The sequence below is a fragment of the Pseudonocardia ailaonensis genome (assembly GCF_039531635.1).
Classification (GTDB): Bacteria; Actinomycetota; Actinomycetes; order Mycobacteriales; family Pseudonocardiaceae; genus Pseudonocardia; species Pseudonocardia ailaonensis.
Genome location: NZ_BAAAQK010000028.1, coordinates 441291 through 496425, shown reverse-complemented (window position 1 = coordinate 496425; position 55135 = coordinate 441291). Strand labels below are relative to the sequence as shown.

At 71.9% G+C, this 55135-nt stretch carries 63 protein-coding genes and 2 riboswitches (2 of these 65 only partly in view); of the genes, 57 read left to right on the top strand and 6 right to left on the bottom strand.

Annotated features, from left to right (window positions below; genetic code table 11):
- Both ABD324_RS34800 and ABD324_RS34795 read left to right on the top strand, forming a co-directional pair.
- Window positions 1–20 carry the 3' end of a DNA-directed RNA polymerase subunit beta' gene (locus ABD324_RS34800; RefSeq protein WP_344427308.1) on the top strand. It extends 3883 nt beyond the left edge of the window, so only the last 20 of its 3903 coding nucleotides appear in the window; the start codon falls outside the window, past its left edge; it ends in the stop codon at window positions 18–20.
- A gap of 186 nt (window positions 21–206) precedes the next feature.
- Window positions 207–905 carry a helix-turn-helix transcriptional regulator gene (locus ABD324_RS34795; protein WP_344427305.1) on the top strand — a complete coding sequence of 233 codons (699 nt, stop codon included), beginning with the start codon at window positions 207–209 and terminating at the stop codon, window positions 903–905.
- Between the two features lie 26 nt (window positions 906–931).
- Here ABD324_RS34795 and ABD324_RS34790 read toward each other — a convergent pair whose 3' ends face one another.
- The gene (locus ABD324_RS34790; protein ID WP_344427302.1) at window positions 932–3343 is read right to left on the bottom strand and encodes an alpha/beta hydrolase fold domain-containing protein; all 2412 of its coding nucleotides are present in this window, start codon (window positions 3341–3343) and stop codon (window positions 932–934) included.
- A 519-nt stretch (window positions 3344–3862) separates the two neighbouring features.
- Between ABD324_RS34790 and rpsL the strand changes: the two genes are divergently transcribed.
- The 33 genes from rpsL to ABD324_RS34625 all read left to right on the top strand — a co-directional run bounded on the left by rpsL (window position 3863) and on the right by ABD324_RS34625 (window position 28521).
- Window positions 3863–4237, top strand: coding sequence for a 30S ribosomal protein S12 (gene rpsL / locus ABD324_RS34785; RefSeq protein ID WP_344427299.1), 375 nt, complete (start codon window positions 3863–3865; stop codon window positions 4235–4237).
- Window positions 4237–4707, top strand: a complete 471-nt coding sequence (rpsG, locus tag ABD324_RS34780) for a 30S ribosomal protein S7 (RefSeq protein WP_093076965.1) — start codon at window positions 4237–4239, stop codon at window positions 4705–4707. Before rpsL ends, rpsG begins: the two co-directional genes overlap by 1 nt.
- Window positions 4708–4751: 44 nt before the next feature.
- Complete coding sequence (fusA, locus tag ABD324_RS34775) at window positions 4752–6854, top strand: elongation factor G (RefSeq protein WP_344427288.1); 2103 nt, start codon at window positions 4752–4754, stop codon at window positions 6852–6854.
- 127 nt (window positions 6855–6981) lie between these two features.
- Window positions 6982–8175, top strand: coding sequence for an elongation factor Tu (gene tuf / locus ABD324_RS34770; protein WP_344427285.1), 1194 nt, complete (start codon window positions 6982–6984; stop codon window positions 8173–8175).
- 454 nt (window positions 8176–8629) lie between these two features.
- Entirely contained in the window at window positions 8630–8935 is a 306-nt protein-coding gene (rpsJ, locus tag ABD324_RS34765; protein WP_003938093.1) for a 30S ribosomal protein S10, read from the top strand.
- 7 nt (window positions 8936–8942) lie between these two features.
- On the top strand, window positions 8943–9596 hold the full coding sequence (gene rplC / locus ABD324_RS34760) for a 50S ribosomal protein L3 (protein WP_344427282.1): 654 nt from the start codon (window positions 8943–8945) through the stop codon (window positions 9594–9596).
- A complete protein-coding gene (gene rplD / locus ABD324_RS34755; protein ID WP_344427280.1) occupies window positions 9596–10282 on the top strand; it encodes a 50S ribosomal protein L4 in 687 nt (228 codons plus the stop codon). Before rplC ends, rplD begins: the two co-directional genes overlap by 1 nt.
- Window positions 10279–10578 (top strand): 50S ribosomal protein L23, encoded by a 300-nt coding sequence (rplW, locus tag ABD324_RS34750; protein ID WP_344427278.1) that lies wholly within the window; start codon window positions 10279–10281, stop codon window positions 10576–10578. The genes rplD and rplW overlap by 4 nt, the downstream gene beginning before the upstream one ends.
- 15 nt (window positions 10579–10593) lie before the next feature.
- Window positions 10594–11430: a 50S ribosomal protein L2 gene (rplB, locus tag ABD324_RS34745; RefSeq protein ID WP_344427275.1), complete on the top strand. Its 837-nt coding sequence runs from the start codon at window positions 10594–10596 to the stop codon at window positions 11428–11430.
- A gap of 16 nt (window positions 11431–11446) precedes the next feature.
- Complete coding sequence (gene rpsS / locus ABD324_RS34740; protein ID WP_020622935.1) at window positions 11447–11728, top strand: 30S ribosomal protein S19; 282 nt, start codon at window positions 11447–11449, stop codon at window positions 11726–11728.
- Between the two features lie 37 nt (window positions 11729–11765).
- Complete coding sequence (gene rplV, locus ABD324_RS34735) at window positions 11766–12188, top strand: 50S ribosomal protein L22 (RefSeq protein WP_344427272.1); 423 nt, start codon at window positions 11766–11768, stop codon at window positions 12186–12188.
- Window positions 12188–13030 carry a 30S ribosomal protein S3 gene (rpsC, locus tag ABD324_RS34730; RefSeq protein WP_344427269.1) on the top strand — a complete coding sequence of 281 codons (843 nt, stop codon included), beginning with the start codon at window positions 12188–12190 and terminating at the stop codon, window positions 13028–13030. Before rplV ends, rpsC begins: the two co-directional genes overlap by 1 nt.
- A 3-nt stretch (window positions 13031–13033) precedes the next feature.
- Window positions 13034–13453, top strand: a complete 420-nt coding sequence (gene rplP, locus ABD324_RS34725) for a 50S ribosomal protein L16 (protein ID WP_344427266.1) — start codon at window positions 13034–13036, stop codon at window positions 13451–13453.
- Window positions 13453–13689, top strand: a complete 237-nt coding sequence (gene rpmC, locus ABD324_RS34720) for a 50S ribosomal protein L29 (RefSeq protein ID WP_344427263.1) — start codon at window positions 13453–13455, stop codon at window positions 13687–13689. Before rplP ends, rpmC begins: the two co-directional genes overlap by 1 nt.
- Window positions 13686–13958 (top strand): 30S ribosomal protein S17, encoded by a 273-nt coding sequence (gene rpsQ, locus ABD324_RS34715; protein WP_344427260.1) that lies wholly within the window; start codon window positions 13686–13688, stop codon window positions 13956–13958. The genes rpmC and rpsQ overlap by 4 nt, the downstream gene beginning before the upstream one ends.
- The gene (gene rplN / locus ABD324_RS34710) at window positions 13955–14323 is read left to right on the top strand and encodes a 50S ribosomal protein L14 (RefSeq protein ID WP_344427258.1); all 369 of its coding nucleotides are present in this window, start codon (window positions 13955–13957) and stop codon (window positions 14321–14323) included. Before rpsQ ends, rplN begins: the two co-directional genes overlap by 4 nt.
- 2 nt (window positions 14324–14325) lie before the next feature.
- Window positions 14326–14673, top strand: a complete 348-nt coding sequence (gene rplX, locus ABD324_RS34705) for a 50S ribosomal protein L24 (protein ID WP_344427255.1) — start codon at window positions 14326–14328, stop codon at window positions 14671–14673.
- Entirely contained in the window at window positions 14673–15236 is a 564-nt protein-coding gene (gene rplE, locus ABD324_RS34700; protein ID WP_344427252.1) for a 50S ribosomal protein L5, read from the top strand. The genes rplX and rplE overlap by 1 nt, the downstream gene beginning before the upstream one ends.
- Window positions 15237–15240: 4 nt before the next feature.
- Window positions 15241–15426 carry a type Z 30S ribosomal protein S14 gene (locus ABD324_RS34695; RefSeq protein WP_344427249.1) on the top strand — a complete coding sequence of 62 codons (186 nt, stop codon included), beginning with the start codon at window positions 15241–15243 and terminating at the stop codon, window positions 15424–15426.
- Window positions 15427–15510: 84 nt separating this feature from the next.
- On the top strand, window positions 15511–15909 hold the full coding sequence (rpsH, locus tag ABD324_RS34690) for a 30S ribosomal protein S8 (RefSeq protein ID WP_344427247.1): 399 nt from the start codon (window positions 15511–15513) through the stop codon (window positions 15907–15909).
- Window positions 15910–15923: 14 nt separating this feature from the next.
- Window positions 15924–16460 carry a 50S ribosomal protein L6 gene (gene rplF / locus ABD324_RS34685; protein WP_344427244.1) on the top strand — a complete coding sequence of 179 codons (537 nt, stop codon included), beginning with the start codon at window positions 15924–15926 and terminating at the stop codon, window positions 16458–16460.
- Window positions 16461–16463: 3 nt separating this feature from the next.
- Window positions 16464–16868, top strand: a complete 405-nt coding sequence (gene rplR / locus ABD324_RS34680; RefSeq protein WP_344427241.1) for a 50S ribosomal protein L18 — start codon at window positions 16464–16466, stop codon at window positions 16866–16868.
- A gap of 31 nt (window positions 16869–16899) precedes the next feature.
- Window positions 16900–17529: a 30S ribosomal protein S5 gene (rpsE, locus tag ABD324_RS34675; RefSeq protein ID WP_344427238.1), complete on the top strand. Its 630-nt coding sequence runs from the start codon at window positions 16900–16902 to the stop codon at window positions 17527–17529.
- Between the two features lie 5 nt (window positions 17530–17534).
- The gene (gene rpmD / locus ABD324_RS34670) at window positions 17535–17732 is read left to right on the top strand and encodes a 50S ribosomal protein L30 (protein ID WP_344427235.1); all 198 of its coding nucleotides are present in this window, start codon (window positions 17535–17537) and stop codon (window positions 17730–17732) included.
- Window positions 17732–18181, top strand: coding sequence for a 50S ribosomal protein L15 (gene rplO, locus ABD324_RS34665; protein ID WP_344427232.1), 450 nt, complete (start codon window positions 17732–17734; stop codon window positions 18179–18181). The genes rpmD and rplO overlap by 1 nt, the downstream gene beginning before the upstream one ends.
- A gap of 166 nt (window positions 18182–18347) precedes the next feature.
- Entirely contained in the window at window positions 18348–19658 is a 1311-nt protein-coding gene (gene secY / locus ABD324_RS34660; RefSeq protein ID WP_344427229.1) for a preprotein translocase subunit SecY, read from the top strand.
- Between the two features lie 137 nt (window positions 19659–19795).
- Window positions 19796–20347, top strand: coding sequence for an adenylate kinase (locus tag ABD324_RS34655; protein ID WP_344427226.1), 552 nt, complete (start codon window positions 19796–19798; stop codon window positions 20345–20347).
- A gap of 70 nt (window positions 20348–20417) precedes the next feature.
- Window positions 20418–21200, top strand: a complete 783-nt coding sequence (gene map / locus ABD324_RS34650; RefSeq protein WP_344427582.1) for a type I methionyl aminopeptidase — start codon at window positions 20418–20420, stop codon at window positions 21198–21200.
- Window positions 21201–21275: 75 nt separating this feature from the next.
- A riboswitch (glycine riboswitch) is annotated at window positions 21276–21373 on the top strand.
- Window position 21374: 1 nt separating this feature from the next.
- Window positions 21375–21473, top strand: a riboswitch (glycine riboswitch).
- Window positions 21474–21572: 99 nt separating this feature from the next.
- A complete protein-coding gene (gene gcvP / locus ABD324_RS34645; RefSeq protein ID WP_425565973.1) occupies window positions 21573–24374 on the top strand; it encodes an aminomethyl-transferring glycine dehydrogenase in 2802 nt (933 codons plus the stop codon).
- Window positions 24371–25474: a glycine cleavage system aminomethyltransferase GcvT gene (gene gcvT / locus ABD324_RS34640; protein WP_344427220.1), complete on the top strand. Its 1104-nt coding sequence runs from the start codon at window positions 24371–24373 to the stop codon at window positions 25472–25474. The genes gcvP and gcvT overlap by 4 nt, the downstream gene beginning before the upstream one ends.
- A gap of 11 nt (window positions 25475–25485) precedes the next feature.
- The gene (gcvH, locus tag ABD324_RS34635; RefSeq protein WP_344427217.1) at window positions 25486–25863 is read left to right on the top strand and encodes a glycine cleavage system protein GcvH; all 378 of its coding nucleotides are present in this window, start codon (window positions 25486–25488) and stop codon (window positions 25861–25863) included.
- Window positions 25864–25867: 4 nt separating this feature from the next.
- Window positions 25868–27145 carry a serine hydroxymethyltransferase gene (locus tag ABD324_RS34630; RefSeq protein ID WP_344427579.1) on the top strand — a complete coding sequence of 426 codons (1278 nt, stop codon included), beginning with the start codon at window positions 25868–25870 and terminating at the stop codon, window positions 27143–27145.
- A 5-nt stretch (window positions 27146–27150) separates the two neighbouring features.
- On the top strand, window positions 27151–28521 hold the full coding sequence (locus ABD324_RS34625; RefSeq protein ID WP_344427214.1) for an L-serine ammonia-lyase: 1371 nt from the start codon (window positions 27151–27153) through the stop codon (window positions 28519–28521).
- Between the two features lie 7 nt (window positions 28522–28528).
- On the opposite strand, the gene ABD324_RS34620 is transcribed toward ABD324_RS34625, so the two are convergent.
- On the bottom strand, window positions 28529–29197 hold the full coding sequence (locus tag ABD324_RS34620) for a GntR family transcriptional regulator (RefSeq protein ID WP_344427211.1): 669 nt from the start codon (window positions 29195–29197) through the stop codon (window positions 28529–28531).
- 255 nt (window positions 29198–29452) lie between these two features.
- On the opposite strand from ABD324_RS34620, the gene ABD324_RS34615 reads away from it, so the two are divergent.
- The 5 genes from ABD324_RS34615 to ABD324_RS34595 are packed head-to-tail and all read left to right on the top strand — an operon-like array spanning window position 29453 to window position 36271.
- Window positions 29453–31456 carry an SCP2 sterol-binding domain-containing protein gene (locus tag ABD324_RS34615; protein WP_344427208.1) on the top strand — a complete coding sequence of 668 codons (2004 nt, stop codon included), beginning with the start codon at window positions 29453–29455 and terminating at the stop codon, window positions 31454–31456.
- A 7-nt stretch (window positions 31457–31463) separates the two neighbouring features.
- Window positions 31464–32348, top strand: coding sequence for an FAD binding domain-containing protein (locus tag ABD324_RS34610; RefSeq protein ID WP_344427205.1), 885 nt, complete (start codon window positions 31464–31466; stop codon window positions 32346–32348).
- Window positions 32345–32881, top strand: coding sequence for a (2Fe-2S)-binding protein (locus ABD324_RS34605; RefSeq protein ID WP_344427202.1), 537 nt, complete (start codon window positions 32345–32347; stop codon window positions 32879–32881). The genes ABD324_RS34610 and ABD324_RS34605 overlap by 4 nt, the downstream gene beginning before the upstream one ends.
- A complete protein-coding gene (locus tag ABD324_RS34600) occupies window positions 32874–35231 on the top strand; it encodes a xanthine dehydrogenase family protein molybdopterin-binding subunit (RefSeq protein WP_344427199.1) in 2358 nt (785 codons plus the stop codon). The genes ABD324_RS34605 and ABD324_RS34600 overlap by 8 nt, the downstream gene beginning before the upstream one ends.
- Window positions 35231–36271, top strand: coding sequence for an LLM class flavin-dependent oxidoreductase (locus ABD324_RS34595; RefSeq protein WP_344427195.1), 1041 nt, complete (start codon window positions 35231–35233; stop codon window positions 36269–36271). The genes ABD324_RS34600 and ABD324_RS34595 overlap by 1 nt, the downstream gene beginning before the upstream one ends.
- 7 nt (window positions 36272–36278) lie before the next feature.
- On the opposite strand, the gene ABD324_RS34590 is transcribed toward ABD324_RS34595, so the two are convergent.
- Window positions 36279–36476 carry a hypothetical protein gene (locus tag ABD324_RS34590; protein ID WP_344427193.1) on the bottom strand — a complete coding sequence of 66 codons (198 nt, stop codon included), beginning with the start codon at window positions 36474–36476 and terminating at the stop codon, window positions 36279–36281.
- An 84-nt stretch (window positions 36477–36560) separates the two neighbouring features.
- On the opposite strand from ABD324_RS34590, the gene ABD324_RS34585 reads away from it, so the two are divergent.
- From ABD324_RS34585 to truA, 12 genes are all read left to right on the top strand, one after another.
- Entirely contained in the window at window positions 36561–37511 is a 951-nt protein-coding gene (locus tag ABD324_RS34585) for a GlxA family transcriptional regulator (RefSeq protein ID WP_344427190.1), read from the top strand.
- Between the two features lie 43 nt (window positions 37512–37554).
- Window positions 37555–38580, top strand: a complete 1026-nt coding sequence (locus tag ABD324_RS34580; protein WP_344427187.1) for a LacI family DNA-binding transcriptional regulator — start codon at window positions 37555–37557, stop codon at window positions 38578–38580.
- Between the two features lie 90 nt (window positions 38581–38670).
- On the top strand, window positions 38671–40053 hold the full coding sequence (hydA, locus tag ABD324_RS34575) for a dihydropyrimidinase (RefSeq protein ID WP_344427184.1): 1383 nt from the start codon (window positions 38671–38673) through the stop codon (window positions 40051–40053).
- Window positions 40054–40070: 17 nt separating this feature from the next.
- Window positions 40071–41330 carry a M20 family metallo-hydrolase gene (locus tag ABD324_RS34570; protein WP_344427181.1) on the top strand — a complete coding sequence of 420 codons (1260 nt, stop codon included), beginning with the start codon at window positions 40071–40073 and terminating at the stop codon, window positions 41328–41330.
- A gap of 223 nt (window positions 41331–41553) precedes the next feature.
- Complete coding sequence (gene infA / locus ABD324_RS34565; protein ID WP_010228514.1) at window positions 41554–41775, top strand: translation initiation factor IF-1; 222 nt, start codon at window positions 41554–41556, stop codon at window positions 41773–41775.
- A 25-nt stretch (window positions 41776–41800) separates the two neighbouring features.
- Entirely contained in the window at window positions 41801–41914 is a 114-nt protein-coding gene (gene rpmJ / locus ABD324_RS34560) for a 50S ribosomal protein L36 (protein ID WP_015883600.1), read from the top strand.
- A 161-nt stretch (window positions 41915–42075) separates the two neighbouring features.
- Complete coding sequence (rpsM, locus tag ABD324_RS34555; protein ID WP_344427167.1) at window positions 42076–42456, top strand: 30S ribosomal protein S13; 381 nt, start codon at window positions 42076–42078, stop codon at window positions 42454–42456.
- On the top strand, window positions 42456–42863 hold the full coding sequence (rpsK, locus tag ABD324_RS34550; protein ID WP_344427165.1) for a 30S ribosomal protein S11: 408 nt from the start codon (window positions 42456–42458) through the stop codon (window positions 42861–42863). The genes rpsM and rpsK overlap by 1 nt, the downstream gene beginning before the upstream one ends.
- Window positions 42864–42882: 19 nt before the next feature.
- A complete protein-coding gene (gene rpsD, locus ABD324_RS34545) occupies window positions 42883–43488 on the top strand; it encodes a 30S ribosomal protein S4 (RefSeq protein WP_344427163.1) in 606 nt (201 codons plus the stop codon).
- 106 nt (window positions 43489–43594) lie between these two features.
- Window positions 43595–44644, top strand: a complete 1050-nt coding sequence (locus tag ABD324_RS34540; protein ID WP_344427160.1) for a DNA-directed RNA polymerase subunit alpha — start codon at window positions 43595–43597, stop codon at window positions 44642–44644.
- Window positions 44645–44646: 2 nt separating this feature from the next.
- Window positions 44647–45390, top strand: coding sequence for a 50S ribosomal protein L17, sunset domain variant (gene rplQ / locus ABD324_RS34535; protein ID WP_486362878.1), 744 nt, complete (start codon window positions 44647–44649; stop codon window positions 45388–45390).
- Window positions 45391–45400: 10 nt separating this feature from the next.
- Entirely contained in the window at window positions 45401–46231 is an 831-nt protein-coding gene (truA, locus tag ABD324_RS34530) for a tRNA pseudouridine(38-40) synthase TruA (protein WP_344427157.1), read from the top strand.
- A gap of 122 nt (window positions 46232–46353) precedes the next feature.
- Here the strand turns inward: truA and ABD324_RS34525 are convergent, their stop codons facing one another.
- On the bottom strand, window positions 46354–48162 hold the full coding sequence (locus ABD324_RS34525) for a hypothetical protein (protein ID WP_344427154.1): 1809 nt from the start codon (window positions 48160–48162) through the stop codon (window positions 46354–46356).
- 79 nt (window positions 48163–48241) lie between these two features.
- Here ABD324_RS34525 and ABD324_RS34520 point away from each other — a divergent pair, with 79 nt between their 5' ends.
- The 5 genes from ABD324_RS34520 (at window position 48242) to eccB (ending at window position 52691) form a co-directional block, all read left to right on the top strand.
- Window positions 48242–48928, top strand: a complete 687-nt coding sequence (locus ABD324_RS34520) for a PadR family transcriptional regulator (RefSeq protein WP_344427151.1) — start codon at window positions 48242–48244, stop codon at window positions 48926–48928.
- 142 nt (window positions 48929–49070) lie between these two features.
- The gene (locus ABD324_RS34515) at window positions 49071–50027 is read left to right on the top strand and encodes an ATP-binding cassette domain-containing protein (RefSeq protein ID WP_344427148.1); all 957 of its coding nucleotides are present in this window, start codon (window positions 49071–49073) and stop codon (window positions 50025–50027) included.
- On the top strand, window positions 50024–50803 hold the full coding sequence (locus ABD324_RS34510; protein WP_344427145.1) for an ABC transporter permease: 780 nt from the start codon (window positions 50024–50026) through the stop codon (window positions 50801–50803). The genes ABD324_RS34515 and ABD324_RS34510 overlap by 4 nt, the downstream gene beginning before the upstream one ends.
- A gap of 30 nt (window positions 50804–50833) precedes the next feature.
- Window positions 50834–51280, top strand: coding sequence for a nucleoside deaminase (locus ABD324_RS34505; RefSeq protein ID WP_344427142.1), 447 nt, complete (start codon window positions 50834–50836; stop codon window positions 51278–51280).
- A gap of 49 nt (window positions 51281–51329) precedes the next feature.
- Complete coding sequence (gene eccB / locus ABD324_RS34500; protein WP_344427139.1) at window positions 51330–52691, top strand: type VII secretion protein EccB; 1362 nt, start codon at window positions 51330–51332, stop codon at window positions 52689–52691.
- 186 nt (window positions 52692–52877) lie between these two features.
- Here the strand turns inward: eccB and mycP are convergent, their stop codons facing one another.
- Window positions 52878–54182: a type VII secretion-associated serine protease mycosin gene (gene mycP / locus ABD324_RS34495; protein ID WP_344427136.1), complete on the bottom strand. Its 1305-nt coding sequence runs from the start codon at window positions 54180–54182 to the stop codon at window positions 52878–52880.
- Window positions 54179–55135, bottom strand: partial view of a type VII secretion integral membrane protein EccD gene (gene eccD, locus ABD324_RS34490; RefSeq protein WP_344427134.1) — the 3' portion only. 438 nt of this gene lie beyond the right edge of the window; the window shows 957 of its 1395 coding nt (coding positions 439–1395); its start codon lies off the right edge, out of view — the gene reads right to left on this strand; the stop codon is at window positions 54179–54181. Before eccD ends, mycP begins: the two co-directional genes overlap by 4 nt.

Sequence of the window (55135 nt, the reverse complement as noted above, 5' to 3'; positions counted from 1 at the left end):
TCGGTCGCGACTACCGCTAGCGCTAGCAGGTAGCCGAGAAGGGGCCGGTCGCGCTGAGCGCGACCGGCCCCTTCTGCGTTGTCGGTCCGGCACGGCCGCGGGTGGGCACGTCGTCGGGCCCGCCCGCGGCACCCCCCACGGCCGCGACCGGCCTGCCATACTCGATCGTTCAACTGTCGTCCTGCTAGTACCCGGGTGAGTACTTCGTGAGCACTGCTGCGCTTTCGGTCCGGACGCTCGCCGGCCGGCTGGCGCGTGCCCGTTCCCGCGAGGAGCTCTGTGCGACGTTCGTGGACCTCGCCACGGACGCGATGGGCTGCGTGACGCGGGGGATCTACCTGCACGACCCGGACGGCCGGCCGACGACCGCGGCGGTCGCCGGCGCCCCCGACTCGATGTTCGGGCGCTACGAGGAGATCGGCCGCGAGCTGGATCCGCTGCTGCCCCGGGTGCTCACCGAGCACCTCGCGGTGAGCGCCCGCGGCATGCTCGGCGACGCGGCCTGGGAGGAGTCCCCGCTGCTCGACCACGTGCTGGCCCCGGCCGGGCTCGACGACTACCTCACCGTTCCGCTGCTCGGCAGGGGCACCATCATCGGGACGATGGGTTTCGGCCGCGCCCGCGGGGGCAGGCCGTTCACCCCGGACGAGGTCCTGCGGGGTGCGACGCTGGGGCACCACATGTCCGCGTTGGTGGCCCGGCTGCCCACGGCGCCCGAGGCCGAGCTGCCGCTGACCCCGCGGGACCGGGAGATCGTCGCGCTCGTCGGGCGGGGCCTGACGAACGGCGAGATCGGGCTCGAGCTCCACATCTCCGTGAACACGGTGAAGCAGACCCTGAAGCGGATCTTCGCGCGCTTGGGTGTGCGCAGCCGGGCCGAGCTGGTGGCCCGCGCCGCGCGCTGAGGCTGCCGCGGAGCCCGCCCGTCCGGTCAGGTCCGGGTGGGTGTCGGGCCGGAGGGGTGGTCGACGGGACGGTCGGCGAGCCGGTCGGCGAGGTACTCCCGGTCGTCCAGGGCCTCGGTCCGCCGCCGGTACTCCCGCATCGTGCCGGGCCAGTTGTTGGTGATCCGGCCGTCGCCGGGCCCGGCCTGCCCGCTCGCGGGCGCCCGGTACCAGCTCGTGCACTCCGACCAGACGCTCTCGGTGAGCCGGGACTGCATCTCGGTGTCGTACACCGACGCGGCGCGCGGCGACACCTCCAGCGACCGGGTCCCGGCGGCGAGCCGGCGGATGCCCTCGCAGGTGTACCGGATCTGGCACTCGAGCATGTGGACGATCGAGCCCGAGCCCAGGTTGGTGTTGGGGCCGTAGAGCAGGAACAGGTTCGGGAAGCCCGGGACCGTGATGCCGAGGTGGGCCCGGGCGCCGCCGCGCCACTCCTCGGAGAGCTCCCGGCCGCCGCGGCCCACGACCCGCATCGGGGCCAGGTAGTCCTGTGAGCGGAAGCCGGTGCCGAACACGATCGCGTCCGCCTCGTGCAGCCGGCCGTCCCCGGTGCGGATCCCGTCCGCCGTCACCTCGACGATCTTCTCCGTGACGACGTCGACGTCCGGCCGGGCGAGCGCCCTGAACCAGTCCGAGGAGATCAGCACCCGTTTGCAGCCCACCGGGTAGTCCGGGCCCAGCCGGGTGCGCAGGCCGGCGTCGGGGACCTGCAGGCGCAGCAGGGCGTGGTGCAGCACGGTGAAGCTCGCCGCGAACGGGCGCACGGCGGTGAAGCCGAGGGCGCCGAACTCGAAGAAGGCCGTCCAGAAACGGCGGGACACCTTGCGCCACAAGGGGAACCGGCTGCGCGTGTAGGCGCCGTCGAGCTTGGGGATCAGGTACGGGGCCGAGCGCTGGAACACGGTCACGTGCTCGGCGTCGTCCGCGATCGCCGGCACGAACTGGATGGCGCTGGCCCCGGTGCCCACGACCGCGACGCGCTTGCCGCGCAGGTCCACCGCATGGTCCCAGCGGGCCGAGTGGAAGACGGGCCCGCGGAAGTCGCCGATCCCGGGCAGGTCCGGGACGGCGGGACGGGAGAGTTGCCCGCAGGCGGGGACGAGGACGTCCGCCTCGAGCGGGCCGCCGCTCGTCTCGATCCGCCAGGTCGCGGCCGCGTCGTCCCAGGTGGCCGCGGTGACCTCGGTGCCGAGCCGGATCGCGTCCGTGAGGCCGTGGTCGGCGGCGACGTCGCCGAGGTAGCGCAGGATGTCGGGCTGCGGCGCGAACCGGCGGCTCCACTCACCAGGGGCGAACGAGTAGGAGTACAGGTCCGAGGGCACGTCGCAGGCCGCGCCCGGGTAGGTGTTGTCCCGCCAGACCCCGCCGGGGGAGTCCGCCTTCTCCAGGACGGTGACGTCCGTGAGCCCGGCCAGGTCGGGATGGCGGTGCAGGGCGGCGCCCATGCCGATGCCGCCGAAGCCCGCCCCGACCACGGCGACCCGGACCCGCCGCGCCGCGCAGTCCCGGCGCAGCGCGGCACCGAGATCGCGCAGGTCCTCGTGGCCGCGGGCGAGCAGACCGGCCTCGACGACGTGGTCGTGCCACATGCCGGGGGAGCGGGTGTAGGTGAGGACCCCGCCGGTGGCGCGGACCCGCTCGGCCAACTGGTCCGCGTCGCCGACCAGCACCTCGTCGGAGCCCGCGACGACGTGGATCGGCGGCAGACCGGAGAGGTCCGCCTCGAGCGGGCGCAGCAGGGGATCGGTGGCCTCGCCGCCGCGCAGGTACCAGTCCTTGCCGGCCTCGAGCAGGGCGGGGCCGAGCATGGCGTCGCGGCCGGCGTTGCGGGCGAGGGCCGGATCGGTGAGGTCGAGATCCAGCCACGGGGAGATCAGCCCGACGGTCGCGGGCAGCGGCGTGCCCTTCCCCCGCAGCCTCAGCAGCAGGGACATCGCCAGTCCGGCGCCGGCGGAATCACCGGTGAGGGCGATGCGTTGAGGGGAGAGTCCGGCGTCGAGGAGTGCGGTGTACGCGGCCTCGGCGTCGTCCAGCCCGGCGGGATACGGATGCTCGGGCGCCAACCGGTAGTCGAGCAGTTCCACCGGTGCGCCGGCGGCCTCGGCCAGCCAGGCGCCCAGCGAGCGGTGCGAGCGCGGGGAGCCGAGCGCGTAGCCGCCACCGTGCAGGTGCAGGACGACGTGCGGGCCCGGGGTACCGGGCCCGGACACCCGGACGGACGGAACACCGGCGAGTGACGAGGGGGTGGTGCGGGTGCCACGGGGAACGGGACAGACCAGTCCCTGGGCGTCGAGCAGCGCCCGCGACACCCGCAGCGGCAGCCGGGGGGAGAGCGCGGGGGCGACCAGCAGCCTGGTCGCCGTCCGGACGGCACCGGCCGGGAGTGTGAGGCGCATGGCTCTCACCGTAGGGCGCGCCGCGGCCTCCCGGAGGGGTCTTCCGGGGGCATCCGCGGCCCCCATGGGCCGTGCCGGCGCGCAGGCCCGGGCGGCTGCGCCGAGCGGGAGTGGATCTGCGACGAGCGGGTGAGGATGCTTGCGTCCGTCGCCCGGCCGGGGCATCCTTCCGGCAACGCGCGCCCGACGAGCGGCACGGGCCACCGGACCGGTGGGCCGTGATCCGTGGGGGGAGAAGACCCCTGTCGTCCCTCCGATTCCGGGCCGCGTATCCTTGGGTCTTGCGCTCGATCACGTGCGTCCTGCCCTTGTGCGTTCCGGCAGGTCGCGCAGGCCTCGAGTCGATCCGCGTGTCCACCGCAGCGATGTCGGTGAAGCGCGACACGCCCGACCTCGTAGTCCGGTGGGACCGGGTGGAACCGGTTCCGGTCCGGAGGTCGCGCAGCACGATCCGCCCGCCCGGGCGCAGGCCCGGGTGTGACACCTGAGCATCACGAGTAGGGAAGAAGCAGAGGGTTCATGCCCACGATCCAGCAGTTGGTCCGCAAGGGCCGCGAGGACAAGGTCACCAAGACCAAGACAGCCGCGCTCAAGGGTTCGCCCCAGCGCCGCGGCGTCTGCACGCGCGTGTACACCACGACGCCGAAGAAGCCGAACTCCGCGCTGCGCAAGGTCGCCCGCGTGAAGCTCAGCTCCGGCATCGAGGTCACCGCCTACATCCCCGGTGAGGGCCACAACCTGCAGGAGCACTCGATCGTGCTCGTGCGTGGCGGCCGTGTGAAGGACCTGCCGGGCGTCCGGTACAAGGTCATCCGCGGTTCGCTGGACACGCAGGGCGTGAAGAACCGCAAGCAGTCCCGGAGCCGGTACGGCGCGAAGAAGGAGAAGGGCTGATGCCTCGCAAGGGTCCCGCCCCGAAGCGGCCGCTGGTGTCCGACCCGGTGTACAGCTCGCCCCTGGTCACCCAGCTCATCAACAAGGTGCTCAAGGACGGCAAGCGCTCGCTGGCCGAGCGGATCGTGTACGCCGCGCTCGAGGGCACGCGTGACAAGACCGGTACCGACCCGGTCGTCACCCTCAAGCGCGCGCTGGACAACGTGAAGCCGGCCCTCGAGGTCCGCAGCCGCCGTGTCGGTGGCGCGACCTACCAGGTCCCGGTCGAGGTCCGCGCGGTGCGCCAGACCACCCTCGGGCTGCGCTGGCTGGTCAGCTACGCCGGCCAGCGTCGCGAGAAGACGATGGTCGAGCGACTGATGAACGAGCTGCTCGACGCGAGCAACGGCCTCGGCGCCAGCGTCAAGCGGCGCGAGGACATGCACAAGATGGCGGAGTCGAACAAGGCCTTCGCCCACTACCGCTGGTGACGGGCCGACCGTCCGCGCCAACCTGGTCTGAGGAGAGCTGAGCAGTGGCAGCACAGGACGTGCTGACGGACCTCACCAAGGTCCGCAACATCGGCATCATGGCCCACATCGACGCCGGTAAGACCACCACCACCGAGCGGATCCTGTACTACACCGGGATCAACTACAAGATCGGTGAGGTCCACGACGGCGCGGCCACGATGGACTGGATGGAGGAGGAGCAGAAGCGCGGCATCACGATCACGTCCGCCGCGACGACCTGCTTCTGGAAAGACCACCAGATCAACATCATCGACACGCCCGGCCACGTCGACTTCACCGTCGAGGTCGAGCGGTCGCTGCGCGTGCTCGACGGCGCGGTCGCGGTCTTCGACGGCAAGGAGGGGGTCGAGCCGCAGTCCGAGCAGGTCTGGCGGCAGGCCACCAAGTACGACGTCCCCCGCATCTGCTTCGTCAACAAGATGGACAAGCTGGGCGCGGACTTCTACTTCACCGTCAGCACCATCAAGGACCGGCTCGGCGCCACGCCGCTGCCGATCCAGCTCCCGATCGGCTCCGAGAACGACTTCGTCGGCGTCGTGGACCTCGTCGAGATGCGTGCCCTCACCTGGCGTGGGGACGTGCAGAAGGGCGAGGACTACGCGATCGAGGAGATCCCGGCGGACCTCAAGGAGCGCGCGGACGAGTACCGCACCGCGCTCGTGGAGGCCGTGGCCGAGACCGACGACGAGCTCATGGAGCTCTACCTCGGCGGCGAGGAGCTCTCGACCGAGCAGATCAAGGCCGGTATCCGGGCGATCGTGAAGAACCGCTCGGCGTACCCGGTGCTCTGTGGCTCCGCGTTCAAGAACAAGGGCGTCCAGCCCATGCTCGACGCGGTCATCGACTACCTGCCGTCGCCGTACGACGTGCCGCCGGTCGAGGGCACGCTGACGGACGGCGAGACGCCGGCCAGCCGCAAGCCCAGCAAGGACGAGCCCTTCGCGGGCCTCGCCTTCAAGATCGCCGCGCACCCGTTCTTCGGCAAGCTGACCTACGTCCGGGTGTACTCGGGCCGGGTCGCCGCGGGCACCCAGGTCGTCAACTCGACCAAGGACCGCAAGGAGCGCATCGGGAAGCTCTTCCAGATGCACGCCAACAAGGAGAACCCGGTCGACGAGGCCCTGGCCGGCCACATCTACGCGGTCATCGGGCTGAAGGACACGACCACGGGCGACACGCTCTGCGACCCGCAGGCGCCCATCGTCCTGGAGTCGATGACCTTCCCGGACCCGGTCATCCAGGTGGCGGTCGAGCCGAAGACGAAGGCCGACCAGGAGAAGCTGGGCATCGCGATCCAGAAGCTCGCCGAGGAGGACCCGACCTTCCAGGTCTCCCTCGACGAGGAGACCGGGCAGACGATCATCGCCGGCATGGGCGAGCTCCACCTCGAGGTGCTCGTCAACCGGATGAAGAGCGACTACAAGGTCGAAGCCAACATCGGCAAGCCGCAGGTGGCGTACCGCGAGACGATCCGCAAGGCCGTCGAGAAGTACAGCTACACGCACAAGAAGCAGACCGGTGGGTCGGGCCAGTTCGCGAAGGTCCTGATCAACCTGGAGCCGCTCGAGACGACCGACGGCGCACTGTACGAGTTCGAGAACAAGGTCACCGGTGGCCGCATCCCGCGGGAGTACATCCCGTCGGTGGACGCCGGCGCGCAGGACGCCATGCAGTACGGCATCCTCGCGGGCTACCCGCTCGTCGGGATCAAGCTGACCCTGGTCGACGGCGCGTACCACGAGGTCGACTCGTCCGAGATGGCCTTCAAGGTCGCCGGCTCGATGGCTCTCAAGGAGGCGGCCCGCATGGCGTCCCCCGCGATCCTCGAGCCGATGATGGCCGTCGAGGTCACGACGCCCGAGGACTACATGGGCGACGTGATCGGCGACCTCAACTCCCGCCGCGGCCAGATCCAGGCCATGGAGGAGCGGGCGGGCGCCCGCGTCGTCAAGGCGCTGGTCCCGCTGTCGGAGATGTTCGGCTACGTCGGCGACCTGCGGTCGCGGACCCAGGGCCGGGCCAACTACACGATGGTCTTCGACTCCTACGCGGAGGTTCCGACCAACGTGGCCAAGGAGATCATCGCCAAGGCGACGGGCGAGTGACACCCGCCGGCCGCGGACCTGTAGGGTCCGCGGCCCGGCGGTGTTCTGCACTGTTACGACCCGGCACCACCCCCAGACCTGCCGTCAGCACGGCGGAGTAGAAGAACAAGTCCAGGAGGACACTGCAGTGGCGAAGGCGAAGTTCGAGCGGACCAAGCCGCACGTCAACATCGGCACCATCGGTCACATCGACCACGGCAAGACCACGCTGACGGCGGCCATCACCAAGGTTCTGCACGACAAGTACCCGGACCTCAACGAGGCTTCGGCGTTCGACATGATCGACAAGGCGCCGGAAGAGCGCCAGCGCGGTATCACCATCTCCATCGCGCACGTCGAGTACCAGACCGAGAAGCGCCACTACGCGCACGTCGACTGCCCCGGGCACGCCGACTACATCAAGAACATGATCACCGGTGCGGCGCAGATGGACGGCGCCATCCTGGTGGTCGCGGCGACCGACGGCCCGATGCCGCAGACGCGCGAGCACGTGCTGCTCGCCCGTCAGGTCGGCGTGCCGTACATCGTGGTGGCGCTGAACAAGGCCGACATGGTGGACGACGAGGAGATCCTCGAGCTCGTCGAGCTCGAGGTCCGTGAGCTCCTGTCCTCGCAGGAGTACCCGGGCGACGACCTCCCGATCGTGCGGGTCTCGGCGCTCAAGGCGCTCGAGGGCGACGCCGAGTGGGGCGCCAAGCTCCTCGAGCTGATGGACGCCGTCGACGAGTCGGTCCCGGAGCCCGAGCGGGACATCGAGAAGCCGTTCCTCATGCCCGTCGAGGACGTCTTCACGATCACCGGGCGCGGCACGGTCGTCACCGGCCGTATCGAGCGCGGCATCGTCAAGGTCAACGAGACCGTCGACATCGTCGGCATCCGTCCGGACAAGACCTCGACCACCGTCACCGGTGTCGAGATGTTCCGGAAGATCCTCGACGAGGGTCGTGCCGGTGAGAACGTCGGCCTCCTGCTCCGCGGCATCAAGCGCGAGGACGTGGAGCGCGGCCAGGTCGTCGTGAAGCCGGGTTCGATCACCCCGCACACCGACTTCGAGGGCCAGGTCTACATCCTGGGCAAGGACGAGGGCGGCCGCCACACGCCGTTCTTCAACAACTACCGGCCGCAGTTCTACTTCCGTACCACGGACGTGACCGGTGTCGTGACCCTGCCCAGCGGGACCGAGATGGTCATGCCCGGCGACAACACCACCATGAGCGTTCAGCTGATCCAGCCGATCGCCATGGAGGAGGGCCTGCAGTTCGCCATCCGTGAGGGTGGCCGGACCGTCGGCGCCGGCCAGGTCGTCAAGATCACCAAGTAGGACCTTTCCGCGGCCCGTGTCCCCCCGTGGGGGCACGGGCCGCACCCCGGTCGAGGGCCCCACGAACGCGTGTGGCATCCTTGACGGGTTGCGCGCGACGAGCGGGCACGCACCAAGCCGGATCACCGGAACTGGGGCGGGTCCACTTCGAGCGCCGACCCCGGAGTGAAGCGATCCCCCTGTGTTGTTCGACAGGCCGGGGGAGAGCGGAGTCCCGGGGACCGGTCTGCGAAGCGTAGGGCGACACGCCCGACCTCGTGGACCGGAGCCCAGAGTGTGAGACCTGAACAGAGCGCGGACGCATGAGATCCGCATCGGATGCCCGGACGGCCCTGTGCCGCCTCGCGCGCGTCGGTGCCGGTGGTGCGTGGGCGAGATGGTCGGGGCTCCGCGAGGGTGGATCACCCGGAGACACCGCGTCAGCAGCGGCAGGAAGTAGAGGACGACCCACGACATGGCGGGACAGAAGATCCGCATCAGGCTCAAGGCCTACGACCACGAGGCAATCGACGCGTCTGCTCGCAAGATCGTGGAGACTGTGACGCGCACCGGTGCCCGGGTCGTCGGTCCTGTGCCGCTGCCCACCGAGAAGAACGTGTACTGCGTCATCCGCTCGCCGCACAAGTACAAGGACTCGCGCGAGCACTTCGAGATGCGCACGCACAAGCGGCTGATCGACATCCTCGACCCGACGCCGAAGACGGTCGACGCGCTCATGCGCATCGACCTGCCGGCCAGTGTCGACGTCAACATCCAGTAGGGCGACGATGAGCGACAGGCAGATCACCGGGATCCTCGGGCGCAAGCTCGGGATGACCCAGGTATTCGACGAGAACAACCGCGTGGTGCCGGTCACCGTGGTCCAGGCCGGACCCAACGTCGTGACCCAGATCCGCTCCCAGGAGACGGACGGCTACGTCGCGGTCCAGCTCGCCTTCGGGGCGATCGACCCGCGCAAGGTGAACAAGCCCGAGACGGGCCACTTCGCCAAGGCCGGTGTCACGCCGCGCCGGTTCACGGTGGAGCTGCGCACCACCGACGCCGGGAGCTACGAGCTCGGCCAGGAGATCACCGCCGAGGCCTTCGAGCCCGGTGCCGTGGTCGACGTCGTGGGCACCACCAAGGGCAAGGGCACCGCGGGTGTCATGAAGCGCCACGGGTTCAAGGGCCTCGGCGCCTCCCACGGCACCCAGCGCAAGCACCGTTCGCCGGGCTCCATCGGCGGGTGCGCCACCCCGGGTCGCGTCTTCAAGGGCGTCCGGATGGCCGGTCGGATGGGTGTCGCCCGTCAGACCACGCAGAACCTGAAGGTCCACCGCGTCGACGCCGAGCGCGGCCTGCTCCTGCTGAAGGGCGCCGTTCCCGGCCCCAAGGGCGGTCTCGTCGTGGTGAAGAGCGCTGCGAAGGGTGGTGCGAAGTAATGAGCACCTCGAACACGGTGGCGATCAAGGATGCCGCGGGCAAGGAGTCGGGCAGCGTCGAGCTCCCGGCCCACGTCTTCGACGTGACCGCGAACATCCCGCTGATGCACCAGGTCGTCGTCGCCCAGCAGGCGGCCGCCCGCCAGGGCACGCACGACACCAAGACCCGGGGCGAGGTCCGCGGCGGCGGCAAGAAGCCGTACCGCCAGAAGGGCACCGGCCGCGCGCGCCAGGGTTCGACCCGTGCGCCGCAGTTCGCCGGCGGTGGCGTCGTCCACGGCCCCACGCCGCGTGACTACACGCAGCGGACCCCGAAGAAGATGAAGGCCGCCGCCCTGCGCGGTGCCCTCTCCGACCGCGCCCGCGCCGGCCTGGTGCACGTGGTCTCCGGGATCGTCGCGGGGGAGACCCCGTCGACGAAGTCCGCCCGCACGGCCATCGAGGCCATCGCCGGTGCCGACACCCGCGTGCTCGCGGTGGTCGACCGGGACGACTCGGTGAACCTGCTGAGCCTGCGCAACCTGCCGCAGGTGCACCTCATCGCGCCGGACCAGCTGAACACCTACGACGTGCTCGTCAACGACGCGATCGTGTTCACGCAGGCCTCCCTGGACGCGTTCCTCGCCGGGCCCGTCGCGGCGAAGAACCGCGCCGCCCGCGCCGCGGAGAAGGAGACGACCCAGTGATCCCCGACCCGCGCGACATCCTGCTCGCACCGGTGGTGTCCGAGAAGAGCTACTCGCTCCTCGACGAGAAGCAGTACACCTTCGTCGTCCACCCCGACGCGAACAAGACCCAGATCAAGATCGCCGTGGAGAAGGTTTTCGGGGTGAAGGTGGTCAGCGTCAACACGCTGAACCGCCCCGGGAAGCGCAAGCGCTCCAAGACCGGCTACGGCAAGCGCAAGGACACCAAGCGCGCGATCGTCACGCTCTCGCAGGAGAGCAAGGACATCGACGTGTTCGGTGCCCGGGCGAGCTGAGGAGCGAGCTGACCCATGGCTATCCGTAAATACAAGCCGACGACTCCCGGCCGCCGCGGCTCGAGCGTCTCGGACTTCGCGGAGATCACCCGCGACACCCCCGAGAAGTCGCTGATCCGTCCGCTGCACAGCAAGGGCGGCCGCAACGCGCACGGCAAGGTCACCACCCGGCACCAGGGCGGCGGTCACAAGCGCGCCTACCGGCTGATCGACTTCCGGCGCAACGACAAGGACGGCATCCCGGCCAAGGTCGCTCACATCGAGTACGACCCCAACCGGACGTCGCGCATCGCGCTGCTGCACTACGCGGACGGCGAGAAGCGCTACATCATCGCGCCGGCCAAGCTGAAGCAGGGCGACAAGGTCGAGGCCGGTCCCAAGGCCGACATCAAGGTCGGCAACAACCTGCCGCTGCGCAACATCCCGACCGGCACCGTGATCCACGCGATCGAGCTCCGCCCCGGTGGCGGCGCGAAGATCGCGCGGTCGGCCGGCTCGAGCGTGCAGCTGGTGGCCAAGGACGGCCCCTACGCGCAGCTGCGCATGCCGTCCGGCGAGATCCGCAACGTCGACGTGCGCTGCCGCGCCACCGTCGGCGAGGTGGGCAACGCCGAGCACTCCAACATCAACTGGGGCAAGGCCGGCCGCATGCGGTGGAAGGGCAAGCGCCCGACCGTCCGTGGTGTCGCCATGAACCCGGTCGACCACCCGCACGGTGGTGGTGAGGGCAAGACCTCCGGTGGTCGCCACCCGGTCAACCCCGCGGGCAAGCCCGAGGGCCGCACCCGCCGCACCAAGCCGTCCGACAAGTTGATCGTCCGCCGGCGTCGTACCGGTAAGAACAAGCGTTGAGCAGGGAGGTTAAGACATGCCGCGTAGCCTGAAGAAGGGCCCGTTCGTGGACGACCACCTGCTCAAGAAGGTGGACGCTCTCAACGAGTCGGGCAAGAAGACCGTCATTCGGACCTGGTCCCGTAGGTCCACGATCATCCCCGACATGATCGGCCACACGATTGCGGTGCACGACGGCCGCAAGCACGTGCCGGTGTTCGTGTCGGACTCGATGGTCGGCCACAAGCTGGGGGAGTTCGCTCCCACCCGCACGTTCCGTGGCCACATCAAGGACGACCGCAAGGCGCGCAGGCGCTGAGGCGGACCGAGTAGCGACTTAGGAGAGGTGGAGAAAGATGGCTGACGCAGCCAGCAGCACCGCCGACGCCGCGCTCGAGCCCGCTCGAGCGTTGGCGAAGGCCCGGTTCGTGCGCATGTCGCCGACCAAGTGCCGTCGTGTCGTGGACACCGTCCGCGGCCTGCCGGTGAACGAGGCTCTCGCGATCCTGCGGTTCTCGCCGCAGGCCGCCGCGGAGCCGGTGGCGAAGGTCGTGGCGAGCGCCGCGGCCAACGCTCAGAACAACTTCGACATGGACCCGGAGACCCTCGTGGTCGCCGTCGCCATGGTCGACGAGGGCCCGACGCTCAAGCGCATCCGGCCGCGGGCCCAGGGCCGCGCGTACCGGATCCGTAAGCGGACGAGCCACATCACCATCGAGGTCGAGTCCGTGCCCCAGAAGGCCGGCCGCGCCCGTGGTGCGAAGGGGAGGGCCCGCTAATGGGGCAGAAGATCAACCCGCACGGCTTCCGCCTGGGCATCACCACGGACTGGAAGTCCCGCTGGTACGCCGACAAGCAGTACGCGGAGTACGTGAAGGAAGACGTCGAGATCCGTCGCATGCTCTCCAAGGGCATGGAGCGGGCCGGCATCTCCAAGGTCGAGATCGAGCGCACCCGGGACCGCGTGCGGGTGGACATCCACACCGCGCGCCCGGGCATCGTGATCGGGCGCCGTGGCGCCGAGGCCGACCGCATCCGCGGCAACCTCGAGAAGCTGACCAAGAAGCAGGTCCAGCTCAACATCCTCGAGGTCAAGAACTCGGAGTCGGACGCGCAGCTCGTGGCGCAGGGCGTCGCCGAGCAGCTGTCCAACCGCGTGGCCTTCCGGCGCGCGATGCGCAAGGCCATCCAGTCGGCCATGCGCTCGCCGCAGGTCAAGGGCATCCGGGTGCAGTGCTCGGGCCGTCTCGGCGGCGCCGAGATGTCCCGCTCGGAGTTCTACCGCGAGGGTCGCGTCCCGCTGCACACGCTGCGCGCGGACATCGACTACGGCCTGTTCGAGGCGAAGACCACCTTCGGCCGGATCGGCGTGAAGGTCTGGATCTACAAGGGTGACGTCGTCGGTGGCCGCCGTGAGGGTGCCCCCGCCGCCGCGGACCCGGGCCGTGGCGGTCCCCGCCGCGAGCGTCCGGCCCGCCGTCGCTCCGGTGCCTCGGGCACGACGGCGACCAGCACGGACGCCGGGCGCGCCGCCGCCGAGCAGTCGACCGGCACCACGACCGCGGTCGTGGACGCGCCGGCCGAGTCGCCCGCGGCTCCCGCGCAGAACGGGGAGAGCTGAGCCATGCTGATCCCCCGCAAGGTCAAGCACCGCAAGCAGCACCGTCCGCACCGGACGGGGATGTCCACCGGTGGTACCCGGGTCACGTTCGGCGACTTCGGCATCCAGGCGCTGGAGCCGGCCTACGTCACCAACCGCCAGATCGAGTCGGCGCGTATCGCGATCAACCGGCACATCAAGCGTGGTGGCAAGGTCTGGATCAACGTCTTCCCGGACCGCCCGCTGACCAAGAAGCCCGCCGAGACCCGCATGGGTTCCGGCAAGGGCTCGCCCGAGAAGTGGGTGACCAACGTCAAGCCCGGCCGGGTGCTCTTCGAGATGAGCTTCCCGAACGAGGAGACGGCGCGCGAGGCTCTGCGTCGCGCCATCCACAAGCTCCCGATGAAGTGCCGGATCGTGACCCGTGAGGGTGGTGACATCTGATGGCGGCCACCACTGCTGCCGAGCTGCGTGAGCTCACCGACGAGGAGCTCGTGCTGCGGGTCAAGGAGGCCAAGGAGGAGCTGTTCAACCTCCGCTTCCAGATGGCGACCGGGCAGCTGGACAACAACCGGCGGCTGCGTACCGTCCGGCACGACATCGCGCGGGTCTACACCGTCATGCGCGAGCGCGAGCTGGGCCTCTCGGCCGCACCGAGCGACAACGAGGGCGCGGCATGAGCGACGAGAACGTCAGCACGCGCGGGGAGCGGAAGGTCCGTGAGGGCCTCGTCGTGTCCGACAAGATGGACAAGACGATCGTGGTCACCCTCGAGGACCGCGTGAAGCACCCGCTGTACGGCAAGGTCATCCGGCGGACCAGCAAGGTCAAGGCGCACGACGAGGCCAACACGGCCGGCGTCGGCGACCGCGTCCGGCTGATGGAGACCCGGCCCCTGTCCGCCACCAAGCGGTGGCGGCTGGTCGAGATCCTGGAGAAGGCGAAGTGATCCAGCAGGAGTCGCGGCTGCGCGTCGCCGACAACACCGGTGCCAAGGAGATCCTGTGCATCCGGGTGCTGGGCGGTTCGGCGCGGCGCTACGCGGGGATCGGCGACACCATCGTCGCCACCGTGAAGGACGCGATCCCGGCGGCCGGCGTGAAGCGCGGTGACGTGGTCAAGGCCGTCATCGTGCGCACGGTCAAGGAGAAGCGTCGCCCGGACGGCAGCTACATCCGGTTCGACGAGAACGCCGCCGTCCTGATCAAGGACAACGGCGAGCCGCGGGGGACCCGCATCTTCGGCCCGGTCGGGCGCGAGCTGCGCGACCGGAAGTTCATGAAGATCATCTCCCTCGCCCCGGAGGTGTTGTGAGCATGAAGGTCAAGAAGGGCGACACGGTTCTCGTCATCGCCGGCAAGGACAAGGGTGCCAAGGGCAAGGTCATCCAGGCCTACCCCGAGCGTGACCGGGTCCTCGTCGAGGGCGTGAACCGGATCAAGAAGCACACGCGGGTGAGCCAGAACCAGCGGGGCGCGCAGTCCGGCGGGATCGTCACCCAGGAGGCGGCCATCCACGTCTCGAACGTGATGGTCGTCGACTCGGACGGCAAGCCGACCCGCATCGGCAAGAAGCTGGTCGAGGCCGAGGCTCCTGCGGACGGGGCCAAGGCGCCCAAGGCCCGCAGGATCCGGATCTCCCGCAAGTCCGGGAAGGAGATCTGATGACCACCGCCGAGAAGGTCAACCCGCGCCTCAAGCAGCGCTACCTCGACGAGATCAAGGGCGAGCTGCAGACGCAGTTCTCCTACGGGAACGTCATGCAGATCCCGGGCGTCGTCAAGGTCGTCGTGAACATGGGCGTCGGCGACGCCGCCCGTGACTCGAAGCTGATCGACGGTGCCGTGCGGGACCTGGCCACCATCACCGGCCAGAAGCCGCAGGTCCGCCGGGCCACCAAGTCCATCGCCCAGTTCAAGCTGCGCGAGGGCATGCCGATCGGCGCGAAGGTCACCCTTCGCAACGACCGGATGTGGGAGTTCCTGGACCGGCTGCTGACGATCGCACTGCCGCGTATCCGCGACTTCCGTGGCCTGTCCGGCACGCAGTTCGACGGGCGGGGCAACTACACCTTCGGTCTCACGGAGCAGAGCATGTTCCACGAGATCGACCCGGACTCGATCGACCGGCCGCGTGGCATGGACATCACCGTCGTGACCACGGCGACCACGGACGAGGAAGGCCGGGCGCTGCTGCGCCAGCTCGGCTTCCCCTTCAAGGAGAGCTGAGAAGATGGCGAAGAAGGCGCTGAAGATCAAGGCCGCCAAGACCCCGAAGTTCAAGGTCCGCGGATACACCCGCTGCCAGAAGTGCGGGCGTCCGCGCGCGGTCCTGCGCAAGTTCGGTCTCTGCCGCGTGTGCGTCCGAGAGATGGCCCACGCCGGCGAGCTGCCGGGCGTCAGCAAGAGCAGCTGGTAAGAGCACCAGCTGTCGTTTCGTTCGCCGTAGGCCCCCTCTGACTCTCTCGGGGCGGGAACCACGGCGGGAAAGAGACACCACATCATGACGATGACCGATCCGATCGCAGACATGCTCACGCGTCTGCGGAACGCGAACTCGGCCTATCACGACCAGGTCGTGATGCCGCACTCCAAGCTGAAGGTCGCCATTGCGGAGATCCTTCAGAAGGAGGGCTACATCGCGAGCCACCACACCGAGGACGCCGAGGTCGGCAAGTCCCTGGTTGTCGAGCTCAAGTACGGCCGGAACCGCGAGCGCAGCGTCGCCGGGCTCCGCCGGGTCTCGAAGCCGGGCCTGCGGGTCTACGCGAAGTCGACCAACCTGCCGCGCGTTCTCGGTGGCCTGGGCGTCGCGATCATCTCGACGAGCCAGGGCCTCATGACGGACAAGCAGGCGTACCGGAGCGGCGTGGGCGGGGAAGTCCTCGCCTACGTCTGGTGAGAGGGGAGTAGCACATGTCCCGAATCGGGAAGCTGCCGATCACCGTTCCGTCCGGTGTCGACGTCACGATCGACGGCCGCACGGTCACGGTCAAGGGCCCCAAGGGCACCTTGTCGCACACCGTGATCGAGCCGATCACCGTCGAGCTCGAGGACGGCGTCGTCTCGGTCAAGCGGCCGGACGACGAGCGGAAGACCAAGGCCTACCACGGCCTGTCGCGCACCCTGGTGAGCAACCTCGTCGAGGGTGTCACCCAGGGCTACGAGAAGAAGCTCGAGATCGTCGGCGTCGGTTACCGCGTCGCGCTCAAGGGCTCGAACCTGGAGTTCGCGCTCGGGTTCAGCCACCCCGTCGTCGTCACGCCGGCCGAGGGCATCTCCTTCGCCGTCGAGTCGCCGACCAAGTTCTCGGTCTCCGGGATCGACAAGCAGCTGGTGGGCGAGACCGCGGCGAACATCCGCAAGATCCGTAAGCCGGAGCCCTACAAGGGCAAGGGTGTGCGGTACGCCGGCGAGAACGTCCGCCGCAAGGTCGGGAAGACGGGTAAGTAAGCCATGGCCGACACGATTTCTGCGAACGCCAAGAAGCGCACCGGCTCGCGGGTGTCCGCAACCCGTCGCCGGGGGGTCACCCGCCGGCACGCCCGGCTCCGCAAGAAGGTCTCCGGCAGCCCGGAGCGCCCCCGCCTCGCTGTGAAGCGCAGCTCGCGGCACCTGCACGTCCAGCTGATCGACGACGTCGCGGGCCGCACGCTGGCCTCCGCGTCGACGCTCGACGCGGACGTCGCTGCCCTCGAGGGCGACAAGAAGGCCAAGGCCACCAAGGTCGGCGAGCTGATTGCCGAGCGGGCCAAGGCCGCCGGCGTCAGTGCCGTCGTGTTCGACCGGGGTGGTTACGACTACCACGGCCGGATCGCGGCGCTCGCCGACGCCGCCCGCGAGGGGGGCCTGGAGTTCTGATGAACACGAAGATGATGGAAGGGACCGTCTGATGCCGGGACGTACGCGGCGCGAGGGCGGTGGACCCGGTGGCGGCCAGAACAACGACCGCCGGGACCGCCGTGACGGAGGCCGTGGCGGGGCGGCCCAGGACAAGACCCCGTACATCGAGCGGCTCGTCACGATCAACCGTGTCGCCAAGGTCGTGAAGGGTGGTCGTCGCTTCAGCTTCACCGCCCTCATGATCGTCGGCGACGGTGACGGCCTGGTCGGCGTGGGCTACGGCAAGGCCAAGGAGGTCCCGGCGGCGATCGCCAAGGGTGTCGAGGAGGCGAAGAAGAACTTCTTCCGCGTCCCCCGCATCGGCGGCACGATCGTGCACCGGGTCCAGGGCGAGGCGGCCGCGGGTGTGGTCATGCTCCGTCCGGCCAGCCCCGGTACCGGTGTCATCGCCGGTGGTCCGGTGCGCGCCGTCCTGGAGTGCGCCGGCATCCACGACATCCTCTCCAAGTCCCTGGGCAGCGACAACGCGATCAACGTCGTGCACGCCACGGTGGCCGCGCTGAAGATGATCCAGCGTCCGGAGGAGGTGGCGGCCCGTCGCGGCCTGCCGCTCGAGGACGTCGCTCCCGCGTCGATGCTGCGGGCCCGGGCCGAGGCGGCCCAGGCCGCGAAGGTGTGAGGACGATGGCCGACACCGAGAAGAAGCTGAAAGTCACGCAGGTCCGTTCCGCCATCGGCGGGCAGCGCAACCAGCGTGAGACCCTGAAGGCCCTCGGCCTGCGCAAGATCCGCCAGTCCTCGGAGTGGCCGGACAACTCGCAGGTCCGCGGCATGATCAACACCGTTCGCCACCTGGTGACGGTCGAGGAGGTGAAGTCCTGATGAGCGAGACGATCAAGGTTCACCACCTGCGTCCGGCCCCGGGGTCCAAGACCGCCAAGACCCGCGTGGGTCGTGGTGAGGGCTCCAAGGGCAAGACGGCCGGCCGCGGTACCAAGGGCACCAAGGCCCGCAAGACCGTGTCCCCGGCCTTCGAGGGCGGGCAGATGCCGCTGCACATGCGGCTGCCCAAGCTCAAGGGCTTCAAGAACCGGTTCCGGGTCGAGTTCCAGGTCGTGAACGTCGGCGACCTGGCCGTGCTCTTCCCGAAGGGCGGCGAGGTCACCCCCGCGTCGCTCGTCGAGGCCGGCGCGGTCCGCAAGAACCAGCCGGTCAAGGTCCTCGGCAACGGGGACCTGGACGGGGTGAAGCTCACCGTCAGCGCGCACGCGTTCTCCGGCTCCGCCAAGGAGAAGATCGCAGCCGCGGGCGGCACCGCCACCGAGCTGTAGCTCGGAGCAGTTACTCAGCACGACCGGCGACGCCGTCCGCTCGGCCCCCCACGGGGGCGGCCGAACGGGCGGCGTCGTCGCTGTTAGAGTCGTCTCTCGCCCAGCACTTTTCTCGTGCGGGCAGCCCGCACCCGTCGTGCGGGCAGCCGACCAGGAGGATCACGCGGTGCTCAGCGCTTTCCGGGCGGCCTTCACGACCCCGGATCTCCGGAAGAAGATCCTCTTCACCCTCGGGGTCGTGGCCGTCTACCGGCTCGGGGCGAACATCCCGTCCCCCGGTGTGTCGTACCCGAACGTGCAGGAGTGCGTCCGGCAGGTGGAGAACGGCAGCAACGCCGGGATCTACTCGCTGATCAACCTGTTCTCGGGCGGCGCGCTGCTCCAGCTGTCCATCCTGGCCCTCGGGATCATGCCGTACATCACGGCGTCGATCATCATTCAGCTGCTCACCGTGGTCATCCCGCGGTTCGAGGCGCTGAAGAAGGAGGGCCAGTCCGGGCAGAACAAGCTCACGCAGTACACCCGCTACCTCACGGTGGCGCTGGCGGTGCTGCAGGCCACGGGGATCGTGTCCCTGGCCAACAGCGGGCAGCTGCTCCAGGACTGCGACCGGCCCATCATCCCGGACGGCACGGTGTTCTCCCTGGCCGTCATCGTCATCGTCATGACGGCGGGCACCTGCGTCGTGATGTGGCTGGGTGAGCAGGTCACGGAGAAGGGCATCGGCAACGGCATGTCGTTGCTGATCTTCGCCTCCATCGCGCACCGCATCCCGGCCGAGGGCAAGCAGATCCTGGACAACGCGGGCGGGCTGGTCTTCACCGGTGTCTGCGTGTTCGGTCTGGCGATCATCGTCAGCGTCGTGTTCGTCGAGCAGGGCCAGCGCCGGATCCCGGTGCAGTACGCCAAGCGGATGGTCGGCCGGCGGATGTACGGCGGCACGTCGACGTACCTGCCGCTCAAGGTGAACCAGGCCGGCGTCATCCCGGTGATCTTCGGCAGCTCGCTGCTGTACCTGCCGGACCTCGCGGCCCGGCTGCTCGGCAACACGGGCAGCGGCTTCCAGGCGTTCGTGCAGACCTACCTGGTCGACCAGTCCAACTGGCTGCACATCCTCCTCTACGTTGCGCTGATCATTTTCTTCACCTACTTCTACGTGGGCATCACGTTCAACCCGGACGAGCGGGCGGACGAGATGAAGAAGTTCGGCGGCTTCATCCCGGGCATCAGACCGGGCAGGCCGACCGCCGAGTACCTCCAGTTCGTGCTCTCGCGGATCACCCTCCCCGGGTCGCTCTACCTGGGCATCATCGCCGTCCTGCCCAACTTCTTCCTGGGCATCACCGGCTCCGGGCAGAACCAGAACTTCCCCTTCGGCGGCACCGCGGTGCTGATCATGGTCGGGGTCGGTCTGGACACCGTGAAGCAGATCGAGAGCCAGCTCATGCAGCGGAACTACGAGGGTTTCCTGCGTTAGAGTGCGATGAGGTGGCCTTGTTTTACGGGCTGTCGAACATGCACCATCGAGCTGCCCGGGCGTGACTCCCCGGCTCCCATCCCTCGTCGCCGCGGTCATCGGTGACGGCAGCAGAGAAAGAGGAGGTCGAGGTCCCAGTGCGACTCGTTCTCGTCGGCCCGCCCGGTGCGGGCAAGGGCACCCAGGCCGAGCGTCTTGCCGAGCAGCTCGACATTCCCCACATCTCCACCGGCGACCTCTTCCGGGCCAACCTCAGGGACGAGACGCCGCTGGGCGTCGAGGCCAAGAAGTACATGGACGCGGGCGACCTCGTGCCGGACTCGGTCACCGTCGGCATGGTCAAGGACCGGCTCGCGGAGCCGGACGCGGTGAAGGGCTTCATCCTCGACGGCTTCCCGCGCACGGTGCCCCAGGCCGACTCCCTCTCGGAGATCCTGGCCGGGTACGGTGTCGAACTCGACGCCATCGTGGAGTTCCGGGTCGACGACGAGGTCGTCGTCGCGCGGCTCCTGGGCCGCGGGCGGTCGGACGACAACGAGTCCGTGATCCGCAACCGGCAGCAGGTCTACCGCGACGAGACGGCACCGCTGCTGGGCTACTACGCGGACCGGCTCGTGACCGTGGATGCGGTCGGCGAGGTCGCCGAGATCACCGATCGGGTGCTCGCGGCACTCGAGGCGTCGAAGTAGCGAGACAGCCACACGACAGGAGGCCCGCGTGACCGGCAGGAAGGGCGGCCTCCTGGGTGCGCTGGCACGGATGCGGGGGCGCGACATCGAGCTCAAGTCACCGGCCGAGTTCGAGGCCATGCGGGCGGCGGGCGCACTCGTCGCCGCCACGCTCGCGGCGGTGCGCGAGCTCGCCAAGCCCGGCGTCTCCACGGCCGAGCTGGACGCGCTGGCCGAGCAGACGATCCGCGACGCCGGCGCCGTCCCCTCCTTCAAGGGCTACCACGGCTTCCCGGCGAGCATCTGCGCGTCGGTGAACGACCAGATCGTGCACGGGATCCCGTCGGCGGGGCAGGTCCTCGCCGACGGGGACCTGATCTCCGTCGACTGCGGCGCCATCCTCGAGGGCTGGCACGGCGACTCGGCCGTCACACTCGCGATCGGCGAGGTGTCGGACGGGGACCTCGCGCTCTCCGCCGCCTGCGAGAAGGCGATGTGGGCGGGGATCGAGGCGGCCGCGCCCGGAGCCCGGCTGACGGACATCTCCCACGCGATCCAGAAGGCCTGCGAGGCGGCGGCGATCGCGGACCGGGCGGACTACGGGATCGTCGCCGAGTACGGCGGGCACGGCATCGGCACGTCCATGCACATGGACCCGTTCCTGCCCAACCACGGCGAGCCGGGCAAGGGCCCGAGGCTCGTGCCCGGCATGGCCCTGGCGATCGAGCCGATGCTCACCGCGGGCGACCCGGAGACCCGGGAGCTCGAGGACGGCTGGACGGTCGTGACCGCCCACGGCGGCCGCGCCGTGCACTGGGAGCACACGATCGCGATCACCGACACCGGGTACCGGGTGCTCACGCTCCCGGCCTAGGAGCCACCGTCCCTGCGCTGGACGAGACGTCGGTCACGCCGTAGGGTCCGCCGTACAACTTCAGACCGGGCCGTTCACGCCCGGGCGGAAGAGACGGTCGTGCAGTGTCGCGACCGGCGCCGGAGGAGCAAGCGCCCCGCCAATCTCTCAGGCACCCACACCGCTCGGGACAGGCCACTCTGGAAAGCAGGCGCCGGACGCGCCTCGCCCACGGTGAAAGCCGGTCCGTGCTGCGCACGGCCGGTGAATCTCTCAGGCCAACGACAGAGGGGGCTCCCCGCACCGGCGTCCGCCGGGTGCGTCCCATCGGGAGCCCTCTTGACTTCTTTCGCGCGCCGCCACATCGGTCCGTCCGAGGCCGACCACCGCACGATGCTCGCCGAGTGCGGCTACGACACCCTCGACGAGCTCCTCGACGCCGCGGTCCCCGCGGGGATCCGCTCGGTCAAGCCGCTGGCCCTGCCGGCCGCGGTGTCCGAGACCGAGGCCGTCCGGGAGCTCCGCGAGACGGCCGCGGCCAACACCGTGCTCCCGTCGATGATCGGGCTCGGCTTCCACGACACTGTGACCCCGGCGGTGATCCGGCGCACCGTGCTGGAGAACCCGGCCTGGTACACCGCGTACACCCCCTACCAGCCGGAGATCTCGCAGGGCCGGTTGGAGATGCTGCTGAACTTCCAGACGGCGGTGGCCGACCTGGCGGGGCTCGACACCGCGAACGCCTCGATGCTCGACGAGTCGACGGCCGTCGCCGAGGCGGTCCTGCTGATGCGGCGAACGGCGCGGTCCCGCTCGAACCGGGTACTGCTGGATGCCGAGTGCCTCCCCCAGACGGTGGCCCTCGTGCGGATGCGGGCCGAGGCCGTGGGGATCGAGGTGGACGTCCGGGATCTGGCCGGCGACCTGCCCGACGACGTCTTCGGCGTGGTCGTGCAGTACCCCGGGGCGTCGGGGGTGCTCCGCGACGAGTCGTTCTACCGGCAGCTCGGCGAGTACGCCCACGCCCAGGACGCCGGCTACGCGATCGCCGCGGACCTGCTGGCGCTGACGCTCGTCCGCTCGCCCGGGGACCTGGGCGCGGACATCGCCTGCGGGACGACGCAGCGTTTCGGCGTCCCGCTCGGCTACGGCGGCCCGCACGCCGGCTATCTCGCCGTCCGCGCGGGTCTGGAGCGCTCGCTGCCCGGCCGGCTCGTCGGTGTCTCCCGCGACGCGTCCGGCGCGCCGGCGTACCGACTGGCCCTGCAGACCCGCGAGCAGCACATCCGCCGGGACCGGGCCACCTCCAACATCTGTACGGCGCAGGTCCTGCCGGCGGTGCTCGCCGCCTCCTACGCCGTGTACCACGGGCCGGGGGGCCTGCGCGCGATCGCGGAGCAGGTGCACGACCACGCTGTCACGCTCGCGGCCGCGTTGCGCGGCGCCGGGACCGAGGTCGTGCACGATCGCTTCTTCGACACCGTGCTGGCCCGGGTGCCCGGCCGGGCCGACCGGGTCGTGGCCGCGGCCCGGCGGGCGGGGGTCAACCTCGGCCGCGTCGACGCCGACCACGTCCGCGTCGCCTGCGACGAGACGACCACCACCTCGCTGGTGGTCACCGTGATCGCGGTCATGGGCGAGGGCGCGCCGGACCTGCCCGTCGGCGAGGGCGCTCCGGTCGGGGACGTCGGTCTGCCGTCGTCGCTGCTCCGCCAGACCGGCTACCTGACCCACGAGGTCTTCCACCGGTACCGCTCGGAGACCGCGATGCTGCGGTACCTTCGCCGGCTCTCCGACCGGGACCTCGCCCTGGACCGGGGCATGATCCCGCTGGGGTCGTGCACGATGAAGCTCAACGCCGCCACCGAGATGGAACCGATCAGCTGGCCGGAGTTCGCCCGGCTGCACCCGTTCGCCCCGGCCGCGGACGCGGCCGGCTACCGGCGGCTGACCGACGACCTCTGCGCCTGGCTGGCCGAGATCACCGGGTACGACGCGGTGTCGCTGCAGCCCAACGCCGGGAGCCAGGGCGAGCTCGCGGGGCTGTTGGCCATCCGTGCCTACCACCGCTCCCGCGGTGACGCTGGCCGGGACGTCTGCCTGATCCCGTCGTCGGCGCACGGCACGAACGCGGCGTCGGCGGTGCTGGCCGGGATGCGGGTGGTCGTCGTCCGCTGCCGGCCGGACGGCGACGTCGATCTCGACGACCTCGCGGCCACGGTGGCCGAGCACGCGGACCGGCTGGCCGCGATCATGGTCACCTACCCGTCCACCCACGGGGTGTACGAGGAGGGCATCGAGCGGATCGCGGAGCTCGTCCACAGCGCAGGTGGCCAGGTCTACGTCGACGGCGCCAACCTGAACGCGCTGGTCGGGCTCGCCCGGCCCGGCGAGTTCGGCGGCGACGTCTCCCACCTGAACCTGCACAAGACCTTCTGCATCCCGCACGGCGGCGGCGGGCCGGGGGTCGGTCCGGTCGCGGCCAGGGCCCACCTCGCGCCGTTCCTGCCCAACCACCCGCTCGACGGCGACGCCGGACCCGAGAGCGGCATCGGTCCGGTCGCGGCCGCGCCGTTCGGGTCGGCCTCGATCCTGCCGATCTCCTGGGCCTACGTGCGGATGATGGGCGCCGACGGGCTCACCGCGGCGACCGGGGCCGCGGTGCTCTCCGCCAACTACCTCGCCCGGCGGCTCCACGAGCACTATCCGGTGCTCTACACCGGACGGTCGGGCCTGGTCGCCCACGAGTGCATCATCGACCTGCGCGGGCTGACCAAGGCCACCGGTGTGACCGCCGAGGACGTGGCGAAGCGCCTCATCGACTACGGGTTCCACGCCCCGACGATGTCGTTCCCGGTCGCCGGCACCCTGATGATCGAGCCGACGGAGAGCGAGGACCTCGCCGAGATCGACCGGTTCTGCGCGGCCCTGATCGCGATCCGGCGGGAGATCGGGCTGATCGAGGACGGGCGGTCGTCGGTGGGGGACAGCCCGCTGCGCAACGCCCCGCACACCGCCGACCTGCTGGCCGGCGACTGGACGCTGCCCTACGACCGGCGGACCGCGGTGTTCCCGGACGGGGTCGCCCCCGGCGACAAGTACTGGCCGCCGGTGCGGCGGGTCGACGGTGTCCACGGGGACCGCAACCTCGTCTGCTCGTGCCCCGCCATGCCCACCCCGGAGGAGACCCAATGAGCACCGGCACCGCCGTCCGCTCGCCACTGCACGACACCCACGTCGCACTCGGTGCGGCCTTCACCGACTTCGCCGGCTGGTCGATGCCCATCCGCTACGGCAGCGAGCTCGCCGAGCACGCGGCCGTCCGGGACGCCGCGGGCCTGTTCGACCTGAGCCACATGGGCGAGATCCACGTCGAGGGGCCGGAGGCGGCGACCGCCCTCGACCGGGCGCTGGTCGGGAACCTCTCGGCGCTGGCACCCGGCCGGGCCCGCTACACGATGCTCTGCGCCCCGGACGGCGGAGTGCTCGACGACCTGGTCGTCTACCGGCTGACCGAGACCTCGTTCATGGTCGTGGCGAACGCGTCGAACCGGGTCCGGGTGGCCGAGGAGCTCGGTGCCAGGGCGGCCGGGCTCGAGGCGGACGTCCTCGATCGCTCGCGGGACACCGCATTGATCGCGGTCCAGGGGCCGGCGTCCGCGGCGATCGTCGAGTCCGCGACCGGGACGTCCGTCGACGGCCTGCGCTACTACGCGAGCATGCCCGCCCGGATCGGCGAGGACGACATCCTGCTCGCCCGCACCGGCTACACCGGTGAGGACGGGTTCGAGATCTACCTCCCGGCCGGCCGTGCCACCGCGACCTGGCAGCACCTGAGCGAGGTCGGCGCCGTCCACCAGCTGGTCCCCGCCGGCCTGGCCTGCCGGGACACCCTCCGCCTGGAGGCGGGGATGCCGCTCTACGGCAACGAGCTCGGGCCGGACCGGACGCCGTTCGAGGCCGGGCTCGGGCGCGTCGTCAGGTTCGACAAGGCGGCCGACTTCGTCGGGCGCCCGGCCCTGCTGCAGCGCCGCGACGACCCGGGCGGCGAGGTGCTGGTCGGTCTGCGCGGGAGCGGGCGGCGGGCGGCCCGCGGCGGCTGCCCCGTGCTGCGGGAAGGCCGGCCGGTCGGGCGGATCACCAGCGGAGCGCTGTCGCCCACCCTCGGGCACCCGGTGGCGATGGCCTTCGTCGAACGCGGGCTCGACGAGCCCGGCACCTGTCTGACCGTCGACGTGCGCGGCCGGCCCGAGCCCGTCGACGTCGTCTCCCTGCCCTTCTACCGACGTTCCTGAGAGGACCCGACATGCAGACCCCCGACGAGCTGCGCTACACCGAGCAGCACGAGTGGATCCGTACCGACGGTGACGTCCTCACCATCGGCATCACCGCGTTCGCCGCCGAGGCGCTCGGCGACATCGTGTTCGTCGAGCTCCCCCCGGTCGGCGAGGCGGTCACCGCCGGCAACGCCTGCGGCGAGCTCGAATCCACCAAGTCCGTGAGCGACCTGTTCGCCCCCGTCTCCGGCACCGTCACCGAGGTCAACACCGCGCTCGGCGACGCCCCGGAGGCCGTGGGGGCGGACCCGTACGGCGAGGGCTGGCTGTTCCGGGTCGCCCCCGACACCGACGCCGACGGGTTGCTCGACGCCGAGGCCTACCGCCTGCTCACCGAGGGAGGATGAGGTGATCCCCCAGCTGCGGGCCCCGCTCGCCGAGGCCGATCCCGAGGTCGCCCACGCCGTCGCCGCCGAGCTCGACCGCCAGCGCGAGACCCTCGAGATGATCGCGTCGGAGAACTTCGCCCCGGTCGCGGTGCTCGAGGCGCAGGGCTCGGTGCTGACGAACAAGTACGCCGAGGGCTACCCCGGGCGCCGCTACTACGGCGGCTGCGAGCACGTGGACGTGATCGAGCAGCTCGCGATCGACCGGGCCAAGGAGCTCTTCGGCGCCGAGTACGCCAACGTCCAACCGCACTCCGGTGCCCAGGCCAACGCCGCCGTCATGGCCGCGCTGCTCAGCCCGGGTGATCGCATCCTCGGGCTCGACCTCGCCCACGGCGGACATCTCACGCACGGGATGAAGGTCAACTTCTCGGGGCGGCTCTACGCGGTCTCCTCCTACCACGTCGACCGGACGACCGGGCTGATCGACATGGACGAGGTGGCGAAGGTGGCGGCGGCGGACCGCCCGGCGCTGATCATCGCCGGCTGGTCCGCCTATCCGCGCCGCCTCGACCTCCCCGCCTTCCGGCGGATCGCCGACGACGTCGGCGCCGTGCTGCTCGTCGACATGGCCCACTTCGCGGGTCTGGTGGCCGCCGGGTTGCACCCGAACCCCGTCGAGCACGCCGACGTGGTCACGACGACCACGCACAAGACGCTCGGCGGCCCCCGCGGCGGGCTGATCCTGGCGAAGCAGGAGTACGCCAGGAAGCTGAACTCGGCGGTCTTCCCCGGCCAGCAGGGCGGGCCGCTCGAGCACGTCGTCGCGGCGAAGGCGGTGGCCCTGCGGATCGCGGCGTCGCCGGAGTTCGCCGAGCGCCAGCGCCGCACCCTCGAGGGCGCCCGCATCCTGGCCGAGCGGCTGGACCGCGCGGACTGCGCGGCCGCCGGGATCCGGCTGCTGACCGGGGGCACCGACGTCCATCTCGTCCTCGTGGACCTCGTCGGCGCGGAGCTGACCGGTCAGGACGCCGAGGACCGGCTCCACGGGGTGGGGATCACCGTGAACCGCAACGCGGTGCCCTTCGACCCACGGCCGCCGATGGTCACCTCGGGGCTGCGCATCGGCACGCCCGCCCTGGCGACCCGGGGCTTCGACGCCGAGGACTTCCGCGAGGTCGCCGACGTCATCGCGGAGGCGCTGCTGCCCGGTTTCGACCCGGCCCGGGGCGCCGCCCTGCGCGGGCGGGTCGGGGCGCTGACCGCGCGTCGCCCCCTCTACTCCGGGCTCCGGGCGGGCTAGGCGCCGTGGCACTCAGCGTCTTCGACCTGTTCTCGATCGGCATCGGCCCGTCGAGCTCGCACACCGTCGGCCCGATGCGGGCGGCCGGCACCTTCGTCGAGGGCCTCGCGGCCGACGGCCTGCTGGACCGGGTGACCCGGGTGAAGGCCGAGCTGTTCGGCTCGCTCGGCGCCACGGGTCACGGGCACGGCAGCGCCCCGGCCGTGGTCCTGGGGCTCGGCGGGCAACGGCCCGAGACCGTGGACACCGCGCGGGCGCCGGCGGTGGTCGCCGAGGTGAGCGGCAGCGGGCGGCTGCGCCTGGGCGGGCGCCACGAGATCCGCTTCTCCGACCGCGACGATCTCGTGCTGCACCGGCGTCGTTCGCTGCCCGGGCACCCCAACGGAATGATCTTCCGCGCCTACGAGGGCCGCGACGAGCTCCGGGCGCGGACCTACTACTCCGTGGGCGGCGGATTCGTCCGGGCGGAGGGCGACGGTGAGGGCGGCGCCGTGGCCGAGGACGAGACCCCCCTGGCCCATCCCTTCGCGTCGGCCGACGAGCTCCTGCTGCGATGCGCCGAGACGGGCGTACCGGTCAGCGAGGTCATGCGCCGCAACGAGACCGCCTGGCGCGAGCCCGCGGAGATCGACGGGGGCCTGCTGCGGATCTGGCGGGTCATGGAGGAGTGCGTGGAGGCCGGCTCGTCCCACGACGGGGTGCTGCCCGGAGGCCTGCGGGTCCGCCGCCGGGCGCCCGGCCTGCGGGCCCGGCTGGAGGCAAGGGGCCGCCCCACCGATCCGCTGGACGTCATGGACTGGGTCAGCCTCTTCGCGATCGCGGTGAACGAGGAGAACGCCGCCGGCGGGCGGATCGTCACCGCGCCCACCAACGGGGCCGCGGGCATCGTGCCGGCCGTGCTCCACTACTACCGCCGCTTCGTGCCCGGCGCCGACGACGCCGGCATCGTGCGGTTCCTGCTCACCGCGGGCGCGATCGGGGTGATCATCAAGCGCAACGCCTCGATCTCCGGCGCCGAGGTCGGCTGCCAGGGCGAGGTCGGGTCGGCCTGCGCGATGGCCGCCGCCGGGCTGACCGAGGTGCTCGGTGGCACCCCCGAGCAGGTGGAGAACGCGGCCGAGATCGGCATCGAGCACCACCTCGGCCTGACCTGTGACCCTGTCGGCGGTCTGGTGCAGATCCCCTGCATCGAGCGCAACGCCGTGGGGGCGACCAAGGCGATCCACGCCGGCCGGATGGCCCTGCACGGCGACGGCGCGCACGTCGTCAGCCTGGACAAGGCGATCAGGACGATGCGTCAGACCGGTGCCGACATGTCCGTCAAGTACAAGGAGACGTCGCGAGGGGGGCTGGCCGTGAACGTCATCGAGTGCTGAGAGCGGCTCAGGCCTCGTCGGGGAACAGCTTTCCCAGGGTGTCCGCGCGGCTCGCGCGGGCGTGCTCGGCGGCGAGCGACCGGGCCTTGTCCTCGTCCCGGCTCAGCACCGCGTCCGCGATCGCCCGGTGCTCGGTCAGCAGCCGGTCCCAGTCGGAGTTCTGCTGGTAGAGCCACTGGAGGCGGCCGGTGAGCGGATGGGTGAGGGACCGCAGGAGCCCGTTGCCGGCCAGCCGGGTCATCAGCTCGTGGAAGTCCGCGTTGAGCCGGTGCAACGCGACCTCGTCCGTCTCCTCGGCGATCTCGGCGAGCAGATGCCGGAGCTGCTGCGCATCCTCGTGCGTCGCGTTGCGCGTGGCCAGGACGGTCGCCATCGTCTCGAGTCCCTCCCGCACGTCGTACAGCTCCTCGACGTCCCTGCGGGACAGCCGGCGCACCACGATGCGCCTCGGGGACTCGGCGACGAGGAAGCCCTCGTAGATCAGTGCCTGGACCGCCTCACGGACGGGGCTGCGGGACAGCTGGAGCTGCTCCGCGACCGTCCGCTCCACGACCCGGTCGCCGGGTTGCAGCGTGCCGTCGATGATCTGCTGGCGCAGCTCGGCGACGGCGCGGTGCCGCGACGCCGCGAGCTCGCCCGTCGGCGCGGCCCGCGACGCCTCTCCGGTCGCATCCACCGCGGCCCCCCTCGACTGACGTCGCCCCAGTTTCGCAGACCGGACTCCTTCCTCGCCGAGAAGTTGACCTTCCGCGAGTCTGTATCGGTCCAGTTCGACGCGTATGCAGGCTTGGGGAGGCGTTTCGGCCGCAGGTGCGGAGTGAGGCAATTTTGGTATGCCAAACTCTTGACAAGGACCGTTTCCCCTGGCCACCATGGCTTTTCGTTCGAAGCTGACGCCCTGGCCGCGCTTTCTCACCGTCGAGGAGACCTCATGGCCCCAACCCGGGCAGTACACCTTCCTCCGCTCGAGGAGACCTTCCACGACGATCCCGAGGTGGTCCGGCGGGCCGCGACCGAGGACTACGCCGCCCACGTCGTCCCCCACAGCGCACGCAGCGGCCGCTGGTCCATGTCGATGGCCTGGTACTCGCTCGCCAGCGCCATGGCCTGGCTGATCACCGGCGGCCTCGCCGCGGTGGTGGTCGGCCCGGCCGACGCCCTGATCGGATGTGCGCTGTCGGTCGGCGCCTACAGCGCGCTGTGCGCGGCGATGGCCACCTACTCGGCCCGCACCGGCACCAGCATCAACCTGTTCTCGCGCATGTTGTTCGGTCTCGGGGGCGGTGCCATCGCCACCCTGGTGCTCTTCCTGATCGCGACGTTCTACGCGACGTTCGAGGGCGCCGTGGTCGCGCACGCCATGCACACCGTGTTCGGCGGGCCCGGTCCGTGGTTCTGGTTCGCGATCGTGGTGGTCTACAGCGTGCCGCTCGCGATCGGCGGCGTGCGGGTGTTCCTCGACAAGTTCAACGGCGCGCTGCTGCCGGTGTACATCCTCGGGGTGACGGTGGCGGTGATCTGGACCATCAGCGCCCGCGGGTACAACCCGGAGTGGCTGTCGGGCAAGGGGACCGCAACGATCTCCGGACCCGGCTGGCTCTACGCCTTCACCCTCTACATGGGCGTCTGGGTCCTGATGATGTTCGCGGGCGACATGGCCCGCCACGCCCGTCCCCAGGACCTCCGCTTCCACCGGTGGTTCACGTTCGGCCCGGTGTTCCACGGGTTCACCCTGTTCTTCAACGCCGCCGTCGGCATCTTCCTCGCCGAGCACCTGGTCTCCGGCGAGCTCACCGAGCTGTCCGCGGTCGACGGCATGCTCGGGTTGATGGGCGTCTGGGCGGTCCTGTTCATCTGGGTGACCCAGACCCGGATCAACACCGCCAACTACTACGTCGCGTCGACCAACCTCGGGAACCTCGCGGGGCGGGTGATCCGCCGCCCCGTCCCGCGCTGGTTCTGGGTCGTGGCCCTCGGTGTCGTCGTCTACCTGTTGATGCTGCAGGACCTGCTGAGCAAGCTGCAGATCGCCCTCGAGTACAGCGCGATCATCACGGTCGCGTGGGTCGGGGTCGTCGTCGCGTACATGATCTGGGCGAAGGTCCGGGGGATCGGCCCCGACCAGCTCGAGTACCGGCCGGGCCGGGTGACGACGATGCACTGGCCGGGCGTGTCCGCCTGGGTCGCCGGCACCGTGGTCGGGGTCGTGCTGCTCAACTTCGCCGGCACGGTCGGAGCGACCTGGTACGCACCGGCCGCATTCCTCCTCTCGTTCCTGGTCTACCTCGGCGCCCTGCTCGTCGACTCGCGGGTCGGCGAGATGCCGACGCGACCGTACGACCCGCGCGACGAGGTGGAGGACGCCTGGGCCTCGCGGATCCGCTGCCACGTCTGCTCGCGCTCCTACGTGGCCCAGGAGATGGACCGTGATCCCGCGGCCGGCCACGCGGCGATCTGCTGCGAGTGCGCCGCCCGGAACCCGGAGTTCCTCGCGGCCGCCCGCCGCGAGGCGACGCGATCGGAAAGGCGGAAGACCGGCATGAAATGTCAGCTGGGGATCCGTGTGTTCGTCCACTTCCTCAACCGCACGCCGCAGGCCCGGGACATGCTCGACCGGTGGGACCGCACGCTGCAGTTCGACCTCGAGGGCGAGCAGCCGTTCCACATCGAGGTCCGCGACGAGAAGGCGCGGGTGCACGTGGGCCGGGCCCGCGACCCGCACGTCGTGTTCGAGGCACCCGCGGCGCTGTTCCTGCGGATGATGCTCGACACGGCGGTCGCCGACGAGTCGTACATGAACAAGAAGTACGAGGTCCATGGCCCGCCCGCCGACGCGACCCGCTTCCGGGCGCTGTCCGAACGCGTCGAGGAACACCACCCCGTGGTCTTCGGGGTGCTTCGCAAGGCGGCGCCCGCGCTGCTCCGGACCAGGTGAGGGACCGATGCCGACACTGATCTTCCAGCCGGAGGACTACGTGTTCCCGGCCTCGCTCGACGAGGTGCTGGGCATCCTCGACTCCGAGGGTGCCGCCGCCCAGATCATCGCCGGGGGCACCACGATCCACGAGCTGGCGTTCCGCAAGGGGATGGGCGAGGTGCGCACGCTCGTCGACGTGACCCGCCTGCCCCTCGGCGAGATCGCGGTGACGGGCGAGCGGCTGCACGTGGGCGCGACCGTGTCGTTCACGCAGCTCGCGCGGCACATCCGCAGTACGCAACCCCGCCGGCTGGCCCTGCTGACCGACGCGATCGCCGGCATCCGCCCGATGCAGATCCGCAACGTGGCGACGGTCGGCGGCAGCATCAGCTCCAGCCTGCCGTTCTTCGACCTGCCGGCGGCCCTGGTCGTGCTCGACGCCGAGGTCACCACGCGCGGCATCGACGGGCCGACCCGGACCACGCCCATCGAGCAGTTCTTCTGGGACTTCTTCCTCCCGGACCTGCGGTTCGGCGAGGTCCTGACCGAGGTCGCCTTCACCACGCCCCCGGCGGACTCGGGGGGTGCGTTCATGAAGTTCGAGACGAACTCCGTGGACTGGGCGCTGGTCAGCGTGGGTGTACAGGCGCGGGTCCAGGGCCGGCGCTTCACCGACGTGCGCATCGCCCTCGGGGGCGGCATCGGTCGCAAGGTCACCCGGGCGACGACCGTCGAGCAGGCGCTCCTCGGCGAGCCCACGACCGTCGACCGGATCGAGCGGGCCGCACGCGCGGTCTCCGACGACGTCCGGGCGTTCAGCGACTTCCGCGGTTCCGCCGAGTTCCGGAACCACCTGCTCAAGGTCTACATCACTCGATGCCTGGTCCAGGCGATTGCGAGGGCCCGATGAACCGGACCGGTCCGGCCGACACCGGGCGAGGGGCGAACGACCGGCTGCTGACGCTGGTCGTCAACGGCGATCCCGTCTCCCTCGTCGTGAAGCCGTACGAGAGCCTGAACTCCGCGCTGCGGGACCGGCTCAACCTCACCGGCACCAAGCGCGGCTGCGACGCCGGCGGATGCGGGACGTGCACCGTGCGCGTGGACGGCCAGGCCGTCTACTCGTGCATGTACCCGGCGCTGCGTGCCGAGGGCAGGTCGGTCGCCACGGTCGAAGGGCTCGGCGACGCCGGCAGGCCGCACCCGCTGCAGGCCGCGCTGGTCGAGGGCGGGGGAGTGCAGTGCGGCTACTGCACCCCCGGAGTGCTGATGGCCGGCTGCGCCCTCTACGCGGACGATCCCGACATCGACGCGGACGGGCTCGCCGAGGAGCTCGCGGGCAACCTCTGCCGGTGCACCGGCTACGTGAAGCTGATCGAGGCGCTCGCCGGGGCCGGCGAGCAGATGCGGGGGAACGGCATGCGGGGGAACGGAAATGACTGACACGGTGGCCGAGTCGCCCGCCGTCGGGACGACCTCGGACCCGTTCGCCAACATCGGCCGGCGGGTGCCGAAGTTCGACGCCATCCACAAGGCGACGGGGCGGCTGAAGTTCGTCGGCGACGTCCGGATCGCGGGCATGCTCGACATCAAGATCCTGCGCAGCCCGCACCCGCACGCCGAGATCGTCAGCATCGACACGTCGCGGGCGGAGGCGATGCCCGGCGTCAAGGCGGTCATCACGCACCGGGACGCGCCGGCGCGTCCCTACGGCCGGGAGTTCGCGCTGCCGCCGGAGTACATGCCCCGGGACAACTTCGTCATCCCGGACAAGGCCCGCTACGTCGGCGACGTGGTGGCCGCCGTCGCGGCGACGTCGGTGGACGTCGCCGCGCGGGCGGTCGCGGCGATCGAGGTCGAGTACCGGAAGCTCCCCGCCGCACTCAACGCGTCCGCCGCCGTCGCACCCGGCGCCGCCACCATCCACGACGCCGTCCACTGGGGCGAAGAGCGGGAGGTCCCGCGCCGCAACGTGCTGCGCACCGTCGAGATGGGGGTGGGCGACGTCGCGGCCGGTTTCGCCGAGGCGGACGTGATCATCGAGAACACGTTCACGGTGCCCAAACAGCAGCAGAGCCCCATGGAGCGGCGCTGCATCGTCGTCGATCCCCGGCCGGACGGCCGGCTCGACGTCTGGTGCACCACGCAGTCCATCCACGGCCTGCGGCACAACCTGGCGCGGGCCCTCGGGATCCCGTACAGCCGGATCAACGTCCACCAGTCCTTCCTCGGCGGGGCCTTCGGGGCGCGCCTGGACATGAACGTGGACGAGCCGATCGCGGCGTTGCTGGCGATGAAGTCCGGCCTGCCCGTGCGCCTGCAGCTCACGCGGGAGGAGGACATGATGTCCACCAGTCGCCATCCCGCGACGGTGCGGCTGCGCAGCGGCATGAAGCGGGACGGGACGCTGGTGGCGCACGAGATGGAGGCGCACGTCGACACGGGCGCCTACGCGTGCTCCGGCGAGTGGGTCACCAAGTGCATGGGCGGCTGGTTCATGTCGATGTACCGGGTGCCGCACCAGAAGTTCACCGGGCACGTGATCTACACCAACACGCCGCCCGCCGCGGGCTTCCGCGGCTTCGGCAACCCCCAGGCGAACGTGCCCATCGAGTCGCACATGGACATCCTCGCCGACCGGCTGGGCATCGATCCCGTCGAGCTGCGGCTCCGCAACTACATCCGCGCCGGCGACGCCTACTTCGCGCAGGGACCGAACGTCGTCGACCACATCAAGAGCTGCGGCGTCGAGGAGATCCTCACCTCGGGGGCCCGCCGGATCGGGTGGGAGCGACGGGCCGAGCTGGCGAGACAGAAGGAGGGCCGGATCCTCAAGGGGATCGGGCTCGGGCGTGCGTTCCACACCTCCGGGTGCGGCCAGGCCAACGAGGTGTCGGACATCCTCGAGTACGCCGGGTCCACCATCAAGATCAACGAGGACGGGACGGCGAACCTCACCACGGCGCTGGTGGACATGGGGACGGGGAACCTCATGGGCCACGCGCAGATCGTCGCCGAGACGCTGGGCCTGCGGGCCGAGGACGTCATCGTCAACGTCACCGACACGGACTCCTCGCCCTACGACGTGGTCACGCACGCGAGCCGGAGCACCTACGTCTCCGGGATGGTGGCCAAGCTCGCCGCCGAGAAGCTGCGGGACAAGCTGCGCGAGCTCGCGGCGCGGATCCTGGAGGTCGCCGTGGAGGACGTCGCGCTGGCGCACGGCCACGCGCGGGTCCACGGGACCGACCGCTCGGTCAGCATCGAGGAGATCGCCCGGACGGCGCAGATGCGCCAGTGGGGGACGATCATGGCGGAGGAGAGCCGCCGGGCCGTCACCACCGCGTCCCACTTCACCTGCAAGTTCGTCGAGGTCTCCGTCGACACGGAGACCGGGCACATCACGGTCGACCGGGTGGTGGCGGGCTCGGACGTGGGCAACGTGATCAACCCGGTCCTGGTGGAGGGGCAGATCCACGGCGGCGCCGCGCAGGCGTTCGGCTACGCCCTCATGGAGGAGATCCAGGTCGACCAGGACACCGGGCGGACCCTGAACCCGGACTTCCTGAACTACAAGATCCTCACGTCCCGGGACGCCTGCCGCGACTTCGACGTCTTCTTCGCCGACACCTACGAGGACACCGGGCCGTTCGGCGCCAAGGGGATCGGGGAGTCCGCCAACAACGACGGCGCCAGCGCCATCGTGAACGCGGTGGCCAACGCGATCGGCGTCCACATCACCGACCTGCCGATCACGCCCGAGAAGGTGCTCCGCGCACTCGGCACGATCTGATGGCGGGCGCTCCGCGTCCCCGGCCCGGGATCGGCGTGCTGTTCCAGGGCTGGGGGACGCCGGACCAGCGCGACTCGGCGGTGCTCGACGAGGTGTGCCGGGCGACGGTCCTCGCCGACCGGCTGGGCTTCGACGTCGCCTGGTTCACCGAGCAGCACGGTCCGATGTTCGGCGGGGTGTCCGGCCGAATCGCGGCCCCGCACCTGCTGATCGCGGGGCTGGCCGGGGCCACCGGGCGGATCGGCCTCGGGACGGCGGTGCGGCTGGTCGCCGACACCGCGCCCGAGCGGGTGGCGGAGGAGCTGGCGACCCTGGACCTGCTCACCGGGGGGCGCGTCCGGTACGGGCTCGGTGCGGGGTCGGCGCGGGGGCCGGGCGGCCCGGCCGGGCGGGCCGGGCGCCGGGCCGCCTTCCGGCGCGCCGCGCTGGAGCTGGTGGGGCTGCTGCGCACCGGCGGCCGCGGTCGCGACCTGGGGCTGCGGCTGCCCGACCTGAGCCGGCGCCTGTTGGTCGCCTCTGTGGACCCGCTCTCGGTGGAGCTGGCCGCGCGCGAGGGCCTCGGCTACTTCGTCGGGATGTTCGGCGGCGCCCGCCACCCGGACCTGGTCGAGGGGTTCCGGTCCGTCGGTGGCACCGGGCAGGTCCGCGCCGCCCGGCTGGTCCACGTCGCGGAGAGCGACGCGGCCGCCCGCCGGGTCGCCGAGGTGGCGGCGGAACACTTCTGGCCGCGGTTCGTCGCGCCCACGGCACCGCGGCCCGTCGCGGTCCCGCGGCCGAGGGCGTCGTGGTCGCTCGACGACGTCCGTGGGCAGCTCGGCTGGGTCGTCGGGAGCCCGACGACGGTGGCGCGCGAGCTCGGCGCGTACGTCACGGCCTGCGCGCTGGACGGCGTCGACGCCTGCTTCCAGCTGCCGGGGCTGCCCGCCGCCGAGGCCCTGCGCTCGATGGAGCTCTTCGCCACCGAGGTCGCGCCCCGGCTCGCACCGCTCCTCGGGCGAGCCGGTCCCGTACCGGCCGTGCGGCTGGTGGCCGGCGGGTGAGGGTCGCTCAGGCGGGGCAGGCCTCGGGGAGCGGGGCCGGGGTCCGGTCCTGGTCGCGGGCTGCGCCGATGGCGTGCACGTAGGCGTTGCGCCAGTGAACCGTGCCGTCCGGGTCGGCCCGGTCGATGTGCGCGAGGGCGAGGAAGGGCTGCCCGTCGTCGATCACCGAGTAGCAGCGTTCGCAGATCCTGATCTCGTGGTCCATGGCAAAAAGTCTATGACCGTCGATGTTCTGCACGCCGCTCGTTGAACGTCGACTCCCGTCGATATCCGGACATATGCTCGGGGGGTGCTGAACAGCGTCGCCGCCCTGGTCATCGACGAGCTCTTCGAGTTCGAGTTCGGAATGCTGTGCGAGGTGTTCGGCCGCGACCGCCGGTCCGAGGGTCTGGACCCGATCGACTTCCGGGTCTGCGGGGTGACGGCCGGCAGACCGGTCACCACGAAGGTCGGCCAGCAGCTCACCCCGCGACACGGGCTCGGGGCGGCCGAGGGCGTCGACCTGCTCGCGATCCCGGCGACCGGCCTGCGGGAGTTCCCCGAGGAGCTGCTGGATGTCGTGCGCACGGCCGAGTCCGCGGGGGCCACCGTGCTGACCATCTGCTCCGGGGTCTTCGTCGCGGGCGCGGCGGGGCTGCTCGACGGGCGCCGGTGCACCGCCCACTGGCAGAACATCGACGAGCTGCGCCGGCGCCATCCGACCGCGCTCGTCGACCCGGACGTCCTGTTCGTCGACGAGGGCTCCCTCGTCACCAGCGCCGGCACGGCCGCCGGCATCGACGCATGCCTCCACGTCGTGCGCCGCGAGCTCGGCGGCGACCGTGCCAACACCCTCGCCCGGCTGATGGTCGCGGCGCCCCAGCGCGAGGGCGGCCAGCGGCAGTTCATCCACCGCCCGGTCCCGCAGAGCGGCGACACGGCGATCGGGCCCTCCCTGCAGTGGATGCTGGACCATCTCGCGGACCCGATCTCGGTGGGTGACCTGGCGGCGCGCGCCCACCTCTCGGAGCGCTCCTTCACGCGCCGGTTCGCCACGGAGACCGGGACGACCCCGCACCGGTGGCTCACCCAGCAGCGGATCCTGCACGCCCAGCGGCTCCTGGAGCGGACCCGGCTCGGCAGCGCGGAGGTCGCGGTCCGGAGCGGGTTCGCCTCGGAGGCGATGCTGCGCCACCACTTCCGTCAGTTCGTCGGCCTGTCCCCGAGCGACTACCGGCGCTCGTTCCAGCAGGCCGGATGAGCCGGACTCCCTATACTTCCCGCCCGACGAGGGGACGCCGCCGGTGAGCACTGCACGGTCCGCGGTCACGCTGGCGGACGTCGCCGCGGCCGCGGGCGTGGATCGGTCGACCGCCTCCCGGGCCCTGCGCGGGGACACCCGGCGGGTGAACGCCGGCACCATCGAGCGGGTCCGCAGCGCGGCGGCGGAGCTCGGGTACCGCCCGCACCTGGCCGCGGCCACCCTGCGGAGCGGGCGCTCGCGCATGCTCGGCGTGCTGGTCCCGAGCATCACCGACGCGGCGATGGCCACGCTCTTCGCCGGGATCGAGGACGAGGCCCGCGCCCACGGCTACCTCGCCGTCGTCACCTCGACCGGGTCCGACGACGCCGTGCGCCGCGCGGCCGTGGAGACCTACCGGGAACGCAGCGTGGACGGGATCCTCGTCGCCGACTCGCTGATCGGCCAGGCGAGCCCGGCCGCAGGCGTCCCCGGCGGGCTCCCCGTCGTCTCCGTCTTCCGGCAGGGTCCGCCCGGGCAGCCGTCCGTGGTCGCCGACGAGTACGCCGGCGGGCGCATCGTGGCGGAGCACCTGCTCGGGCTCGGGCACCGCGACCTCGTGGTCGTGGGGGACCCGGACCACGTCCCGACCTTCCGCGACCGGATCGCCGGCTTCGGGGACACGGTCGCGGCCCGGCTCGGTGACGGCGCCGCGCCCCGGGTCGTCCGCGCGGGGCTCCAGGCGGACGACGGCCACGCCGCGATGCGCCACGTGCTCGCCGGGCCCGCCAGGCCCACGGCCGTCTTCGCGACCAACGACTACAGCGCCGTCGGCGCGGCGCACGCCCTGCTCGAGGAGGGGCTCGTCCCCGGTAGGGACGTCGCACTGGTCGGTTACAACGACGATCCCGTCGCGAAGCACCTGCCGGTGCCGCTGACCAGCGTGCGGCTCGACGTGGAGGCGCTGGGGCGCAGGGGTGCACGTGCGCTGATCGAGGCCCTGGCGGGCCGGCCGGTCGACGTCGACGTGCAGGTGCCCCACCTCGTCGTCCGGGCGTCCTCGCAGGTCACCGTCGCACCGCCGCGCTGAGGCGCAGGGCGCCCCCTTGACGGGGACGGGTTGCGCTGCTTTGGTATGCCAATCGATTGGCATACCGCCGGAACCACGTGGGGGAGCGCGATGACGACGAAGCTGCTGCTGAGCGGGGGGCGCGTGGTCAACGCCTCCGGGAGCACCGACGCCGACGTCCTGGTGCTGGACGGGCGGATCGAGGCCGTCGGGCGGTTCGACCCGGCGGCGCTGGGCGAGGTCGAGCGGGTCGACGTGAGCGGGAAGCTGCTGCTGCCCGGCGGCGTCGACGTCCACACCCATCTCGACTCGCCGATGATGGGCACCGTCACCTCGGACGACTTCGCGAGCGGCACCCGGGCCGCGGCCTGCGGGGGCACGACGACCCTGGTGGACTTCGCCATGCAGACCCCCGGCAGCACGCTGCAGGACTCCCTGGCCGCCCACCACGCCAAGGCCGCCGGCAAGGCCGTCGTCGACTACGGCTTCCACATGTGCGTGACCGACCTGTACGACGGCGCGACGAAGGAGTTCCCGGAGATCATCGGCTCCGGGGTCTCCAGCTTCAAGGTGTTCATGGCCTACCGCGGCACGATCATGCTGCACGACGGCGACATGTTCGAGGTGCTCCGCACGTCGGCGGCGCACGGCGGGCAGGTCTGCGTCCACGCGGAGAACGGGGACGTGATCGACCGGCTCGCCGCCGACCTCGTCACCGCCGGCCGGACCGGGCCGGGTTCGCACGAGATCGCGCGGCCGCCCGCCACCGAGGTGGAGGCCGTGCACCGGGCCATCCGGATCGCGCGGATGGCGGACGCCCCGCTCTACTTCGTCCACCTCTCCACCGAGGGGGCGGTCGAGGCCGTCGCGGACGCCCGGTCGAGGGACTGGGCCGTGGCGGGGGAGACGTGCACCCACTACCTCACCCTCGACCGCTCGCTCTACGACGCGCCGGGGTTCGAGGCCGCCAAGGTCGTCCTCACGCCGCCCCTGCGCGAGCAGCACCACCGCGAGGCGCTGTGGCGTGGCCTGCGGGCGGGCTCGCTCGGCGTGGTGAGCTCCGACCACTGCCCGTTCTGCCTGGAGGAGAAGCGCCGCCTGGGCGAGCACGACTTCCGGGCCATCCCCAACGGCGGCCCGGGCGTGGAGCACCGGTTCATCGTCCTGTACGCGCAGGGGGTGCGGGAGGGCCGGCTGTCGCTGGAGAAGTTCGTCGACCTCGTCGCCACGGCGCCCGCCCGGCAGTTCGGCCTGGCCGGCAAGGGCGCCATCGTCCCCGGGGCGGACGCCGACATCGTCGTGCTGGACCCGGACGGCACCACCACGATCTCGGCGGCCACCCAGAACCAGCGCATGGACTACACCCCCTACGAGGGCTGGGAGCTGCCCGGGGTGATCGAGGCCGTCTACTCGCGGGGCGATCTCGTCGCCCGCGCCGGCCGCTACGTCGGGGCCGAGGGCCGGGGCCGCTTCCTCGCCCGCCGGACCGCGTAGCGCTGCCGGACGAGGGGATGGGTGAGCGAATGGTGGAGCTGAACCCCGTCGCGGAACGCCTCGAGGAGGACCTGACGGCCCTCTCGGCGCTGCACGACCCGTCGAGCGGTGGCTGGACGCGGACCGTGTTCTCCGAACCGTACGGACACGCCCGGGAGTGGGTGCGATCCCGGATGGCCGACGCCGGGCTGCAGGTGCACTCGGACGCCGCCGGCAACGTGGTCGGTGTGCTGCCCGGCCGCGACCCGGCCGCCCCCGCACTGATGACGGGCTCGCACACCGACACGGTGGAGTCGGGCGGCCGGTTCGACGGCATCGTCGGCGTGCTCGGGTCGATCGAGGCCGTCCGGTTGCTGCGGGAGAACGACGTCCGGCTCGAGCGGGACCTGATCGTGGTGGACTTCCTCGGCGAGGAGTCCAACGACTTCGGGCTGAGCTGCCTGGGCAGCCGGGCGCTGGCCGGCGAGCTGACCCCCGGGCATCTCGAGCGGGTCGACGGCGAGGGGGTGTCGCTCGCCGAGCGATACTCCCGCTTCGGGATCGACCCGTCGGAGGTCCTCGGCGCGGGCTCGGCGTGGGGTCCGCGCAGGCTCCACCGCTACCTCGAGCTGCACATCGAGCAGGGCCCGGTGCTGGAGGAACGCGGCACGTCGGTCGGGGTCGTCACCGGCATCGCCGGGATCAGCCGGCTCGTCGCCGGCTTCGTCGGTCGGGCCGACCACGCGGGGACCGCGCCGATGACCACGCGCCAGGACGCCCTGGTGGCGGCGGCCCGAGGGGTACTCGCCGTGCGCCACGTGGCGTGCGGGGCGCCGGTGCACGGCGTGGGGACGACATCGCGCCTGGACTCGGAGCCGGGCTCGCCGAACGTCGTCCCCGGCCGGGTCCGCATGCAGGCGGAGCTGCGCAGCGTCGAGCCGGGATGGCTCTCCGACGCCGAGCGGCGGCTCTCCCGGCAGATCACCGAGGAGGCAGGCGAGCTCGGTGTCGAGGTCGACCTGGAGTGGTCGACCGACAACGACGTCGTGCCGACCCACGCCGACGTCCGGCAGGCGATCACGACCACCGCGGACGGCCTCGGCATCGACTGGGAGGCGATCCCGAGCGGGGCGACCCACGACGCCGCGCACCTGGCCCGGCTCTGCCCGATGGGGATGATCTTCGTGCCGTCCCGGGCCGGGCGCAGCCATTGCCCGGAGGAGTGGACGGACACGAGCGCCATCGCGACGGGTGTGCGGCTGCACGCCGCGACCCTGGTCGCGCTGGACCGCGAGTAGGACGGCGGGCACCGGCGACGTCCGGGGCCCGCCGAGCAGGGGCCCCGCGGGGCGCCCGGGGCCGCGCGCGTACACTCGACAGTCGGCGCGCCGTGTGGCGCCGGTTCCGGTCGTGTGCTGTGCAGGTTGGCGGGGCACTCCTTGGTTCCGCCACGCCCCGGTCTGTGCGCCTGCAGTACAGCACTACCCCACTGAAGAAAACCTGTCACGGATCGCGGAGGACATGGCCAAGAAGGACGGGGCGATCGAGGTCGAGGGCCGGGTCGTCGAACCCCTGCCGAACGCGATGTTCCGCGTGGAGCTGGAGAACGGGCACCGGGTCCTCGCGCACATCAGCGGGAAGATGCGGCAGCACTACATCCGGATCCTCCCCGAGGACCGGGTGGTCGTGGAGCTCTCTCCGTACGACCTCTCCCGCGGCCGCATCGTCTACCGCTACAAGTGATGGCTCGACAGAAGGATCGACAGACGTGAAGGTCAAGCCGAGCGTCAAGCCGATCTGCGACAAGTGCAAGGTGATCCGCCGTCACGGCCGGGTCATGGTGATCTGCGAGAACCTGCGCCACAAGCAGCGTCAGGGCTGATCACCCGCTCTTCGCGGAGAAGCACAGCTCAACAGAGGCACCCGACGAACCTGCCGCAGCACACGCGCTGCGGTGACACCTCCGGAACCGGGCCGGAGCCCTGCCTAGTCAGTGGGGACGGTCGTCGGGAGTACCCGGCCGAATGAGGAGACACCAGCCGCATGGCACGACTCTCAGGTGTCGATCTTCCCCGCGACAAGCGGATGGAGATCGCACTCACCTACATCTTCGGGATCGGGCGCTCGCGCTCCCTCGAGATCCTGGACGCCACGGGTATCAGCAAGGACCTGCGCTCGAAGGACCTGACCGACGAGCAGCTCGCCTCCCTGCGCGAGTACATCGAGGGCAACCTCCGCGTCGAGGGTGACCTCCGCCGCGAGATCCAGGCCGACATCCGTCGCAAGATCGAGATCGGCTGCTACCAGGGCATCCGGCACCGTCGTGGGCTTCCGGTCCGCGGCCAGCGCACCAAGACCAACGCGCGCGGCCGCAAGGGCCCGAAGAAGACCGTGGCCGGTAAGAAGAAGGCAGGTAAGAAGTAATGCCGCCCCGCACCCGCTCCGCGGCCGGACCCAAGAAGGTCCGCCGCAAGGAGAAGAAGAACGTCGCGCACGGCCACGCGCACATCAAGAGCACCTTCAACAACACCATCGTGTCCATCACGGACCCCAACGGTGCGGTGATCGCGTGGGCCTCCGCCGGCCACGTCGGTTTCAAGGGCTCGCGCAAGTCGACGCCGTTCGCGGCGCAGATGGCCGCCGAGAGCGCCGCCCGCAAGGCGGCGGAGCACGGCATGAAGAAGGTCGACGTCTTCGTGAAGGGCCCGGGCTCGGGCCGCGAGACGGCGATCCGTTCGCTGCAGGCCGCCGGCCTCGAGGTCGGCACCATCTCCGACGTCACCCCCCAGCCGCACAACGGATGCCGCCCGCCCAAGCGGCGCCGGGTCTAGGGAAAGGGAGTAACAACTCATGGCTCGTTACACCGGACCCATCACCCGCAAGTCCCGCCGGCTCAAGGTCGACCTCGTCGGCGGCGACCAGGCGTTCGAGCGTCGTCCGTATCCGCCCGGCCAGCACGGCCGGATCCGGATCAAGGAGACCGAGTACCTCCTGCAGATGCAGGAGAAGCAGAAGGCCCGTTTCGCGTACGGCGTGCTGGAGAAGCAGTTCCGCTCGTACTACGAGGAGGCCAACCGTCGTTCCGGCAAGACCGGCGACGAGCTGCTCCGCATCCTCGAGTCGCGCCTGGACAACGTCGTGTACCGCGCGGGCCTCGCCCGCACCCGGCGCATGGCCCGCCAGCTGGTGAACCACGGTCACTTCCTGGTCAACGGCCAGAAGGTGGACATCCCCAGCTTCCGCGTCTCGCAGTACGACATCATCGACGTCCGGCCGAAGAGCATGGCCATGGATCCGTTCGTGATCGCCAAGGAGCTCGTCGGCGACCGTCCGATCCCGGCCTGGCTCCAGGTCGTCCCGTCGAACCTGCGGATCCTCGTGCACCAGCTCCCGGAGCGGGCGCAGATCGACACGCAGGTCACCGAGCAGCTGATCGTCGAGCTCTACTCGAAGTAAGGCTGTTCACCCCTCGCCAGAGGGTCCCCCCGCCCTGTAGTGGGGCGGGGGGCTCACTGCGGCATCAAATAATGGTTGCCGCGGCACTCGAAGAAGGAGTCACACAGTGCTGATCTCTCAGCGCCCCGCCCTGACCGAGGACTCGGTCACCGAGACCCGGTCGCGGTTCGTCATCGAGCCGCTCGAGCCCGGCTTCGGCTACACGCTCGGCAACTCGCTCCGCCGCACGCTGCTGTCGTCCATCCCGGGCGCGGCCGTGACCAGCATCCGCATCGACGGCGTGCTCCACGAGTTCACCACCGTTCCGGGGGTGAAGGAGGACGTCACCGACATCATCCTGAACCTCAAGGAGCTGGTGGTCTCCTCCGAGGAGGACGAGCCGGTCACGATGTACCTGCGCAAGCAGGGCCCCGGTGCGGTCACCGCGGGGGACATCGTCCCGCCCGCCGGCGTCACCGTGCACAACCCGGACCTGCACATCGCCACGCTCAACGACAAGGGCCGCCTCGAGGTGGAGCTCGTCGTGGAGCGGGGTCGTGGCTACGTCCCGGCCATGCAGAACAAGGCCACCGGCGCCGAGATCGGCCGCATCCCGGTCGACTCGATCTACTCGCCGGTCCTCAAGGTGACCTACAAGGTCGAGGCCACCCGTGTCGAGCAGCGCACGGACTTCGACAAGCTCGTGCTCGACGTCGAGACCAAGCCCTCCATCGGCCCGCGCGACGCGCTCGCCTCGGCGGGCAAGACCCTCGTCGAGCTGTTCGGCCTCGCCCGCGAGCTGAACGTCGACGCCGAGGGCATCGAGATCGGTCCGTCGCCCCAGGAGGCGGACACCATCGCCGCCTTCGCGATGCCGATCGAGGAGCTCGACCTCACGGTCCGCTCGTACAACTGCCTCAAGCGCGAGGGCATCCACACCGTGGGTGAGCTCGTCGGGCGCAGCGAGGCGGACCTGCTGGACATCCGCAACTTCGGTGCGAAGTCGATCGACGAGGTCAAGATGAAGCTCGTCGGCCTCGGTCTCGCCCTCAAGGACAGCCCGCCCGGGTTCGACCCGTCGCTGGCGGCCTCGGACTACGGCACCGAGGGCGGCGGCTACGACGCCGACCCGTTCGGTGACGACGGCCAGGACTACGCAGAAACGGAGCAGTTGTAGCCATGCCTCAGCCCACCAAGGGTGCCCGCCTCGGCGGGTCGCCCGCTCACCAGCGGCTGATCCTGGCCAACCTGGCCACGGCTCTGTTCCAGCACGGCCGGATCACCACCACCGAGGCCAAGGCCCGCCGCCTGCGCCCGTACGCCGAGCGGCTGATCACCAAGGCGAAGCAGGGCGACCTGCACAACCGCCGGCAGATCATGAAGGTCATCCGCGACAAGTCGGTCGTGCACCGCCTCGTCGAGGAGATCGGCCCGTTCTTCGCGGACCGCAACGGCGGCTACACCCGGATCACCAAGACCATGCCGCGCAAGGGCGACAACGCCCCGATGGCCGTGATCGAGCTGGTCCAGCAGAAGACCGTGACGGACGAGGCCAACCGCGCCCGTCGCGCCGCGGCGTCGCAGGCGACCGCCACCCCGGCCGAGGTGACCGAGGAGAAGACCGAGGCCGCCCAGGCGGAGTCGATCGAGGCCGCGGAGACCCTGCAGGCCGCGGAGGTCGAGGAGTCGGCGTCGACGAACGAGGCCCCCTACGGCGAGGGCAGCCACGCCCCGCTGGAGGACCCGGCCGAGGCCCCCGAGGGCTTCGACATCAAGGGCAACGCGGACTCGATGCTGTACCACGTCCCCGGATCGTCGCACTACGACCGCACGGTGGCCGAGGTCTGGTTCGCCACCCCGGAGGCCGCCGAGGCCGCCGGGTTCTCGCTGCCGAAGTCGCAGCAGGAGAAGGCAGATTCCTGATCCTTCGCCCGTGACCGAGCCCGCCACCGATTCCGGTGGCGGGCTCGCTCGCTTTCGTGCGGACGTCGCGTACGACGGCACCGACTTCTCGGGCTGGGCGATCCAGCCGGAGCTGCGGACCGTGCAGGGCGTGCTCACCGAGGCCCTGTCCCGCATCGTCCGGTCGCCCGTCTCGCTGACGGTGGCCGGCCGGACGGACGCCGGGGTGCACGCCACCGGGCAGGTCGTGCACGTCGACCTCGCCGCCGACCTCGACCCGGCGTGGCTGGTCCGGCGCCTGGCGCGGCTGCTGCCGCCCGACGTCCGCGTGCGGGCCGTGCGGCCGGTCCCCCCGGAGTTCGACGCCCGGTTCGCGGCGTTGCGCCGTCACTACGAGTACCGGGTGGCGACGGCGCCGTGGGGCGCGGATCCGCTGCGGGCACGGGACACGGTGTCCTGGCCGCACCCGGTGGATCTCGCCGCGGTCAACGCCGCCTCCGCCCTGCTGGTGGGGGAGCACGACTTCGCCGCCTTCTGCAAGCACCGCGAGGGGGCGACGACCGTCCGCGGCCTCGAGCGCTTCGACTGGGTCGCGTCCGACGGGGTCCTGACGGCGTTCGTCTCGGCGGACGCCTTCTGCCACAGCATGGTCCGCAGCCTGGTCGGTGCGATGCTCGACGTCGGCCGGGGCCGCCGGGCGGTGGACTGGCCCGCCTCCCTGCTCGCCCGAACGTCGCGTGAGTCCGGCGTCGCGGTCGCGCCCGCCCACGGCCTCACCCTGGTCGCTGTCGACTACCCGCCGGACTCCGAGCTGGCCGCCCGCACCGCGGTCACCCGCAACGTCCGCGCTGCCCAGGGATGAGCGAACGGCACTCTCGCTCAGTAGGTATGAGCGAGCGGCCCGTTCGCCCGGCGGCACGCGGATGAGCGAGCGGCACCTTCGCTCACTAGGTATGAGCGAGAGCGCCGTTCGCTCAAGGGACGTCAGCGGCCGCGGAGCTCTCGCACGTTGACCACGAGCAGGACGAGGGCGGCGAGGGCCAGGCCGCCGGCGAGGACGAACTTCCAGCCGGAGAGCAGGGCGATCACCAGGCCCGTCACCGCCAGGACGGTGAGGGCCAGGCCCGCCAGGCTCGCGGCGAACTCGACCGACCGCCGTCTCGCCACGGACTCGACCACCGCGAAGGCCACGAGGCCCACGGCGAACCAGATCAGCGTGCCCGCGTGGGGCCAGTAGAGCAGCGCGCCGAGGCCCGCGATCAGCAACGGGATCGACAGCGCGGCCCAGACCCGCAGGAAGCGGGAGCGGGCGTCGGCGTGGACGACGTAGGGCAGGTGCGGGCGGCGCAGGTGGGTGTCCGGCGGGCCCGGTGGACGGTCGCCCGCGAGCCGGTCGGCCTGGACGTCGATCTCCTCGGTGAGCCGCACCCGTTCGGCCACCATGCCCGCGAGCTCCGCCTCGCGGCGTTCCAGCTCCGCCACCCGGCCCGCATAGCCGGCGGCGGCGTCGGAGCGCTCCGCGTGGTAGCGGATCTCGGCGTGCAGTCCGCGCACCCCGATGCGCTCGGCCTCGATCTCGCTCTCCAGCTCGTCCACCCGGCCCTGGAGCATCTTCATCCGCTCCTCGAGGACCTCGGCCTCCTCCTCGGGGGTGGCCGGGACCTTGTCGAGGCCGGCCCAGCCGAGCGGGTCCGCCCAGGAGCGGCGGACGTTGCCGTCGCGCTCGTACCGGGGCCCGGCGGGGGCGCGCTCGCCGCCGAAGGAGTCGCGGGTGTCGAGGCCCCAGAGGCCGCGGTAGTCCCGGATCCAGCGGGTCTCGTCGTCGACGACCACGGGATGCCACGCGGCGCCGCCCTCGCCGAGCACCACGCCGTCGCCCCGGGCGTAGTCGATGAAGGGGATGTCGAAGCCGCCGGTCCCGGGCTCGGGGGCGAAGGGCATGAGGAAGCGGCGCACGCGCTGGATCGCCCGCAGCACCGCGCGCACGGGCGGTAGCCCGACGTTGACGACGTAGTCGCCCGCGATGAAGGCGTGGCTGTGCGAGCCGGCGCCGGGGTAGAGGACGGGATGCTCGCCGCAGCGGTCGAGCAGCGGATCGTCCCAGCGGCGACGCAGGTCGTCGCCGGTGTGGTCGTGCGACGAGCCGGCGACCCACGCGGGCCGCAGGTCGCCGGAGCCGTCCGGCACCAGGTAGACGGCCACGGTCTCCCAGTCCGCCTCGTGGTCGTTGACGCCGTGGAAGGTCGAGCGCCAGTCGTTGAAGGCGTAGAAGTACCAGTACTGCAGCACCGTGTAGCCCGCCGTGCGCACGATCCGGCCGTAGTAGGTCGAGCCGGTGAGCTCACGGACGTTGCGGTGGGCGGCCGCCACGAGCCCGTTGGGCACCTTGCCGCGCACGAGCAGCGAGAGCCGCAGCACGACGTCGATCAGCCGGGCGATCACGCCGACCGCCGCGAACCGGCCGATCCCGCCGAGCCTCGGCCGCTCGGTCCGCCGCCAGCGGCGGACCTCCTTGGCGCGCAACGACTTCTGGACGAACCGCAGGTGCAGCCGGCGCTCGCGGTAGCGGCGCCCGGCCTCGCCCAGCCCTTCCAGGGTGAGCTCGCCCGCGGTGACCAGCGGGACGTCCCCGGGCTCCTCCCACAGCGAGCAGCGCGCCACGAAGTCCTCCACCGCGACGGGCAGGAACAGCTCGCCGGCGGTGTAGCGGAGCACGGGCTCGTACTGGCGGAGCAGGTCCCTGTCCGTGGGGGCAGCGGGGTCCGCGGGGGGAACGGGGTCCGCGGGAGGCACGGGATCAGGGTAGCCGTTGACGTCCGGTACTCGTCACTGAATACTCTGATTCGAGTAATCGAGGTCGAGGAGTGATGAGATGGCCCGCCGCCGGGTGAGCAACCCGCTCGCGCTCGCCGTGCTGTCGTGTCTCAACGAGCGGCCGATGCATCCCTACGAGGTCTCCTCCACGCTGCGCTTCCGCGGCAAGGAGGACAGCATCAGGATCAACTATGGCTCGCTGTACTCGGTCGTGGAGTCGCTGCAGAAGCACGGGCTGATCCGGGCGCGGGAGACCACGCGCGAGGGCCGGCGCCCGGAGCGGACCGTCTACGAGATCACGGACGCGGGCGTCGCCGAGTTCGAGGACTGGCTCGCCGAGCTGCTGTCCACGCCGGTGCGCGAGTTCACCTCGCTCGAGGCGGGGTTGTCGCTGATGCCGGGCCTCCCGCCCGAGGACGTGGCGAAGCTGCTGGCCAAGCGGGCCGACCGGCTCCGCGCGGAGCTCCGCACGCTCGACACGACCCTCGCCGAGGCCACCGCGGTGGGGGTGACCGATCTCTTCCTGGTGGAGGGGACCTTCCGGCGCACCATGCTGAGCGCCGAGCTGGAGTACGTCGGCTCGCTGGCGGAGGGCATCCGGACCGGGTCCTTCGCCGGGGTCAAGGTCTGGCACCGCATGCACGAGCTGCGCGGCGCCGGCGTGGGCCTCGAGGAGATCCTCGCCGATCCGGTGGGACATCTCGGGGAGGAGGGGCGGATCCTGCTGCAGTTCCCGCCCGGCTGACGCCGGCGGACGAGAAGACACCGCCGTCCGGTGCGCCAACACCGGACGGCGGCACACCCGAGTCGGACGCGAGGCCCGTCTGAGAGGCGCACTCGTCACGATAGGTGCCCGCAGCCGACTCCCGCACCCTTCGGGAGCACCCATGTCCACCGCCATGGCACCACCGGACGCCGCGCTCGCGGCCGTCGACCTGGTCAAGACCTACCGCGGCGGGGTCCGCGCGCTCGACGGGCTCTCCGTCAGCGCGGCTCCGGGCACGATCGTCGCGCTGCTCGGCCGCAACGGCGCCGGGAAGTCGACCACCGTCAAGATCCTCGCCACGCTCGCGCGGCCCGACTCCGGCGCCGCGTTCGTGGCCGGGGTCGACGTGGTGCGCGACCCGGACGCCGTCCGCCGCGCGATCGGGCTCGTGTCGCAGAAGGCGTCGAGCGACCCGATGGCGACCGGCCGGGAGAACCTCGAGCTGGCCGCCCGGATCCAGGGCCTGTCCCGGCGCGACGCGCGGGCGCGCGCCGGGGACCTGCTCGACCGCTTCGACCTCGCCGACGCCGGCGACCGGCGGGCGAGCACCTACAGCGGCGGCATGGGTCGTCGCCTCGACGTCGCGATCGGGCTCGTGCACCGGCCGCGCGTGCTGTTCCTCGACGAGCCCACCACCGGCCTCGACCCGCAGGTGCGCGCGGCGATGTGGGCCGAGATCGCGCGGCTCGCCACCGACGAGCAGGTCACGGTCCTGCTCACCACCCACTACCTCGACGAGGCCGACCGGCTCGCGGACCGGGTCGCGATCGTCGACGCCGGGCGGATCGTCGTCGAGGGCACGCCGGACGAGCTGAAGAGCTCGCTGCGGGGGGACACCGTGGCGCTGGACGTGGAGGCCCCGTCGAGGGCGCTGGCGGCGCTCGAGCGGGTGCCGGGGCTGCGCGACACCGTCGCGGACGGCAGGCGGATCCGCGCCCGGATCGACGGCGAGCGGACCGTCCCGTCGCTGCTCACCGCGCTGGACCGGGCCGGGGTCGCGGCGTTGTCGATCACGGTCGCGCGGCCGTCGCTCGACGACGTCTACCTGGCGCACGTCGGGCGGGAGATCGCGGCATGAGCGTCCTCACCGCCACCCGGCACTCCGGATTCCTCACCGGCCGCTCGGTCCGCGCGCTGCTGCGCCAGCCGGCGTTCGCGATCATGACGCTCGTCCAGCCGGTGATCTGGCTGCTGCTGTTCGGGCAGCTCTTCCGGTCCGTCGTGGACATCCCCGGGTTCGCCGTGGGCGGCACGTACCTGGAGTTCCTCACCCCGGGCGTCATCATCATGACCGCGCTGTTCTCCAGCGGATGGGCCGGGACCGTCTACATCGCGGACATGGAGCGCGGGGTGATGGACCGGCTGCTCGCCTCGCCGGTCAGCCGCGCCGCCATGATCGTCGGGACGATGGCCTACCAGGCCCTGACGACGGTGGTGCAGACGCTCGTCGTGTTCGCCATCGCGCTCGCGGCGGGGGCCCGGTTCGCCCCGGTGGGCGTGCTGGTCACGCTGGTGGCGGCCTGCCTGATCTCGGTGGTCGTCGCCGCGCTGTCGAACGCGCTGGCGCTGCTGCTGCGCCAGCAGGAGGCGCTGATCGGGATCTCGCAGTTCATCGTGCTGCCGCTGCAGTTCGTGTCGTCCGCGCTGATGGACACGCGGCTCTCGCCGGGCTGGGTGCAGGTGGTGGCGCGGTACAACCCGGTGGACTGGGCGGTGGTCGCCTCGCGGCAGTCGCTCGCGGCGGTACCGGAGTGGGGTGCGGTCCTGCCGCGGCTCGGCTGGCTGCTCCTGCTCGCCGTGGTGATGTGCGGGCTGGCCACGCGGGCGTTCCGCAGCTACCAGCGCTCTCTCTAGGGGGTGTCGGACGCCCCCTAGGCTGCGGGCATGGATCCCGCTGCCGCCCTGGAGATCGCGATCGAGGAGGCCCGGGCCGGGCTCGCGTCGGGAGGGATCCCGATCGGGGCCGCGCTCGTCGGCCCGGCCGGCGAGGTCCTCGGGCGCGGCCACAACCGCCGGGTGCAGGATGACGATCCCTCCGTCCACGGGGAGACGGCGGCCTTCCGGAACGCGGGGCGGCAGCGGGACTACCGGAACACGACCATGGTCACGACGCTCTCGCCGTGCTGGTACTGCAGCGGCCTGATCAGGCAGTTCGGCATCGGCGCGGTGGTGATCGGGGAGAGCCGCACCTTCACCGGCGGGCACTCGTGGCTCGAGGAGCACGGCGTGCGCGTGACCCTGCTCGACGACGAGCGGTGCGTGCGGCTGATGGAGGACTTCATCGCCGCGCGGCCCGAGCTGTGGAACGAGGACATCGGCGTCGCGGAGTAGTTCTCCCGTTTCGCCACGGGAGGCGGGGCCGGCTGGTTAGCGTCCGGGAGTGGTCCCGCCCCCCGCTCCCGGTCACCCGGCCTCGGTCGCCGGTTCCCGGCCCGCCGAGGAGATGCCGCCGCCCGCGACCCGGGACCAGGCCGACGCCCATCGCTACGGGATGCGGCGGCTCGAGGCCGCGCTGGTCAGGGCCGATCCGGTCCCGCTGCACGAGCAGCTGCGCGCGCAGCGGCGGGCGGCCGTCGTGGGGGTGCTGCTGGCGCTGCTCGGGCTGGCCGGGGCGGGGGTGCTGGCGAAGCTCGCCCCGGCGCCGGAGTGGACGGGCCAGACCGTGGTGGTGGCCGGGGGCTCCGGGGCGGTCTACGCCGTGATCCACGGCCCGGACCGGCTCGTCCCGGTGCCGGACCTGCTCGCCGCCCGGCTGGTGCTCGCGGCGCTCGGATCGCCCGCTCCCGCGGCCGAACCGGTGCTCGTGCCGGACGAGGATCTCGGCGAGGCCCCCCGCACGGGCGCGGTCGACCTCCCGGCCACGCCCGGGGTGCGGCTCGGCGGACCCGCGATCCCGGCGCGGTGGGCGGTCTGCGACGGCCCGGTGGTGCTGGCGGGCACCCTCGCGCCCGTCGCCCCCGTGGGTGCCCTGCGGGTGCGGGCGCCCGGCGGGGAGGAGTACGCGGTGCTCGACGGTGTCCGGCACGCCGTCGATCCCGGTGACGGCGCCGTCGTCGGCGCGCTCGGCCTGGCCGGGGTACCGGTGCGTCCGGTCGGGGCGGAGGTGCTGTCGGCCGTGCCCGAGGGCCCGCCGCTGCGGTCCCCGCGTCTCCCGGGCGGGAGTGCGGCGCCCGGCACGCCGGGCCGGGTCGGCGACGTCCTGGCGACGACCGGCGTGGACGGATCCCGCCACTACCTCGCCGTGGTCCCCGACGGGGTCCAGGAGGTGCCCGCGACCCTGGCCGACGTCCTGCGCGCGCAGGGCGGGGCGGGGCCGCGGGAGGTGCCGCCGTCGGCAGTGGCGGACGTGCCCCGGGTGACGACGCTCGCCGCCACGGGCTGGCCCGCCGCCGCCCCGAGATGGGAGGCGCCGACCGGGATCGCCTGTGCCACCTGGGTGGACGGGCGGGCGGGGCTGGCCGTGCTCCCCGCCCTGCCCCTCACCGGCGCTGTCCCGGTCGCGGGAGGTCGGGTCCGGGCGGTGGTCGGTGCGGGCGGCGCGGTGCGGTCGGTGTCGCCGACCGGGGGCGGGACGGTGTGGCTGATCTCCTCCGCCGGTACGGCCCACGGGGTGGCGGACGCACCGACCGCCTCGGCCCTGGGTCTGCCCGGGGCCCTCCCGGACGCCCCCGAGGCGATGCTCCGCCTGCTCCCGACGGGCCCGGCCCTGGACCTGGGGGAGGTCCGCCGAGCCGTGGGCTGACGGCCCGCCCGCCGGTCCACCGTCCAGGCGCCCGCCCGAGCCCGCCGAGCCGCCCGCGGGCCGGCTGCCCTCCGCGGGTCGGCTGCCCTCCGCGGGTCGGCACTGTCGGTCGTCCGAAACGCACGTCCCGGTCGTGCGAACCGGCCTGCCACCGATGTCCGGTGCGCGGCCGCCCGGGTCGGATGCTCAGGGGCGGAGGCGGCGGCCGACCGTGGGGAGGGCGGCGAGCAACGCCACGACGACGGCCAGGGCCGCCGGGAGGAGCCAGCCCGGGAGGGGCGCGGTGGCCGGGGTACCGGCCGTGATCCGTGCGGGCCGCGGTTCCTGGGCCGCTCGGGGGGCGAGCGCGGTGAGCGCCGCCAGCGGGTCGACGATGCCGGCGCCCACAGCGTCCGTCCACCCGCCCGGGGCGCGGCGGGCCGTCGCGACCAGGCGATCGGCGACCTCGGCGGCGCTCAGGCCCGGGAACCGTTGCCGGACAAGGGCGGCGGTGCCCGCCACGATCGGCACCGCCATGCTCGTGCCCTGGAGGTCGGGTCCGGTCAGGCCTCGGCCGGGCGCGAGGGAGCGCAGCCCGGTGCCGGGGGCGGCGAGATCGACCCAGGGGCCGCGGACCGTGAACGGGGCGGGGGTGTCGGTGGGGGTGACCGCGCCGACCGCCAGCACGCCGTCGGCGAGCGCGGCACGATCGGCTCCGCTCCGTGTGCCGGCGCCGGCTCCGGGAAGGGAGGCCTGGGCGGGCTGCGTCCGCGGAGCGGCCCCGGGGGTTCGCGGCTGCCCTGCCGGACCGCCGACGGTACCGGCGAGCACGCCCGGGGCGTCGGCTCCCGCTCCCGCGGGGAGGGGGACCTGGCCTGCGTCGCCCGTACAACCGCCCGAGCCGACGTTGCCTGCCGCGGCCACCACCAGCACGTCCGCCGCGGCAGCCCGCTGCAGTGCCTCGCGCAGGGGCCGGCCCACGGGTGCGGCGCGGTCGGCGTCCAGACAGACGGCCTCGCTGATCGTCACCACGGAGGCCCGGAGTGCCACCGCGTGGTCCACGGCCCGGGCGAGGGTCGCGGTGTCGCCTGCCGGCCGGGTCCCGCCGCCGGGCGCCGGCACCGTGAACGAGGGGCTGGCCTGCCGGATCGCCACGATCTCGACCCCTGGTGCGAGTCCGGCGAACCCGTCGTCGCCCGGTGTCGCGGCGAGCAGGCCCGCCACGGCGGTGCCGTGGCCGTCGCAGTCGTCGAGGCCGTCGCCGCCGGTCAGGTAGTCCCCGCCGCCGGTCAGGTGGGCCAGGCGGGGGTTCGGCGCGACCCCGGTGTCGATCACCGCGACGCGTACGCCGGTGCCGTCGGCGAGCGCGTGGACGGCGTCGAGCGGCAGCGTGCCCTCGGGTCCGGTGGCCGCACCGCCCGGCCCGACGCAGGCCGTCACCTGCCTGAGCCCGTCGGTCGCCGGCGGAGCCACGGCGAGGAGCAGGGCGAGGACCGCCGCGGGGAGCGTCACGAGCCGCGGACCAGCGCGAACAGGTCCAGCGCGGCGACGGCGAGCGGGACGGCGAGGGCGGTCAGGGCGAGCTCGGCCAGGTCGACGGCACGGCGGGCGACCGGCGTGAGGGTCCGGTCGGAGAGGCGCGCGGCGAGGGCGACGACCAGGAACGCGCCGCAGACGAGCAGCAGCCGCGGCGCCGGCGCGGGGGCCGCGGCGGCGATCGCCCCGATCCCCGTGGCGAGCGCCGCCACCTGCAAGGACCGGGCCGGCAGCGGCTCCGCGAACGAGCGCGCTCGCAGCACCAGGACCACGGTGAGCACCGCCGCCAGGGTCGCCCCCCACGGCGCGGGCCCGGTCGCGGCCAGCACGGCGCCACCCGCCGCCACGGTCGCCGTACCGAGCACCAGGCCGGCGAGGTGCCCGCGGGCGAGACCGGCCGGTTCCCACCCGGGCGCAAGCGGTGGCGTCGGCTCCGACGGCCCGGGCACGCCGGCCATCCGGAGCGCGAGGCGCGGCAGGAGCGGGCCCGCCAGGATCGCGGCGGCAGCGCAGCCGGCCCCGATCCGGGCCGGCGACGTGCCCGTGAGCAGCAGGGACACGGTCCCGACCGCTGTTGTCACGCTGACGAGAAGTAGGCCGAGGAGGGCGGGGGCGACCACCCGGAGGACCGCCTGCGCGATCGCCGCCGCGAGGGCGGCGAACAGGGCCGCGCCGAGCGCCGCGGCACCCGGACCGGCGCCGACGGGTGCAAGGAGCCAGCCCGCCGCGGCGGCCGGGGGGAGGGCGGCGAGCGCGGCCGCGGTGGAGCGGATCCGCGGCGATCGTGCGCCCGGTGCACCGGACGTCGATCCGGCGGGTGCGGCGCCGGGCGGCCCGCCGTGGAGAGCACGAGAGCTGCTGTGCGCCACCAGGATCGCCGCGGCAGCCGCGCCGATCCCCGCGACGACGGCCCCGGCCGTCACCATCAG

What these genes read in the sequence shown, in the direction of transcription:
- ABD324_RS34790 (WP_344427302.1), bottom strand. Translation starts at nt 3,343, where the DNA reads ATGCGCCTCACACTCCCGGCCGGTGCCGTCCGGACGGCGACCAGGCTG.
- rpsL (WP_344427299.1), top strand. Translation starts at nt 3,863, where the DNA reads ATGCCCACGATCCAGCAGTTGGTCCGCAAGGGCCGCGAGGACAAGGTC.
- rpsG (WP_093076965.1), top strand. Translation starts at nt 4,237, where the DNA reads ATGCCTCGCAAGGGTCCCGCCCCGAAGCGGCCGCTGGTGTCCGACCCG.
- rpsJ (WP_003938093.1), top strand. Translation starts at nt 8,630, where the DNA reads ATGGCGGGACAGAAGATCCGCATCAGGCTCAAGGCCTACGACCACGAG.
- rplC (WP_344427282.1), top strand. Translation starts at nt 8,943, where the DNA reads ATGAGCGACAGGCAGATCACCGGGATCCTCGGGCGCAAGCTCGGGATG.
- rplD (WP_344427280.1), top strand. Translation starts at nt 9,596, where the DNA reads ATGAGCACCTCGAACACGGTGGCGATCAAGGATGCCGCGGGCAAGGAG.
- rplB (WP_344427275.1), top strand. Translation starts at nt 10,594, where the DNA reads ATGGCTATCCGTAAATACAAGCCGACGACTCCCGGCCGCCGCGGCTCG.
- rpsS (WP_020622935.1), top strand. Translation starts at nt 11,447, where the DNA reads ATGCCGCGTAGCCTGAAGAAGGGCCCGTTCGTGGACGACCACCTGCTC.
- rplV (WP_344427272.1), top strand. Translation starts at nt 11,766, where the DNA reads ATGGCTGACGCAGCCAGCAGCACCGCCGACGCCGCGCTCGAGCCCGCT.
- rpsC (WP_344427269.1), top strand. Translation starts at nt 12,188, where the DNA reads ATGGGGCAGAAGATCAACCCGCACGGCTTCCGCCTGGGCATCACCACG.
- rplP (WP_344427266.1), top strand. Translation starts at nt 13,034, where the DNA reads ATGCTGATCCCCCGCAAGGTCAAGCACCGCAAGCAGCACCGTCCGCAC.
- rpmC (WP_344427263.1), top strand. Translation starts at nt 13,453, where the DNA reads ATGGCGGCCACCACTGCTGCCGAGCTGCGTGAGCTCACCGACGAGGAG.
- rpsQ (WP_344427260.1), top strand. Translation starts at nt 13,686, where the DNA reads ATGAGCGACGAGAACGTCAGCACGCGCGGGGAGCGGAAGGTCCGTGAG.
- rplX (WP_344427255.1), top strand. Translation starts at nt 14,326, where the DNA reads ATGAAGGTCAAGAAGGGCGACACGGTTCTCGTCATCGCCGGCAAGGAC.
- rplE (WP_344427252.1), top strand. Translation starts at nt 14,673, where the DNA reads ATGACCACCGCCGAGAAGGTCAACCCGCGCCTCAAGCAGCGCTACCTC.
- ABD324_RS34695 (WP_344427249.1), top strand. Translation starts at nt 15,241, where the DNA reads ATGGCGAAGAAGGCGCTGAAGATCAAGGCCGCCAAGACCCCGAAGTTC.
- rpsH (WP_344427247.1), top strand. Translation starts at nt 15,511, where the DNA reads ATGACGATGACCGATCCGATCGCAGACATGCTCACGCGTCTGCGGAAC.
- rplF (WP_344427244.1), top strand. Translation starts at nt 15,924, where the DNA reads ATGTCCCGAATCGGGAAGCTGCCGATCACCGTTCCGTCCGGTGTCGAC.
- rplR (WP_344427241.1), top strand. Translation starts at nt 16,464, where the DNA reads ATGGCCGACACGATTTCTGCGAACGCCAAGAAGCGCACCGGCTCGCGG.
- rpsE (WP_344427238.1), top strand. Translation starts at nt 16,900, where the DNA reads ATGCCGGGACGTACGCGGCGCGAGGGCGGTGGACCCGGTGGCGGCCAG.
- rpmD (WP_344427235.1), top strand. Translation starts at nt 17,535, where the DNA reads ATGGCCGACACCGAGAAGAAGCTGAAAGTCACGCAGGTCCGTTCCGCC.
- rplO (WP_344427232.1), top strand. Translation starts at nt 17,732, where the DNA reads ATGAGCGAGACGATCAAGGTTCACCACCTGCGTCCGGCCCCGGGGTCC.
- map (WP_344427582.1), top strand. Translation starts at nt 20,418, where the DNA reads ATGCGGGGGCGCGACATCGAGCTCAAGTCACCGGCCGAGTTCGAGGCC.
- gcvP (WP_425565973.1), top strand. Translation starts at nt 21,573, where the DNA reads ATGCTCGCCGAGTGCGGCTACGACACCCTCGACGAGCTCCTCGACGCC.
- gcvT (WP_344427220.1), top strand. Translation starts at nt 24,371, where the DNA reads ATGAGCACCGGCACCGCCGTCCGCTCGCCACTGCACGACACCCACGTC.
- gcvH (WP_344427217.1), top strand. Translation starts at nt 25,486, where the DNA reads ATGCAGACCCCCGACGAGCTGCGCTACACCGAGCAGCACGAGTGGATC.
- ABD324_RS34615 (WP_344427208.1), top strand. Translation starts at nt 29,453, where the DNA reads ATGGCCCCAACCCGGGCAGTACACCTTCCTCCGCTCGAGGAGACCTTC.
- ABD324_RS34610 (WP_344427205.1), top strand. Translation starts at nt 31,464, where the DNA reads ATGCCGACACTGATCTTCCAGCCGGAGGACTACGTGTTCCCGGCCTCG.
- ABD324_RS34605 (WP_344427202.1), top strand. Translation starts at nt 32,345, where the DNA reads ATGAACCGGACCGGTCCGGCCGACACCGGGCGAGGGGCGAACGACCGG.
- ABD324_RS34600 (WP_344427199.1), top strand. Translation starts at nt 32,874, where the DNA reads ATGACTGACACGGTGGCCGAGTCGCCCGCCGTCGGGACGACCTCGGAC.
- ABD324_RS34595 (WP_344427195.1), top strand. Translation starts at nt 35,231, where the DNA reads ATGGCGGGCGCTCCGCGTCCCCGGCCCGGGATCGGCGTGCTGTTCCAG.
- ABD324_RS34590 (WP_344427193.1), bottom strand. Translation starts at nt 36,476, where the DNA reads ATGGACCACGAGATCAGGATCTGCGAACGCTGCTACTCGGTGATCGAC.
- hydA (WP_344427184.1), top strand. Translation starts at nt 38,671, where the DNA reads ATGACGACGAAGCTGCTGCTGAGCGGGGGGCGCGTGGTCAACGCCTCC.
- ABD324_RS34570 (WP_344427181.1), top strand. Translation starts at nt 40,071, where the DNA reads ATGGGTGAGCGAATGGTGGAGCTGAACCCCGTCGCGGAACGCCTCGAG.
- infA (WP_010228514.1), top strand. Translation starts at nt 41,554, where the DNA reads ATGGCCAAGAAGGACGGGGCGATCGAGGTCGAGGGCCGGGTCGTCGAA.
- rpsM (WP_344427167.1), top strand. Translation starts at nt 42,076, where the DNA reads ATGGCACGACTCTCAGGTGTCGATCTTCCCCGCGACAAGCGGATGGAG.
- rpsK (WP_344427165.1), top strand. Translation starts at nt 42,456, where the DNA reads ATGCCGCCCCGCACCCGCTCCGCGGCCGGACCCAAGAAGGTCCGCCGC.
- rpsD (WP_344427163.1), top strand. Translation starts at nt 42,883, where the DNA reads ATGGCTCGTTACACCGGACCCATCACCCGCAAGTCCCGCCGGCTCAAG.
- rplQ (WP_486362878.1), top strand. Translation starts at nt 44,647, where the DNA reads ATGCCTCAGCCCACCAAGGGTGCCCGCCTCGGCGGGTCGCCCGCTCAC.
- ABD324_RS34520 (WP_344427151.1), top strand. Translation starts at nt 48,242, where the DNA reads ATGGCCCGCCGCCGGGTGAGCAACCCGCTCGCGCTCGCCGTGCTGTCG.
- ABD324_RS34515 (WP_344427148.1), top strand. Translation starts at nt 49,071, where the DNA reads ATGTCCACCGCCATGGCACCACCGGACGCCGCGCTCGCGGCCGTCGAC.
- ABD324_RS34510 (WP_344427145.1), top strand. Translation starts at nt 50,024, where the DNA reads ATGAGCGTCCTCACCGCCACCCGGCACTCCGGATTCCTCACCGGCCGC.
- ABD324_RS34505 (WP_344427142.1), top strand. Translation starts at nt 50,834, where the DNA reads ATGGATCCCGCTGCCGCCCTGGAGATCGCGATCGAGGAGGCCCGGGCC.